We start from the raw sequence: 57,671 nt of genomic DNA, 5'->3' as shown, positions 1-57,671 counted from the left end.
TGTCTAAACGATCGTGATTACCAGGTAGCCAGTAGGTGGGAATTTGCAGAGGTGAGAGTGCATCCACCAAATTCCCATAGGCCTCAGCCTCTCCCTGTTCAGCCAAGTCACCCGTCAATAGCAATCCATCAGGCTTACACTGGGTAACTTCCCGTAACACTGCGTTAAAGGTCTGCCAAGTATTACAGCCCCGCAGCTGGTCCGTGGTTTTGGCTAACAAATGGCTATCAGTCACTTGGGCTAAGAGAATAGAATGGCTCATGGTTCTAGCTTTTGGTAATAAACCAGTTCATGGTCAGGTAATAGCTGTGGATGAAAGATCTTAACTAAATCTGCCAGGAGCAGGTGGGGTTTAACGGCCCCACTCTCCCAGTAGTCATTGCCGCCAGTGTCATTGATGCGGGCATTGTTGTTAAAGACGTTGCCCTGCTTAAAGGCATCAAAACTGCCATAGCGAGGGTCGGTTGCGATCGCATCGCCATAACTGAACCAATCTTGACTGACATTTACCCAGACATCAGCTGTCGCCGCCTGGTCAACGACAGACTCAAAGTCAAGCGGTATGGTAACCGTAGACTCATTCTCTTCCCACAGATAAGCAGAACCTGCATCTCTGAGTAACTGGGCGGCATAGCTCTTGCCACCTGGCATGTACCAGGTACCCTCATAACTGAAACCAGAAAAGACCGTTGGCCGGTCTAACAGACCAGCCGTCAGCTCCACTAGAGATTCATACTCAGTCGAAATATCTGTAAAGACCTGCTGAGCTTTAGCCTCCTGGTTAAAGAACAGAGCTGTAAACAACAGCCACTCAGCGCGTCCGAGGGGAGAGTTTTCCACATATTCTCCTGCCAGGACCACTGGCAAGCCTGCCTGTATCAGACGACCGTAGCCATCAACATCCGGGTCGCCTATACCATAGGTCATGATCAGGTCTGGTTCACTCACGAGGAGTCGCTCTAGATCGAGAGTTTTACCAGAGCTAAAGGCTATGAGTTCCCCTTGTTCAATTTTTTGACGAACGCTAGGAGTATACACAAAGCTGAAGTCATCCATACCTACAAGCCCATCTAACTGGTTCAGCAGTTCTAGGTGAGGCAGGTAGGTGGTAGAAAGTGTAACCACTGTATTGACCGGGACTTGTATGACTTGAGCCTCTTCAAACCCTTCTGGAACCGGAGTTCCGCACTGCACTAGCAGATACTCAAAAGTCTCATTAGCCGCTTGCCAGGGCTGAGTAACGGTAACGACCTTGTAGTGGTTGTAATAGTCAACGGAAAAGCCAGTTGCGTATTTAGGCTGAACTTTGTTGGGAAAGTAGTCTGTGGCAGGGTTGTAGTCTGTGACACAGGCAGCATTATTATCAGCTGTGGCAGGTTCTGATGGAAGTTGTCGGCAGCCAGCCGTCGCCAACAGCCCTAATAGCAAGACGGTTGTTACAGACTTTAGAATTGATGATGTTGACGTGGTCGAGCCCCCCCTATAGTCCCCCTTTACAAGGAGGACAGAGTCCAGCTTTTCAAATCGATCCATTGTTACCCCTCTCCCTACTTGATCAGAAAGTTCCTTTCAAACCCACCTGAACACTCCGACCTATGCCAGGAAACCCAGGAAACTCTTCAAACTGCTCATCAAAAATATTGTCTAAGCTGGCATTCAATGCCCAGCTGTCGCTCAGAGGCAACCGTAGCTTAAAGTCCAAGGTTGTTCGCCCATCCAGGGTTTCTGAATTACCCCGATCAACAAAAGTATCACTGATGGAGCGTAAGAATAGAGCCGCGTATACCCCATCGCCGGGTTCATAAGCCACACCTAAATTAAAGCTGTCGGCATTGGTAAACGGCAAAGAATTACCTCGATCATCGGGGTTATCACTTTCCCTAATTTCTGGACGATTCCACGTGTAATTTGCAAAGGCAAACACACCGTCAAGCACTTGGTAATTTAGCTCCGTCTCAATCCCGATGGCCTCCACTCGATCAATGTTTTCGAACCTCATGGTATCACTGTCAAAGTTAATGGCATCCTTAATTTCATTGCGATAGAAGGTAACCCTAAATAAGCCCCGGTCGCCGATTTGTTGATCAATACCTACGTCAAAGCTAATGCCAGTTTCAGGTTCAAGGTTTGGGTTGTTGGTGTTGAATGTGGTCAGAAAAAGATCCGATAAGGTAGGCACACGAAAATTGCGAGCAAAGTTAGCCCGAAAATTCGTGGTATCGGTTAAAGCCACCCGTGTACCTAAGTTAAATGAAGTAAAAGAGTCTTCATCAGCCAGATCGTTAAAATCTTGTCGAATACCGGCATTAACACTGACACGAGAGGTGATATCAGCCTGGTATCGAGCAAAAATACCGGTTTGATTAATGCTTTTGTCATAGGCCTCAGTGGTTAAATCTGTCAACAAATTAGTTGTTTCGTTGTCTGCTTGAACATTACGGTAGTCGACACCGTAGGTAATGTTCTGATTATCAGCAAACTGCCAGGTATGCTGCAATTGCCCACCTAGGGAAATTTGATCGATCCTATCTTCTGAAGGCGTATCAAAACTGCTATCGGCAATGGGATCCTTGAAGGTAAGGTCAAGGAAATCACCAAATAATCGTGCTGTTAGCAATGAGTTATCCCCTTGCCCCAGCTTGGATTCATAGGTTAAATCCAGTAGTAAATTTTCTGTATACTGACTATCGTCTTCAGTCAGTGTATTGAACGCACCAAAGCCGCTAGGAGTCGGCACACCACCAGGAACATTTAAATCTTTGGTGAGATACAATGCCCCCAGACTTACCCGATTGCGTTCATTAAGGTCAGCTGCCAACTGAAAATTAAGATTGTTATAAAGCACCTCCGCATTGCTGCGATCACCCTCAAAGTCTGTTGTGCTTAGGCTAAAAGGAAAATCATTTTCTGAATCGGTACGGTTATAACCGAGTCTCCAATCAATATTGCCAGTGTTTCCCCGCACCTGTAGTGCCTGACTGTTATAGCCAAAGCTGCCAAGATCTAAGCTAGTGGTCACCTCTATGCCTTCTTCTTCCAGCGGTCTGCGGGTAATGATATTGATGACACCACCAATGGCATTGGATCCATACAGGACTGAGCCCCCCCCTGGCAGCACCTCAATTTGTTCGACCGCATCGGTTGTAAAGTTCGAGAGATCAAATCCACCGGCTGCACCGATCTCGTTTATTGGACGACCATCTAGCAAAATCAGGGTTTGAGCTGTTCCACCTCCCCGAATAAACTGACCACTCTGAGAGCCCAACTGACCACCGGCTGTACCTTCGCTCAATATTCCGGGTAGATAGAGTAGGGCTTCATCAACAGTGCGGGCTCCCTGCGTTTCAATTTGCTCGCGATTAATCACATAAACAGGTTGTGTTGATTCACGAACAGTGCCTTCACGACGAAAAGGAGAGTAAACAGGCTGATCAAGGATACTTTCAACAACATTAATCCGAATAACGTCATCTACCTCAGGAGTCTGAGCTAATTCAGATTTTTCTAGTTTGGTTGTTTCTCCAGCCCAGGCAGGTGATGCCAATAGAAAAGATAGAAGCGTTAGAGAAGCAGGGAACTTGGACATAGTAGACATTGGTCTTTTGGTTTTAAGTGTGTATTGTGTGGAGAAACGAACAACCAAAGGATCACCTTTATCCCCCAAACCCTTCTCCTGAAGAAGGAAGGCAGTAAGAGAGGAGATTTTTTGAGAAAAACAAATTCTTTCAAGCCAAAAATTCTCTCCTTGAGGAGAAGGAGAGGGATTTAAGGTGTGGAGGCCAAAGCAACTTGCAGACAAAAGTTAAGGCTAGAGCCATGCTTCAGATGACTATTTAGCTATGCCACTGAAGCTAAAGACCGTATGCATAGACTCTAGTCAATTCTGTTTCAAGGGCTATAGACATATCGACAACAAACTCGCCGTTGGAGCCTGGACCGGGCAAAAAAGATTTGATTCACATCCGTACCTCGCAGATATTTTAAGTCACAGCATCGGCGGGCGTTCTGACTGAGAGGCATAAACAAAGTTTAGAACCTCTTTCACAGCTGCGGGACAGTGGTAGATTTTCACTACGCTTTCCCCATTAACTCCAGTGGCTGCTCCCCACTAGAACCGATCCAGAGTAAAATCATATCACACTGATCTAAACTGAGATGTTCAGATTAGATAACTAGATACTGTTGGCCTCCTCAAAAGACTTTTGCCTGAGCCACCTTGTGAGCGACCTTGATAACCAATGCCTATCCAGGTCGCTCCCCACCATTCTATGAATCTGCAACGGCGATCATTAATCTGTTTACTATGCCTCAGCCCAGCTTGACTATTAAAGCGACGTATTCGACCTTGAGTGCATCTGAGCTGTTGAGTAAAGTAGCACCGCAATATAAAATGCCGAATCCTGTCTCCTGCGAGTTTTGGCATAGGGGGCTCAATGACACCTATAAATTATCTTCCGAAAAAGATGATTTTATATTGCGGGTGTATCGACACAATTGGAGGACACGCTCAGAAATAGAGTTTGAACTAGCGGCACTGATGCACTTACATAAGCAGGGGGCAGCTGTTGCTATTCCTATTGAAAGAAAGCAAGGAGGGTTTATTACCCCGATTATGGCTCCAGAAGGAGAACGATACGTTATTATCACTCAGTTTGCCCAAGGAAATATCTTAAAGTTTAACGATCCAAAAGATGCAACTCTCTTTGGTCAGGCAGTGGCAGAAATACACAGTTGTTCTTCAGGATTTGAGTCTAATGCTAGCCGCTATACGCTAGACCTCAAACATCTTATAGATGAGCCTTTGGTCAAGATCCAACCTTATTTAGCAGAAAGGTCCTCAGACTGGGAGTTCTTAAGTGAGTTAGCCAACAGTCTTTTTACAATTGTTAATGCTACAGAGGTAGGTAAGTTGGACTATGGGTTTTGCCATGGTGACGTTCATGGAGAGAATGCCCATGAGCATGGTGGCAAGGTCACACACTTTGATTTTGACTGCTGTGGTTTAGGTTGGCGCGTTTATGATCTGGCCACATTTAGGTGGGTGATTAGGCTGCTTGGCAAAGAAGATGCCCTATGGTCAAGTTTTCTAGAGGGATATAGGTCAAAGAGAGAGATTTCTGATTTGGATTTAAGTCTTGTCGAACCGTTTATTGCCATACGAGATATTTGGTTCTTTGGGCTTAATACCGGTCATTCCCTGGCCCAGGACTGGCTCAATGATGACTATATTAATTTTCATCTAAATTTTCTCAACCAGATATCTGAAAAGATCAGCTCAGGTAACTAATTAGACCTAAGGGTGGACAGGCTAATCGCTCGCAAGCGACTGGACAAACTGTTTACCACAATCCTTACAGAGATAACACTGCTTTCCTCGACGACGACCATTTTTTGATAGCTGTTTTGACTGACAGTGCGGGCATATCATTACTTTCATTACATTGGTGGCACGATCATTCCCAACATGCGGTTCTAAATATGACACTAGTAAGTCCTCAATCTGCTGTGTCAAGCGCTGACGATGCTCTTGGTCAGAGGTGTGTAGAGCCTTCAGAATCAAGGCATTAGAACTGTGCACACACACTTCGGCCAGAAGGTCACATTGGGCTTGCCCTAAGGATGAATTGCGCTGTTGTAGAATGTTGGCCAGGAAGTCAATGGCTTCTTGGGTCATGCTGTCGTCAATCGACTGGAACATATCGCGAGCGGTGTAAAACTGGACAAACACCACTCTAGATACGGGCTGCTCAAACAGCTCTACTGCTGAAGATATAAGGGCATGAATCATTGGCCGCAGGGGTAGCTGCACAATTTCTGGCGTATTAATATGGGCCCAAAACTGCTTGACGCGTTCCACATGGCGCAGCTCCATCGCGTTAAAAATAGCCGCTTTATCTGCAAAAAACTGATACACAGACCCAATGGCTGTCCCAGCTTTCGCTGCAATTTGATGGGTGGTGGCAGCGTTATAACCAACCTCATCAAAAACTGCCGCCGCCGCATCTAAAATTTTTTCCACCCGCTCTTTGCCCCGCTCTTGCTTGGGCTGTCGACGAAGATTTTTTGACAAATGCGACTGGTCTGTCATATTTTTAAAACACGACGGATTCCTCACAATTTTATAACTAACGGAGACCCCCATGAAGTCTATGCTTTTTGGTGCGCCCTGGTTATTGGCGCACAGGTCTATGCTGGCAGTGGATCAACCGCGCAAAATGTCGCTGTATGGCAGTGACTACGTGATGTGGAAGGATGCCATTGGAGACATTCATGCACTGCCCAATGCTTGCCCTCACATGGGAGCCATGCTGTCAGAAGGATGGTGTGAAACCAACAGCGGCACCAGTACGGTAACCTGTCCATTTCATGCCCTTGCCTTTGATGGCAAGGGCTGTACGGTATTGCCTGGGTCAGGTAAGAAAACGCTGCCTCAATTAAAGCCGTTAAAACTCTTTATTCAGGGCGATTTTATCTGGTCCTATGGGGATCATCAGCCAAAAATTGGGATTCCCACAGTGTTGGATGATGTGGCCAAAACATATAACTTTGTGGGTCATACCGCTGATATCAGGGTTGAAACTGATTTACTGACGATGCTGCTCAACATGCATGACTATAACCATCAAAACGGTACTCACCGAGATTTATTTCGGATTACTGAGGTAGAATTTCATCAGTTTGTTGATCAGGGGCATCGCTCCCATGCGTTTTATGAAATGCCCACTGAACCTTATTCTCTATTAGAGAAAGTGAGAAAGCCAGATCTCTTTCTATTGCCTAATAGGCTGAAAGCTCACCTGGAGAACCATTTTCCATCTTTGGTTATTTTTCATGGAGAAACTCCATTGGGTAAAATTGCTCAATGTCATCTCTTTATACCTGAAGCGGAAAACCGAACTCGCACATATATCTTGTTGTTTGGTCAGGCAAAACACCCTCTATTTAATCTGCTAGGTGACAGCTTTCTTAACTTTAGCAAAGTGGTTGTCGAACAAGATGCAGATATTCTGGGCAAAATTTACTCTGATACACCTAGAAAAATCAAGCTCAACAATGAAGTGGGTATGGACTGGGTACGTCGTAACTTTGAAAGTTTTCCAACTGTTGTCGAACCTAATCTTTCAAAGTAATGGAAGGTAACAAGCTATATTGAAATTTTGCTTAGAGATTGTTATCTTCTGACCATTTTTTTAACTCTTCTAGAAAGCCTAGGGCAGTACAACCAAACGTTGTGATTTCGTAAGCCACGGCAATGGGTCTTGTGCTGATTACCTGGCGTTTCACGAGTCCTGCGTCTTCCATCTCTTTAAGACGCTGGTTCACCATTTTCTTGCTAGCACCGCCAATCTGACGAGCGAGATCATTAAATCGCACGGGGCCATCTTTGAGATGCCAGAGAATTGAGCCTTTCCACTTTCCCCCTAAAACTCTCATTCCTCGTTCAATGGAGCAAGGCTCCAGGCAAGGCTCAACTGCCCGTTTACGACCATGACTATCGGTTTCAATTTCTATGGCCAAGCCCATGACTGGTTACTAAAAGTATACTGGTTGACTATCGTATCTTAGATTTGTACGGTATGCGTGTCTGGTTTTTATTCCTTAAAGGAACTCCCATGCACGATATTCATCTGTATACGGCTTCAACGATGAACGGTTGGAAGCCACTGATTTTTTTAGAGGAAGCAGAGGTTGGCTATGAACTAACGCCGATTGACTTTAGTCAAAAAGAACAGAAGTCTGATTGGTATATACGGCTGAATCCGAACGGACGTATTCCTACGATTGTGGACCGAAGTAATGATGATTTTGTTGTCTTTGAGTCGGGGGCCATTCTCTGGTACTTAGCGGAGAAATATGGGAAGTTTTTACCTGAGGATAGAAATTTGCGATCGCAAACCCTCCAATGGCTTATGTTTCAAATGAGCGGAATTGGTCCCATGATGGGGCAGGCCATGTATTTCCAGAGAATCGCCGAACCTCAAGGACATCGAGATGAGTTTGCCATCAACCGCTATGGGGCAGAGTCACGCAGACTGCTTGAAGTGTTAAACAACCAGCTTGACAATAAAGATTATCTTGTTGGTGATGACTTTAGCATCGCTGATATCGCTATGTACCCGTGGGCAAGATCTTATTATTGGGCCAAGGTTTCGGTAGATGGGTTAAACAATCTAAAAGCCTGGTTTGAACGCATCGATGCTCGACCCGCCACTCAGCGTGCCCTTGAGATTCCCAAGCCGTTTCCTGCCTTCTTTGGCAAGGGGGATGTGGCAACATCGGAAGCTGCTAATGCCAACCGTTTCAGAAGCGATGTTAAGTAATAATTTTATAGTCTTTATCTCTGTCTCAAGATCAAATAGTTGATGAAAACTTTCCAAAGACAATGGTCGTATTGTGACCACCAAAACCGAAAGCATTAGATAGAGCAATGTTCACGTCACAGCTATGGGGTTTGCCAACCGTATAGTTCAGGTCACAGTCTGGATCAAGAGATTCCACATTAATAGTAGGAGGAACAACATTGTATTGTGTAGCGAGGATGGTTGAGATCGCTTCAATCGCCCCCGCTGCCCCCAGTAAGTGACCAGTCATACTTTTCGTGGCAGATAGCTGCATCTGATAAGCATGCGTGCCAAAAACCTGTTTAATAGCGTTCGATTCTGCCACATCGCCTAATGGTGTTGAGGTGGCATGCATATTGATGTGATCCACCTTATCAGGGGTAATTTGGGCATCCTGCAATGCCCGTTTTAGTGCCAGAATCACACCAGCACCTGATGGGTCAGGGGCCGCGTAGTGATAGGCATCGGAGGATGCACCAAATCCCAGCACTTCGGCGTAAATCTTTGCTCCTCGGATCTGGGCATGACTCAATGTCTCTAAAACAAGCGCACCAGCCCCTTCACCGAGAACAAACCCATCGCGTGTAGCATCAAATGGACGGCTCGCTGTCTCAGGGGTGTCATTACGGGTCGAAAGGGCACGCATGGTAGCAAAACCGCCCACACCCAGCGGTGTAATCGGCGCTTCACTACCACCACAGACAATCACATTGGCATGCCCCTGTCGTAATAGCAGCACTGCATCCCTAATTGCATCATTTCCAGTAGAGCAGGCGGAAACAACGCCGTGATTAGGTCCTTTTAAACCGTATTGCATGGCAATCATGCCAGAGGCCATATTGCCAATCATCATCGGAATCATGAAGGGGGAAAGGGAATTAGCCCCCTTCTCTAACAAGACTTTTGATTGGGTTTCAAGCACCTGCAGTCCCCCAATACCTGAACCAAAGACAACACCGACAGCATCACGTTCGTCTTGCGGCCAATCGGTTAGGGCTGCATCGTTAATCGCTTCACTGGTAGCTGCCAGGGCATATTGGCAAAATCGATCCAGACGTTTTGCCTGCTTACGATCCATGTAATTTAAAGGATCAAATCCTTTCAGCTCACAGGCAAAGCGAGTTTTGAAGGAACTGGCATCAAAGCGAGTTAGGGGAACAGCTCCACTCTCACCGCGCCCCATTGCTTTCCAGAACGCATCAACGGAAAGACCAATGGGGGTAATTGCACCCATGCCAGTAACTACAACTCGCTCTTGAGAATTCATAAGGTAATCAAACGGTTTTACTTCACTAAAGTTATCGTAATATAATACCGACCAATCGGTTTTTTTGGTGGGCTTGATGGGCAAAGGCGAACAAACGCGACAGGCAATCCTAGAAACGGTAGCCATTCTGTTTAATGAGAAGGGCTATGCTGCGACATCCATGCAGGATATTACCCGCGCTACTGGGATTCAGCGGGGAGGGATTTACAATCACTTTTCCAGTAAAGACGAATTAGCCTTGGAAACGTTTGAATATGCTCTATCTGTTCTTAAAAAACAGTTAATACGCGGCATAGCTCCTCAAAAAACGGCTGTTGGTCGATTAAAGGCAATTGCGACCACATTTGCAGAGCTTTACAGCCAAAATCCACGGTTTCCCTGTGGTTGTCAGGTGCTGAATACGGCTGTTGAAGCCAAGCGACATATGCTACCGCTACGACAAAAGGCACAGGAAGCGATGAATCAGCTGAAAGCCTTAATTGTGGAGACGGTTGTTAACTGTGTTGAGCAGGATGAATTGCCGAATGCGGTTGATGGAGATGAGATCGCAACCATATTCATTGCTACGTTGGAAGGGGCTATGTTGTTAAGCGTTTTATACGATGATTCTGTTCATCTACATCGTGCGGTCAATCATCTTCACGGGTACATTAATAGTTTGGCCACCGGATCCAAAGCTTAGAAGTTAATAGAAATAATGGCTAAGAGAGTCTTCTTGCCACTATCATTTTGCAAAACTCTTTCTTGACTTAACCGCTGGACCAATCAGGTCAATTCGATCGGTCCAAATGCCCCCTGCATAGTTTGAGGGTAAGTCCCTAAGCCGCTCTGGATCATCAAAACCTTGGGAGAAGCCTTCGCCGTTATAGTCGCCAACTAGGAAAACCTTGGTGCCCACATTGTTCATGCGTTGCAGAAATCGGTTGGGCCAGCCCCATAACCAGGGGGCAACGTTGGCAGGGACCAGAAGCATGTTGCGATCGCACCTATCCGGTACCCATCCAGTCCAACCCAAAGCTATATAGCGAATCAAACATTGTTTTAGTCGACGTGGCCACAGCGTCCGAATCGTGGGAAATTGTTCGCGAATAATACCAACCGGCTGGTCTGCACCATACACCATAAATTGTGCCTGACGTTCAGGAGGTAGCATCGCTAATCGCTCAGCTAAAAGCTCACCCTCCTTTGGATCCTGACTTTTCACATTAATAACAAAATTACGATCAGGAAAGGCATTGAACACCTCGTCCAGTGAGGGCATCATACCAACACCTCGTCCACGAAATGGATAGGTTTTTCCGCCATCGGCGGTATACCCATAACCAATGTCAAGGGCCTGTAGACTATCTAGAGTTTGCTCACGGGTAACACCAGCACCATTAGTACGACAGTCAATGGTCCAATCGTGAAATACAGCAAAATGCCCATCAGTCGTTGGGTGAACATCCAACTCAACGATGTCAGCGCCATAGTCAAACGCCGCTTTCATCGACGGCAGCGTATTTTCAAGATAGTCATGGGGCACGGATAACATCCGTTCAGCAGTGCACGTATCATTGGTTAACCCCTGGCGATCATAGCCTTGACTCAACCCACGATGGGCCACCAATATCGGAGAAAGACCAATGGGTTTCACCCAAAAAGAAGCATTACTAAAATAGAGAAAACCGATGGCTGCCATCAGCACAATAGCCACTAGCTTCTGAAATTTACGCCGTTTCCTGACCATAAATGAACAACACCCAATTGTCATTACATGCTTGTTTCCAGTAATGCCTGAACAACAGGATGAAAGTCCTGCCATTGATTAAAGACATCCTCTGCCCACTGGTTTACCAGCTCATAATGCTGGGTGGCATTCTCCGCTCGCAGAATGTCATTAATTGTTAAATGACCTAAACAATCGGGCGGCTCTAACCAGACAAACTGATCTTTGTGTTGAACCACCTTTACCTTTATGTTAGAAAGCTCGCCAGCCGAAACATCTAACTTAAAATAGGCATATAGACTCGATAAATGAACATTTAACGAGCTGATGGTCTGACGACTTGGTTGACCTGGATGTTGAATCGAATAGGTGTCTACCGTCAGATCATGAACGGCCCAATAGGCAAAATCAGAATACTCGCGGGCAAGCACTTCGCCATACGTTGCCCAGCACCCCGGTGTGGATAACAGATAGCTGTGGGCAGCCCCATCAATATCGTCTGTTTCAGCCCCACAGGAGAAACACTTGATCAATGCCATAGCCACGATTCCCATACTTGATCGGGACACCCATCAGTATAGCCATAGCTTTAAAGATGTTGTAATTGCTCAACTCGGTTGCAAGAGAAATAAGGGATATGCTCAAAAATAAAGTCCCCCATAAAAGATTGTCGTAAAAGGTCTAAGGTTCTAGTTTTTAGGTCTACCTTCCAGTCACTTGGATGAGGCTAAATTGCCTAGTCCCTAACACCGAACACCTATCACCTGACACTACCGGGGATTTTATTTATTCACAGATCCCTTAACACTTATCTACTTAACCAAGAAGACCCAACCTACTTAAACCTCTCCCATATCTACCGTGTAGTGTCCCACCAGCGTGATTCTCTCATAGGACATCGGATACACATGCAAAAGATTGGGATTCTCCTGGTCTCGGTGTAGTACAACACCATTGAGACCAATATCGATGCGATAATCAACGACCCGATCATCACCATCAAGCACCATAGCCATAAATGGATGTTCCGTTGGATTGATCCGCTTTAAATCTTCATAGTCTTGCGTAAAGGGTGTCCCAAAGCCTAAAGGTCTATAAATGCCATCACTATAGTCTTCAGGAGCTAGCTGAGGAATTGCGTCCATATCCAATCCAGTTAAGATCAGCTTGCGCGTACCTTCACTGCCATTGAATACAATCTCCACCTCCTTGAGAGGTTCAGTAGCTAAGGGGGAGTCAATTTCCCGCCCGATTACTTTATCGAGAGTTTCAATTTGGCTATAGTCAGACCCCCACAGCCGGTTTTCATCATAGGTACCAGGGGGCACAAAGCTATGAAACTGTAGATCCGAACTGCGGAGATCTGCCCAAGTAGTTCCAACGATGTCGCCAACAATCAGGTTTGACTTTTTATCTTGTTCTCCAAGGGCCATAATCTCTGCATCAGCTAAATCGGTAGCCGTGACCTCCGACTCTTTGACCACATCTCGAAAAGCACCTAAATCAAGCTGCATGCCTTTAAGGAAACCAAATTTTGGCCAAGCCTCCAGATTGCGTGCCTGTGACCAATAGCTAACAGGGTTAAGATCCGAAACGATATCGGCATAAGCACCCCGAGGGAAATCGAAATATCCCTGATAAATAGTTTCCTGACCCGACGGTGTTTCAGCGTAGATTGCCAGTTCCCAGTAACTTGCGCCCAAACAATTATTGGTGAGGCCAATTGACAATTGATCAGCGCTGTAACCACCTAATCCACCCGGAATATCAATGTGTTCAGAGCCAGCAGCAAATATCACCCGCTGGCGATTAAACTCACGTTCGGTCAAAAACCATCGTCTCAATGCAGGGTTATTCTTAGCAAACTCTGGCACTTGGGGAATAAGCCGGCTGAGATCGATATTACGTAGATTAAGGGTTGTTTCTCCATCAGGACCAACAATGTCAAATGTGACATCTGTTTGATAATTATCGCCAACCTGAAAACCAATAGTTGAGCCGACAAAGGTGGAATCTTCGGCTGGCGTTTGGAGCGCCATCTGCTCAATATTCTTATTGCTATAACGACTAATAAACAACAAGAATCCTGAACCTGAAATAATTGCGGGGACTAAAAACCATAAAAGAAAATTTTTCTTACGGGGCAAAACCTCTTTGGAATGAGACGATTTATCAGACAGAATTTGCTCTTGATCTTGGGGCAAAAGAGTCATGGTAGAGCTGAGATTTGTACGTGTACATAAGCGATATTACTTAATATTTATAGAATTTTCTTGATCTAAGACCACATGAAATTTATTACAAAGGGACCCCCTGTTGAAATTACTTAGATAATTCCGCCTTAAGCTTGTCAAAAAAAGACGATTTTTTTCAGTAATATTCCGTATTTTAAAGTTTTTTTAGTAAAAAAACATACTTTAGACTACGCAAAAAACATGGAATCATTAACAATATTATTTTTTTGTAATTTTGAAGCTTATTTATCCTGTTGTTAGCAAAACCCCTGGAAATACGTTGTTATTTTTCTTTTTTCGATAAAAACAAATGCTTTTTTGTACGTATACATACCTGTCTATATGTCTGTATATCTATACAATTTGCGGTATAGTTACGGTGTAATACTGATAATGAAGTTTGTGATTTTTATTGTGTTTAAATAATGAAAAAGAATCCACATTTATAATACTAAATACCTATTATTATAAATGTAATTGATACTAATTCCCTGCAAAAATAGCCTTTAAGAAAGTATTTAGAGCATTTTTAGAAGGATTCGCTGACTATAAGTTCGCTAACGTCTAAAAGCTTGGGTAAATCCAGTATTTGTATAATCTGATCCCCATAAGGCACTTGTCCTTGAGCATAGTCACTGCCCATAATTTGAGCATTATCAGTGACTTCTTGAATATCGCTTAAAGTTGCAGAAAATAGTGCATCACGAATCTCTTCTACAACAATAGCTATAAGACTGTCCTGATACTCTACAACAATAGCTTTAGGCAATCTTTGTAACGCCTTTAGGGGCAACCCTAAGGACTGAGTAATATCGATCACAACTAAAACTTTGCCTCGTAAATTGATAGCCCCAATAATGTGTTTTGGACAGCAAGGAACAGGAGTTGCCTGGCTAATAGTGATAAATTCTCGCACCAGATTGGAGTCAATACCAAAAAGATTATCACCTAAAGAGACGACGATTAAGGCTCTAGACTCCGTAATTGCGCTTTTCTCATCAAGTGACTGCCTCAGGTTTTTAGCTCGCTGATGAAAGATTGCTCGATCCTCAGGAGTGACCGCAGGTGCAAATGTTGTTATAGAAGTATCATCTAATAACTGTGTTTCAGAAAGTGCTTTCTCAGGTTGAGCGCGATAAAAATCATCGGCTAAAGAGCGAGTAACAGAGATGACCTGCTGGATTTCCCCAGTTTTGAACCAGGCTTGGGGAGAGTTTAAGATCAAAATATCGCTTTCATCTGTGACCATGCCTGAGAAAAATCTTTTTAGGTTAAGATTGGATTCCTCTTGTTGTTTATCCATATCAGCTTTGATATCTGATGCAGATAATTCTTTAATTCCTTGGACTGAGTTCACAATGATGCCTATGTTTAAATCTGCCTGTTGGAGAACAATAATGCTGTCGCTCAGATGATAATGTCGCGGTTGGGACTCACTATTAACTTGGAGGTCAACAATAGGTAAGGTGTCCCCGCGTCGATCAAGGACTCCAATGACACCCAGGGGTGCATTCGGAATGAGTACAAGCTCCGGTAAAGCAAATACTTCCTCAACGTAAGCTGTGTCCACTGCGGCTTGACACTGATTGATTTCAAAAAGGCAATAGGATGTTTCCATAATTGTTCTCTAATCGATTTCCTTTGAAGCTTGTTCGTACTGCTGAATAATTTCAGCAGCTGTGAGATTCCCAAATTTGGCGATTCTAGTGTCTCCAGGAAGTTGTCGAAGAAGATTGAGGGCTGTTTTTTGCATTTGCAGGCTAACATCTTCCAGGGAATCATCTAGAACCTGAAGTCTATCCTCAGTTATGACCGTTGCCTGTGGGAGCTGTTGCTGGGGCAGAGCCAATGATTCGCTGGCTATGGGTTTGATAACCGTATCTGCTGGCCGCTGGTAAGTAATAGATTCTTCAAACATTTTGACCCAAAACTTATCAGGATTTTGACTGTGAAGCTCAGTGTGTCCCACCAGGAGATAACCCAAGGGAGCAAGCGCATTATGGAATTTATCTAACGCCGTTTTGACAGCTGCGTCACTAAAGTAAATAAAGACATTGCGACACAATATTAAATCCATATCTCTGAAATAACAGAATGGATTTAAAGATGAGTTATCGAGTAGGTTGCCAATTTGAAAGCTGACCATAGTTTTGATGTCATCGTTAATATGATACTGATTGTTTGCTTGTCTAAAAAAACGTTTCTGAATCTCTGGATCAATTCCCCGAAAAGACCAGGGACGATAGAGTCCTTTGCTGGCTTTCTCCAGTGCTACCGAGTTAATGTCTACTCCTAAAATTGTCAGATCCCAGTCTTTGATATTTGGGATTAAATCGTAAAGCAGCATGGCGATGGAATAGGGCTCCTCACCCGTTGAACAACCGGCACTGCAAATACGAATTGTTTTTGTCTGAGCCTTACGTTTAAGTAAATCTGGAAAAATATGATTTCTTAATAAATTAAACTGCCCTTTATCTCGAAAAAAGAAACTCTCGGTATTCGTGATTGCTGTGGTTAAACTGCCCCACTCCTGCTGACTTTTGTATGTCTCGGTGGCCAGTAATCGATAATAGGCTGTTATGGAATCTGAACCTATGATCTTAGCCCTGCGGGTAATCGTTTCTTTGAAGACTGCCTGATCGTTTTCTCTAATAATGATGCCAGTGCGCTTGACAATCAGCTGGATAAAAGCTTGAGTCAGCTCTGGACTTAAGGGCTCTATGGATGACACAGTGGGTTTTTACTCTGAATTTTAAGATAAGGACTAATTATTGGAGTTCGAGCGAAAACTGTTGAACAACTCTTAAAACGGTCGGCCCAATAGCCTGGATGGGTAAAACCTGTTGGGCTGCCCCCAGGTCAATGGCTTCTTTAGGCATCCCAAACACAATGGACGTTGCTTCATCTTGGGCAATAGTTAGCCCCCCTGCATCGGTGATAGCTTTCATTCCATCTGCACCATCACATCCCATTCCTGTTAATAAAATTCCAATGGCTCTACGTCCATAAAATTGGGCAATTGATTTAAATAAGGTAGTCACAGAAGGACAATGTCCATTGACCAGAGGTGATTTTGAGTGAATAAATCGGCCTTGATGATCAATCTCTAGGTGTTGACGCTCGGGTGGAAAATAAATGTTGCCAGGTTTAGGGCGTTCTCCGGCTGGGGCGATCTGGATTGAGAGGTGACAGGATTCATCCAGCCAGTCTATCAGTCCCTGTAAAAATCCAAGGCTGATATGCTGCACACAGACTATCGGTAGGGGGAAATCTGCAGGTAGCGATGTTAATATCTGCTGTAATGCCAGGGGACCACCGGTGGAAGAGCCCACTGCTAAAATTTTGGGTCTGCTACTTAGTTTTATGGATGAGGCGATTTGATTATGACGGAGCAATGCCTGATGAGGCTTAGATTTTTGTTGTTTTTTCTTAAAAACTTTGACACCAGATAGTATCTTTATTTTATCAATCAGAGCTTGCTTAAGTCGTATATTGTCGCTGTCTAATCCAGCTTTTGGTTTAGGTAAAATGTCCACTGCTCCAGCCTCTAGCAGTTGAAAAATACGATGAGTATCTTCTTCTTCTTGCACTGAAGCACTGACCACAAGTATAGGTAGTGGGTAGCGCAGCATGACCTGGGATGTGAATTCAAGACCATTCATATGGGGCATGAAAAAATCGGTGCAAATCACATCGGGACGTGTGTCAGGAATAAGGTGTAATCCTTCCAGTCCAGTTCGTGCTGTCCCCACAATTTCAATATCAGGTGAGGAACTGAGAATTTTTTTGAGAATTGCCAGGGCAACGGGAGAGTCTTCAACAACTAGAACACGAATAGACATCAGGTGCTAAGAATAAATAGGTACTAAATAAGTTTTGCTAAGGTTTCTAAAAGGGCCTCCTGATTAAATCGACCTTTAAGAATATAGGCACTTGCCCCTGCATCTGCACCGCGCTGGCGATCAGCAGCCGAGTCTAACGTGGTTACTAGAATAATGGGTAAATTTTCAAATTTTTGGTGCTGACGAATTTTGGTGGCCAGGGAAAACCCATCAAGGTAGGGCATTTCTACATCAGAGACAACGGCATCAAATGTGCCACTCTGGAGAGTGTTGTAACCTTCGAGACCATTGTTAGCTGTAACGACGACATAACCAGCACCCTCAAACAATCGTTTTTCCTGAATTCGAACAGGCGGTGAATCCTCCACTAAGAGAATGACAGGTTTTCTCTGGGTGTTTGATTTAGTTATAGTGAGTGTTTCAGATCGCGACTGTTGCTGTACCGACTTAAGTAGGTCTGGCGCATTGAGAATCATACAGATTTCTCCTGAACCCAAGACGGTCGTCCCAGAAACATTGCGCACCCGCTTGAGTAGCTTACCCAGAGGTTGGCTCACCACCTCCTGTTGACTAATCAATCGATCGATAAAGAAACCGACGTGATCATTACCAGCATTGAGGATCATACAAGGTCGGGTATCATCAGAACTTAAGCCTGGTTGAGCAACCCAATCGTAGATGGGAGAGTTAGATAGCTCTAAAACATCGGTTAAATTGGCCACTGGAATAGCCTGGTCGCCTAACATAATTGTGTATTCTCCATCGCTGGTCAGAATTTGCTGAGGAGAGATCAGTAGGGTTGTTTTTAGAAACTCAATGGGTGCAGCAAACATCATGCCCTGGGTTTCCACTAGCACCACATTGGCTGTACTTAGAGCTGTGCTAAGTTGTAGGCGAAACGTGGTGCCTTGCCCGAGGGTAGATTCGATCTGAATATTTCCTTTGAGTTTTTCGACCTGGTTGCGGACAATATCTAACCCGACACCTCTACCAGAGATTTCAGTAATAAAGCTACGGGTTGAAAAACCAGGTGCCAGAATTAGCCGTTGAATTTGGCTGGTGGACATGGTGTCCAGTTCATCTGAGCTATAGAGTTTCCGTCGAACAGCGGTTTGTTTGATTTTTTCTAAATCTAGGCCTCTACCATCGTCTGTGATTTCAATGATTAGACTCATAGCCGTTTGATAAGCTTTGAGCCGTAGGGTAGCCACAGCGGGTTTACCCAGGGTTTCGCGTTCGGCTGAGGGTTCAATCCCGTGGTCGATGGCATTGCGCACAAGATGCATAAGGGAGTCTTTGATGCCTTCTAATAGCCGCTTGTCACCGGTGGATTCTGCCCCTTCAATGGTGAGATTGATGGTTTTAGACTGTTGTTTGGCTAGATCACGAACGACACGCTGTAGGGGTTGAAAGAGGGTGGATAAGGGCAGCAGCTGTAGTTTACGAACCTGATTTCTTAACTCTTCGGAGACCAGCTCAAGCTTAGTGCTGTTGCTTTGCAGGGTAGATCTCAAGTTTAAGATCAGGGTTTCTAAGCGATCTTCATAGGACTGGCCTGGGACAGCCTGCGGTTTATTTTTGTTGGCTTGCCATTCTTCCCAAAGCGTCATTAGCTGATCAGTTTGGGTCGAGGTTTGGGCGATTTGAATACGGGTGACGGCTAACTCTTCTGCTTGGGTCGTTAAGCTATCAAGATCGCGCAGTTGAACCCGAATGGTTTCGGTTTGGGGGGTGTCTTTATTGCCAGCTGGGTTGGCTGGGGTGAGTTCCAGCGTTGGCAGCGCGTTGGTGTCGACGTCGGCTAACGTTGCAACATCGGTAGGAATGTCAACGCCTGTGGGAATGGCGGTTGGCGGTAGGAGTCTGGTAAGGGTTTCCAGGAGCTGTTCAGTGTCGACGTTGGTGGGTATACCAGTGACGGCTTCATGGGCCAAATCAGCGATCGCATCTAGACCTGCATACAAGTGATCGCTGACCACCGCATCCAGCGACAGAGCCTGATTTTGAATACCACCCAAAATGTCCTCCACCCGATGGGTAAGGGCTTCTATCGATTCAAGGCCTGCACTTCTGGCATCCCCTTTCAGACTATGGGCCTCCCGTAACAATACCGATAAAGACTCCTGATCGTCAGGAGTCTGCTCTAAATTTAGAAGATTGGACTCTAGTACTTGCAGTCGTTCTGCCGTAGTCGTTTGATAAATCTGTCGCAGTTCAGGGTCAGCGATCAAATTGGCGCTGACGATCGCATCAGGTGCAGGGAGTGGTGTGGCTGGCACCTCGAACCCTTCTGTCACCTCATCTAACCGTTCAAACACTTGAGATAACACTACCTGGCTGGGTTCACCGGTCGTGGCTTCGTGGATCAGCTGACTGATGGCATCTAACGCATCTTCCAAACAACTGCCAATGTGAGCGGTAAAGGAGATGGTTTGACGCTGAATATTGTTGACAATCTCTTCAATAACTTCGACAAGATCGGCAATCTCGTCCAGTTCAGTCGCCCTAGAGTCACCTTTGAGACTATGGGTTTCCCGTCGCATTAGCTCCAGGGTGGTGGCATCATCCGGACTGTGCCCTAGCTGTTGAAGGCTAGCTTTTAAGGCTTGCAGACGATCATGACTGGTTATCCGATAGATCTCTCGCAGCTCATCATCGTCGATGTAAAGAGTTTTGACCGTGGGGTCTAAGCCAGGGGCTGGTGTAATAGTGGTTGAGGCTACAACCGCCTTGAGAAAATCCAGGGTCTGATTATAATCTATATCAATAGAGTCACCCGTAACCGCCTCGTGCACCAGTTGACCAATGGCATAAATACCCTGATAAAAGCAATCGCTGATATCCGGGGTAAACTCAGCCTGTTGTTGCAGGGCTTTGATTAACTCCTCTAGTTCCTGAGCCAGGATCGCAACAGCATCTAGACCAATGACTTTGGAGTCGCCCTTAAGACTGTGAAATTCTCGCCGCGAATCTTCGAGAATAATTGAATTATGGGGATCTTCTGTTAACTGTAGCAGACTAACTTCCAGGGTGTTGAGTCGCTGTGTGCTGGTTTCTTGATAGAGGCTGCGCAGTTCTGCATCTTGGATCATCATGCGTTTGAGTCATCGGGTTAGAGATTACGGTGAATTCGCCTGGTTCGGCAAACTCCCTGGCTCAGCCAGGGAGCCATGATGCAGTCAGGGCCTAGATGATCTTTTCCAGGTCTAGAGCGGCCTCATTTAGCTGATCTGTACCTACTTTGGTTTGGTTCAAACCACCAGCCGTTTCCTGAGCACCCCGGTTAATCAGTTCCATCGCGTGGACAACCTGTTTGATGGCATCTACCTGCTGTTTGAGGTTCAGTGACACTTGCTGGTTATTGATCACCACCTGATTGACAGAATCCTGGATTTGATTGAAGGCTGATTCTGTGCGCTTGGCGATTTCCACACCTGTTTTCACAGTTTTGGTACCTTCCTCTGTCACCATGACGGTTTCATTAATTGCTTTTTGAATGTCAGACACCAGGTTGTTGATTTTGTCAGCTGATTGCTGGCTTTGGTCTGCCAGCTTACGAATTTCGTTGGCAACGACAGCAAATCCCTTACCATGTTCTCCTGCTCGGACGGCTTCAACCGATGAGTTAAGCGCAAGCATATTGGTTTGGTTGGCAAAGTCAATCACCAGTTGGGAGATATTACTAATTTGATCCGCCTGGCTACTGAGATTAACAATTTGCTCTGCGATCTCATCTACCTTCTGCTCCAGACTAAACATACCCTCCAAGCTGGCATTCAATGAATTCGCCCCTTCTTCCGAGGCCGAAAAAGCCAGTTTTGCGGCTTCAACGGCGGCACTTGCCTGTTCAGCCGCGTGACGAGAAGACGCTTCTAGCTCGTCCATCGTGGTGGTCGTTTCATTCACCGAAACAGCCTGCTGGTTAGCAATCCGTTCTTGCTGGGCCACAGTGGAGGCCATTTCTTGGGTAGACGTAGCAATGTTAGAAGATACTTTTTCGAGCACCAATACTAACTGCCGTCCACGCCAAATCGCAAACGGAATCACCAGCCCCAGAGATAATACAACGGTTAAACCTGCGAAAAGTTTGAATGAGTTAACCGAGGCAAATACTTCGCTACGGGGTACTTTTGCGATCGCAGTCAGTGCATAGGGTCGATCTGGATTAGGCACAAACCGTTGATAAGCAATAATGTGTTGATCCAGGTTAATGGTGCCCGATTCACTGGACAGGATTTGTTCCGCCAGCTCTGGGGAATATTCCTTTGCCAGGGTTTCCTCTTTACCCAAGTCAAAGCCCCACAACTTGTCAGAGTCTGGGTGAGCGAGAAAATAACCTTCCTGGTTAACGAGCTGTAGCTCCTCGTCCTGCAGTTCCTCTGAATCATTCAGAAACTCTAAAAACTTATTGGCAAATACATTGGAAATGATAATTCCCCGCTGCTGACCGGATGCATCTACCACAGGTGTAGCATAGCGAATAACCGGTTTAAAGGGTCTGTCAATCTCTCCCTGTTCCTGGTTGAGATTCACGGGTGATGTATAAACGCTACCGGGTGATAACGAGACCGTCTCAGTAAAATAACCCCGGTCCCCTTTATTCTGCAACTTAGACCTCGGAATGGGAGTCACTGAAGTACCATCAGAATCTACCCGCACCAGCTCTTCGCCAGACTCATCAATATACCGCAGCTGCATATATTGAGGCTTCTCCTCCATGATGCTCTGAAAGACATCCTGTAGACGACCAGCCCATTCATCATAGGAAGAATTATCTTGAGGATCGGTACCACCGTTGGCACGGGCACGGATCATCCCCTGAACTGGAGGCAGCTTACTCAGAAACAGAACATCCTCATTGAGCCCTGTCAAAAAAGTACTAATTTCATCAGTAGTTTCCTGCGCCTCTTCCTGTAGTAACTCGGTCGCATTGTTGCCTAAGGTATTACTGGCAGAGGTTGTACCCAATAGTCCAACGACTGAGGCTGGAATTGCTGCGCTCAAGATAATCAGAAGTAGAAGCTGCTGCTGGATTTTAAGTTTTTGGAAGCTGCCAAAGATGTTTGCAAACATGGTGAGTGCTCTTCTGAGATTAAGAAACTAAAAATTAGACGAAAACTGAGAATGAGGTGCAAAGAATGAGGAGACGCTGCAATTTCGCTGATTCAATGCATATTTGAGACTTCAGCCAATATTGTTGCCTATCCCATTAAGTGAATCTATCAACTTTAATTAGACACACCAAAACATGACTTCCTAATGAGTCAGAATCAGGATAGATATCAAAAAAAAAATAAAAAATAAAAAATAAAACTCAGGCACCATCAGAACAATTAAAACATGAAAGATTTCTCATCTAAAAAATCTATAAAAGCAACCCAAAAATAAAAATTTTCTCATTTATGGGAGCACCTAAAAACGAAAGTTTTTTGTATCTGATCTAACTGTTTTATTTATCCAAGAATAAGAACTATATTTGACTATTAATCCTCTAAAAAAGCCAAAATTAAGCTATAGTTTTAGCAGCTCAGAGAGGGATAATGAAAGATATATGTTCATAACAAAGAACACCAGAAGCCCTCTATTTCAATTGGTTGCAGCTACCTTTCTAGACAAAAGTCTAGTACCTATCTCTACCAAGGATGGCAAATCACCTTTATTCAAAGGATCTAGCAATTTGTATAGACAAAAGTCTAATAGTTATTTCCATTGAAAACCATTAGAAATTCTCTATAACTCACTGCGAAACTGAAAAGTATATTCGTGATTTGGGCTGATTTACTACATCTTTAAAAAAGTTGCTGATAGGATTAAAGTTCAAGCAAGACAGGTGCTTTACCTAGCCAAAAACGATTAGCTTTGAAAATATTACTAATTATCAGTGGAGTGATATTAGTCCGATTGATCTCTAGAATTTATCATCAAAGTCATCATTGGTTAATTGTTAATTCGCATTAAGCTTTTGTTTTTAGTGCGAGATACTTTATTTGAGTTGGCTATAATCCTCTCTTACGTGGATGGTTTGTTGGTTAAACACTATTCATAGTCTTATTTATATTATTGATACTTTTTGGTTAAAGGACTGCCAATGCATTCCCCTTAACCACTATCCCAGCGTGTATTCATCTCAATCGAGAAGCGCTTAAAATCAGGAGCTTCTTGGCAATCATCGCACCCTTAAATACTGTTACCGATGGAAATTACAGAGCTGACTCAGCTGTTAAAGCTTCCCAACACAAACTTGGATGGATACTTGATTTTCAGCAATCAACAGTTGAGCTGGAAGCTCACCGTTATCCAAGGACAATTGCTCTACGCTGTGGATAATACACATGTTGTTCGACGCTGGAACAGAAACTTTGAAAAGTATTGTCCTAACGTGAGTTGGGCTAATACAGAAATACACCCCTCAACGGATGAGCCCTGGCAGATGCAGTGGCTAGATTTTGGAGTGAGTCAAAAACATTTAAGTTTGATTCGCGCCAAACTAATGATTCGTGCAATTATCCAAGAATGCTTATTTGAGTTAAGCCTGTGTAAGTTTCTCCAACATCACTGGCAGCCAAGCAAATTGTCACTGTCCCAAGTATCTCGAAGTCTGGCGCTATCCACTTGGGAAACCAAGATGACGCATCGTACAGTTCAAAACCTTCGACAGCAATGGCAGGCAACAGGATTAATGGGGCTTAACCCTAGCCTATCTCCTGTCCTGAAAACGTTTGTAGAACCACAAATATTGCAATTGCCCCAACAATATTTCACTGGTCGAAACACACTGTGGGATATTGCCGTAAAGCTTGATAAGTCCATTGTCGAGGTCACCCAGCATCTACTGCCCCTGATTAAGAATCAGGCATTAGAATTAAGGACTATACCTGACTTACCACTATCCAAAGCTAAACTCTCCATATCGCAGTCCTCAAAGACTTCAACTCGTTCAACAACGTCATCTGTATCCCGTAAATCAAGAACATTTTCGGCGTCGACCATTTCAGCAAAACTGGAAAAACCTGTCTCATCCTTTATTGAGTCTGCACCGGCTCCCCAAGCCACAGATGACCAACCTCTAATTGCCTGCATTGATGACAGTCCTGTGCTGGCTCACAGTCTCAAGAAAATATTGGCTACGGCTGGCTATCGCACGTTGATTATTCAAGAACCCATGCAGGGTTTTTCTCAGCTGATTGAACATGTACCTAGATTAATACTGTTGGATGTCATGCTACCCAACGCTGATGGCTATAATATATGTCGATTCTTAAGAGACACACCCACCTTTAAAAACACACCGATTATTATTCTGACTGGGCGCAGTAGACCCGTTGATCGGGCGCGGGCCAGTATGGCCGGTGCAACAGAATTCTTGGTGAAACCACCAGAGCCTAACGAACTGCTCAGTATGATTCGTAAATATCTCCAACCATTATCGAATTAGGGATGGGGTAATGGGGTGATTATTTAAATGAGGTGCCCTAACAGTTGAACCTATCGGCGACTATTTCTTAGATGTAAGCACGAACGTAGCGTAAAAGCTCGCTAAATCTAAACGGTTTGGTGATGTAATCACTGGCTCCCAATGATAGGGATTGTTGTCGATCATTATCACTGTCTCGTGCTGTTATGACAATGATCGGTGTCTGCACCCCTTGAGAGCGAGTTGCACTAAGAATCGACAGACCATCCAGGTCAGGTAACCCTAAATCTAACAAAATGAGGTCAAAATTGTTTGAAGTGGCTAGCGATAGAGCTTGAACACCGCTTTGGGCCGTATATATTTCATACCCAGCCCGGCGAAACCCTTTCGTTAGAAAGGCTGTAATTTGAGGCTCATCTTCGACAATCAGGATAGTTGCCACTGTGTATTAAGGCTGTAGTAAATTACTACTTCATTACAGCAGACGGTGAAAGGCTCGGGCAACAAACTTAGATGTATTCAGTACTTGGGCGGTATTTATGGGATAAAAAGCTTAGAAAGACGGAACCACAGGAAATGATGGTTCAAACTATATGCTGAATGTGAATTATTTAAATAGCCCTTGTGTTTTTGATCAAAAAATGTTTAAGAGCATGGGGTTGTACGCCAATACCCATAGAGTAATCAAGACGCCGAGCGCTAAAATCTGACTTGACAGTCTGTTGGGAATGCTAGTGTGGGCAAAATTTTTATATTGTTAGTGACGATACGTTTCTTTGGGGAATTTTGCGTCAGTAGGGCCGGAGCTTCCCAGAAAATGCTCGGCACACATTGAAAGATGTCAATAGTCAATATTGTTTTGTTTGGTGCCCAAGACTTGAGATGAAGAATAGTCAGAGAACATGGCGATTTGCCCCTAATGTATTGCAATCACTGATTGTGGCTATTTTGTGCATTGGCTTGGCTAGTGTGTCAGCCATGGGAGCGCGAATGCCTGCTTCGTTCCCACTACACTCTTCTAACGGAGGAGATGGGCAATCTAGTTTGGAATCTTCTTCTGAATCATCTCAGTCGTCATCCGACGTTAGGCTGATTGCCCGTGCTTTGCCTGGTGTCTATGCGGTGCCATCAACCTGCTCAGTCCCGATCATTCCTTCAATCATTACTGAAGAGGAAATTCAATTACGGCAGTATCAGACTGATTTTGCTAAATATATAGAGGAGCAAGCAGAGTTAGATCGCCAGGCAGCCCTAACTGCTAAACGGGATGTACTGTCGATTGAAAAATTTCGACTTGATTGCGAAATCATGGTGCTGCACGCTAAGCAGTTGCTGGAAGCAAAGGATATGGCATTACCTCTTTCTGAACCAACGGTAACCTCTCAGGAAGTTGCATTTCGGAAACGCCAGTTTCAAATTGCTAAGGAAATTGACAATGACGAAATCATTGCCCATGAGGCTGGTGTTGCATCTCTAAATCGAGTCTGGACTGCCAGACGTGAGCGCATAGATGCCGAAATTTTACTGCTCCAAGCTACGGTTCAGCAGGAAGCGCAGGATAGACAACGTGATTCTGCCATTAATCGAGAGCTAACTACAGATGACATCAATGGGGCTGAGGTTGAGTAGTCTTTAGCGTGTCTGATGGTGGTGATCGCAAACAGGAATGCCCCCGTATGTACTCAATGGTACCCATGGTGTTCTCTCCCTGGGGGTACCATTGCGAGAATATTCAATATTAATCTGAATTATTTCTGGGTACCACATTCAAGCTTCGCAACATCATATTTAAACCAAAAAGAAATGATTGATTAAAAAAGTTTCTGTAAACTTCACCGTTCTATCCGGATTGTTTCCTCCGACGATAACGTTTCCATAAACCCATCTTTACCTGGAAGCATTACTTTGTCTGTCGGGCTAGCGTTTACTACTGCTTGGGGGACACGGTTCTACTGAACTGTTATACGGAGCTAGTTATGCTCATCGCGTTGCCTGCTTTTAAAGTCAGGCTTCCTGTTTATCATGCCAAGTTTTATTCCTATCCGACGGGTACTGCTGATGAGGCTTGGGTGCAAGGTATAACTGCCCTGACAATGAGATCCTTCGTTCAAACGTAACAACAGTCGCCCGCCATGGGGAGCAGCTCATCAGCCTATCTTCTCCCCTGGGGCCATGGAAATGTAGTCCGCTAGCAATTATTTAATTTCTGGGAGAAACCATGACGGATTTTTTAGAGAGAATTGGTAGTTTTACCAGTGATATTGGTGCTGAGATTGCGGCCTTTGATTCAGCTACCAATGCTGTGTTCATGGTGAGTGGTGATACTGAAGTACAGTTGCTGAGCCTGGCTGACCCCCATAACCCTGATCTGCTTAGTGTGTTAGATGTTGCGGATTTTATTCCTAACATTGATGGGGTAAACAGTGTCGCGGTTGCCAATGGGGTGGTTGCGATCGCAGTTAGTGCTGACCCTCAAACCGACCCTGGTTTTGTCGCGGTTGCCGACATCGACGCTGTGATCGCGGGTGAGCCTAACGCATTCCAGGTTGTGCAGGTGGGGGCTTTGCCCGACAACGTTGTCTTTAGCCCTGATGGGACCAAGCTGCTGACCGCCAACGAAGGCGAGCCCGATAACGGTGTGGACCCCAACGGGTCCATTAGCATTATTGACATATCCGGTGGCTTGACCGGTATTTCTCAGGCAAGTGTCACCACTGTTGGGTTTGAAGCCTTCAACGGTCGTGAGAACGACCTACGGGCTGATGGTGTGCGCATCTTTCCCAATGCCACAGTTGCTCAGGATCTTGAACCCGAGTATGTGGCGGTTTCTCCCGATGGCACCCAGGCATTTGTCACACTGCAAGAAAACAATGCCCTGGCTGTGCTCAATCTGGCAACGAATGAAGTTGAGGGGATTGTTCCCCTGGGGCTTAAGGACTTTAGTCAGGTAGGCTTAGATGCTAGCGATCGCGATGGCGGCATCAACATCGATACCGAACCTGTGTTTGGCATGTACATGCCAGACTCCATTGCCTCCTTTGAGGTGAATGGTCAAACCTTCTACATCACCGCTAATGAAGGTGATGACCGGGGAGATGCAGACGAAGATGCCCGTGGCGATGCGATCCGTGTGGGTGATTTAGGTGACGTTACCTCCTTTGGCCGTAGTGGATTGTCCCTCGACGAGCGCTTTGATCCAGCCATCGCTGACGACGAAAATCTGGGCCGCCTAACAATTTCCTCCATCGACGGCGACATTGATGGCGATGGCGACATCGATCAGCTGTTCTCCTACGGGGCTCGCTCTTTCTCCATCTGGGATGACAATGGCAACCAGGTGTTTGACAGCGGTAGCCAGATTGCTGAGATTACGGCTGAACTGACTCCCGATCTGTTTAATGCCAACGATGGTGACCCCGCTGAGGTTGACAACCGCTCTGACAACAAGGGGGCTGAGCCTGAGGCAGTTACGGTGGGCGAAATTGGTGGTCGTCCCTTTGCTTTTGTGGGTCTAGAGCGGGCTGGCGGGGGTGTGTTGGTGTATGACCTGAGCGATCCCACCAACCCTGAATTTGTGCAGTATGCCCGCAGTGATGAGGATATTGCCCCTGAGGGTTTGACCTTTATCTCGGCAGAAGACAGCCCCACTGGTCAGCCGTTGCTAACAATTGCCAACGAAGAGTCCAATACCTTCGCAGTGTATGAAACTAATGTGCAGGCTGCTACCATCTCTGAGATTCAGGGTGCAAGTCATGTCTCTCCGTTAGAAGGTGAGTTGGTACAAACCGAAGGTATTGTCACAGCCGTTGACTTCCGTGGCTTCTATGTGCAATCTGCTGTTAATGATGGCAATGATGCCACATCCGAAGGCTTGTTTATCTCCACTAGCGGCAGTCCCACCGTTAGCATTGGGGACGAGGTGCGTCTGTTTGGTGAAGTCAGTGAAGTGGTTTCTCGCACCAACGAACTCTCTACTACCCAGCTCATTGATCCAGATGTGGTCATCCTCTCCTCTGGAAATGATTTACCAGAAGCCACGGTGATTGGTGAAAGCGGCCGAGTTGCGCCCAGTGAAATTGTCATCAGTGATGATGAACTACCGGTCAACCTACAGGAACCCGGTGGCAACTTTGACCCCGATGAAGATGCCATTGACTTTTACGAGAGTTTAGAGGGCATGCGCGTTACGGTTGAGGATGCAGTGGCTGTATCTCCCACCCGGGTATTTGGTAGATTCTCTGCTGAGGCGGTTACCTTACCTAACCAGGGTGCAGGCGTCACTCCTGAAGATGGTTTGACTGCGCGGGGCAGCATTAATCTCAACTCTGGTCCTGATAATACAGGCGATCAAAATCCCGAGCGGGTGCAGATTCAGTTCAATCCCAACCTGTTGCCTGAGGGCTTTGATACCCCCGCCCTCACCGTGGGCGATCAGCTGGGTGATGTGACCGGTGTTGTTGGCTATAGCTTTGGCAACTTTGAGGTAAATGTTACCGAAGAGTTTGACATTACCCCCAGCGGTCTAGAGCAGGAGGTTACTGATCTGGTAGGTGGCGACAATGATCTCACTGTTGCTAGCTACAATGTGCTCAACCTGGCCGCCGACGGTACTGATACAGCACAGTTTGAACTGCTGGGTCAGCAAGTGGTTAACAATCTCAATAGTCCTGACATTATTGCTTTGCAAGAGATTCAGGATGACAGCGGTGTGACCAATGACGGCACCGTGGATGCGACGGCCACATTACAGGCTTTGGTGGATGCGATCGCAGCTGCTGGCGGTCCCACCTACGAGTTCTTCGACGTGGCTCCAGAAGATGGCACCCAGGGCGGCGTTCCCGGTGGCAACATCCGCAACGCTTACCTGTACAACCCCGACCGGGTCACCCTAGACTCCTTTGCCGCTATCGATCAAGCCCCTGCCTTTGATGGCACTCGCCTGCCACTGGTGGCCAACTTTGAGTTTAACGGCAATCTGGTGACCGTGGTCAATAATCACCTCACCTCTCGCTTTGGTTCTTCTCCTGTTTACGGCGGACCTCAGCCCTTTGTACAAGCAGGCGAAGAAGAACGCGAAGCCCAAGCTCAGGCTCTCAACGATTTTGTAGACAACATTGTGGCCACCAATCCCGATGCCAAGGTAATTGTGTTGGGCGACCTCAATACCTTTGAGTTCACCAACGACCTGGCTGAGATTCTGCCCGGTACTGGCGATGAGCGAGTGCTAACCAACCTGGTGGATCAAGCTGTTGCCGATGATGATGCCTACACCTTTATCTTTGATGGCAACAGTCAGGTTCTGGACCACATATTTGTCACCGACTCGTTGTTAGACGGAGCCGAATTCGACATCGTGCATGTCAATAACGACTTCCCCCGCGATGACAACGGTGCACAGTTTACTGACACTGTTGTGGCTAGTGACCATGAACCTTTAGTAGCAAGATTTACCTTAGAAGAAACTGTGACTGCACCCTCTACCTTTACCCTACAGCTACTCCATGCAGCGGACCAAGAAGCTGGCATTCCTGCTTTAGAAGATGCCCCCCGATTCTCCGCCGTCCTTAACGCCCTGCGGGATGACTTTGATAACACCATTACCCTGTCATCCGGTGATGCCATTATTCCTGGCTTGTTCTTCTCCGCCAGTGAAGAGGCTTTTGGCGGTGCCGGTCGTGCTGACATTCTGATTCAGAATGAACTCGGATTTGAGGCCATCGCCTTTGGTAACCATGAGTTTGACCTGGATACCGACCTGGTGCGCGACCTGATTGCCGGTGCTGAAGATGACCCCACGACACCAGACGTAGATGAGTCATTTGAGGGTGCTCTGTTCCCCTATCTCAGCTCCAACCTGGACTTCAGCACCGATGAAAATCTGGCAGACCTGGTAGTCCCCGACGATCAGGCTCCTGAGCCCAACAGCATCGCAGCCACCACGGTGATTGACGTGGGGGGTGAACAGATTGGCGTTGTCGGTGCCACCACCCCCACCATCAACAATGTGAATGTTCGCATCTCTAATCCTGGTGATGTGACTGTTTTACCCCAGCCCTTTGATGGTGTACCTACGTCTGAGCAGCTGGATGCCCTAGCAGCAGAGATCCAGCAAGACGTGGATGAGATGCTGGCCCTCAACCCTGGGTTGAACAAGGTGATTGTTCTCTCTCACATGCAACAAATTGGCATTGAGCAAGAGCTGGCCACGCGTCTAAGTAATGTGGACGTAATTGTTGCCGGTGGGTCTAACACCCGTCTGTTTGATGAAAACGACCGTCCCCGTGATGGTGACACTGACCAGGGCACTTACCCAATTTTCACCACCGATGCTGATGGTAATCCCGTCGCCATTGTCAATACCGATGGCAACTACAAGTATGTGGGTCGTTTGGTGATTGACTTTGATGAGAATGGCATCATTATCCCTGAAAGCTATGACTCTGAGGTGAGCGGTGCCTATGCCACTGATGAACAGGGTGTGGCTGATCTGAATGCAGAGAACTTGGTGGATCCTGACATTCAGGAGATTGTCGATGCCCTGGAAGAGGTGATTGTTGCTAAGGAAAGCAATGTCTTTGGGGTTAGCGATGTGTACCTCAACGGTGTGCGGGGGAGCGTACGCACCCAAGAAACTAATTTGGGTAATCTGACGGCGGATGCAAATCTTGCGATCGCAAAAGAAACTGATTCCGATGTCGTTATCTCCATCAAGAACGGTGGCGGTATCCGTGATGGCATCGGTCGCGTCGTTGTTCCCGCCGGTGGCACTGGTGAGCCAGAGCTGCTACCCAACGAAGAGATTCCTGGAGTGAAACCCGAAGGTGGCATTTCTGAAAACGACATTGTCAATAGCCTGCGGTTTAACAATGGCCTTACCCTGTTGACAATTACCGCCGAAGAATTGCTTGCCGTTATCGAACACGGTATTGCCGCCAGCAGCCCCGATGACAGCAATACCCAAGGACGCTTCCCCCAGGTAAGTGGTTTAGAATTTAGCTTTGACCTGACAGCTGACCCCAATGACCGGGTACAATCTCTAGTTGTTCTTGACGAAGACGGCAACGACGCCGATGTGATTGTTCAAAATGGTGAACTGGTGGGTGACCCCAGCCGCACCTTCCGCATGGTTACCCTTAACTTCCTAGCAGGCGGTGGCGATGGCTATCCCTTCCCTGACCGCGATGTAGTCCAGCTGGCCCAAGAAGACGATGCGGCCCGTACCGGTGCGGCCACATTTGCCCCCGATGGTTCTGAGCAAGATGCATTGGCAGAATATCTAGCCGCCAACTTTGGCACAGAGGAGACTGCCTTTAACAATGCGGATGCTGGTCGAGAAGAGGATACTCGCATCCAGAACCTGGCCTTCCGTGAGGATACCGTTATTGATGGCGGTAGCAATGGCGGCGGTAATGGCGGTGTTGAGCCCGATGCCGATGTTGTCGGTACCGACGCAGCTGATACCCTCGCAGGTGGTGAGGGTGACCAAACCATTAGCGGTGGCGATGGTGATGACATTCTTCGCGGTGACCTCAACAACCGCTATCCCCAGGGCCGTAGAGGTGGCGATGATGCCATCTTTGGCGGTGCCGGCAATGACCGTATCGGCGGTAAGGGCGGTGACGACCTGCTGTTTGGGGATGAAGGGGATGACCTGATCTGGGGTGACGACGGCGATGACCTGCTCCATGGCGGCGTCGGCAACGACACTCTCACTGGCGATAACTTCTCCGGTGGTCAAGGTAGTGATACCTTTGCCTTTGCAGTGGGTCACGGCACTGACACCATTACTGACTTTGAAGTGGGTACCGACTTTATTGGTCTGCTGGGAGATTTAAGCTTTGGAGCCATCACCCAGACAGTGCAAGGCAATGATTTGTTGTTAAGCACGGGGGGTGAGAATCTAGCTGTGGTTCAGAACGTAACAACTTTATTGGATGAGACGTCCTTTACTCAGCTAATTGCTTAATGCTCTATTAGCAGGCATTCAGGGTGGTTGGTTTAAGCGATAGCATCTTCTACCGCAAACCGATCGTCCCGAGTGCCTGCAAGGAGTGACTTAAAAACAGGTTGATGCGCGAGGCAATGACGCATCAACCTGTTTTTATAAGCGTCCCCTTCGACTCCGCTCATTGAAGTGTTGGCTAACTCTATTGGAGATACTATGCGTTAGGCTTGCCCATGCCCATAGGGTTATAGCAACGGTATAACGGTCAAAACAGCGGCTGCCTAGCCGTATAAATCCCGTAGGTAGGTACAACTGTCAAATGTGACGTATGAGCACCTATCCACCATACTTAACTGTCAAATGTGACGGATAACACCCTGTTTTCCCGAAGTTATACGTCAAGAGTTGCATATAAGTTCTGTAAATAAGGGTGTTATTACCTAAAACTGACGGATAAGATCCGGAAATATGGATCTTATCCGTCAGATCTGACGCTGAATATATAGTTCCTCCGCAGTAGTATGGATGTTTGGAGCTATGTGATAAAATCTCGTAACTGCGGTGTGATAAAATCTCGTAACTGCGGAAGAACAAATCGCTGGAACAGACAACACCTGCTAACCGCACGACGTTCGTCTAGAACGGTGTTGCGGTTCAGCTCAATCGTTAGCTGGTCCTGTTCTTGGATTATAGTATGGCTGAATCGATTATCTGTCAGCATCAGTAAGTCAAACCCAATGCGGAGATTATCGGCTGAGAATTCATCACTATCATCAGTGTGACTGAACCCAGTCACCTGCTACCTGCAAGAAATTATTGATTAATGGTGCTGCTGCTATCAGATCAGACTCCAAAGCTTGGGTTGTGGTTGGCGTTTGTCCCAAGGGTTGTTTCCAGGCGATCGCCAGCCTGAGCACAGGAGCCTCTTCCCGCAGCGCTCGGTAAACAACTCCGGGGCGACTGATGCTCTGCAAAGATTCTGAAACGAAGGCAACGCCAATTCCGGCAGCCACTAAGCCAATCATAGTTGGCTGTGGGGTAACTTCCTGTACCACCTTAGGACTGAATCCCGCCTCGTTGCAAAGCATCATAATTTGGCTGTAGAGATTGGGGCCAACAATTTGCGGAAAAAGAATAAACGACTCTTGCGCTAAATCTTTAATGGATAGACTCTCTTGGTTTACTAATGGATTCTTTGCTGGCAAGGCGATCACCATCGGCTCGCAAAGCACTTCCTGCTGCTGTAGCAGAGAATTAATCGGTGGATGCAGGAATCCCAACTGTAGCTCACCTGCCAGGAGGGCCGCTTCTTGGTCAGGGGTGCAATATTCGTGTAGGGAAAGCTCGACATCGGGGTAACGATCACGAAATCGCTGCAAAATCTCAGGCAAGACGGTATACAGCGCGGGGCCAGTGTAGCCAATCGTTAGCTGACCTAACTTACCTTGGGCCGCCCGTTGCACAGTGGCAATGGCTGTTTCTGTTTGAGATAGAACCTGTAAGGCATCGGTTAAAAAAATGCGCCCTGGCTCAGTCAACTGCACAACCCGTTTAGTGCGATGCAGCAGTTGTAAGCCGAGTAACGTTTCGAGTCGACGGATTTGATCACTCAAGACCGGTTGGGTAATGCCTAACTGCTCAGCTGCTCGACCAAAATGCAGGGTTTGTGCAACCGCCACGAAGTAGCGTAAATGCCTCAGTTCAATTGAAGAGGATGGGTTAAGAGTACTAATAGTCTGAACCTATTAAAAATGAGTTAAAAATCTATTGGACAAATTATACTCGGTCTTTTTATTGTGGTTTTAGTCTTTTACGCACAACACTAAACTAAATGCTGAAAACGTTCGTCCGTTCTCTAATGGTCGGTCTGCTTTGGCTGCCTACCGTTGCCCCAAGTCAAGCTCAAGATCGGGCTGCACCCATGAACTTTCAGGGACGCTATCTGGTTTCAATTTCAGATGCCGACATGTTGGCATCTGCCTATGTGAACGGTTTTCTAGGCCCTCGCGAAGGTCGTGATGCGCTCAGCGTCATTCCATTAGGGGGACATGTTAGAGATCTGCAAGCCTATGAGGTCGAGGCCAGTAATTCGGTGGCTGGCCCTCCGGTTGCGGTTACTGTCACTCCCGATGGACGCTACGCCCTAGTGATCGAAACCTGGGGTCAGCGGCCTGAAGGAGCTGATGAAACGCAGGTGTTTGGTGATCTCAGCCACGGCGATCGCCTCCAGGTATTTGATTTAGCTGATCCTACCAGGCCAACGTTAGTCCAGGATGTGGTGCTTGCGGAGCGCCCTGATTCAATCAGCATCAACTCGGATGGTTCGCTGATCGCTGTGTCGTTCCATCCTGCTGGGGCTGGTAGCGAAACTCCCCTAGCAATTATCCCGTTCAGCAATGGTCAAATCGGAGATCCTGTTTATCCCACTGTCCCCAACGTTTCACTAGAGGAACGCATCATTCATGCTGAGTGGCACCCGAGTCAGAACATTCTCGCTCTGGTCAATGAATCTGCGGCAGAAGTATCGTTTGTGCAAGTCACGCCTCAAGGAAATGGCTGGGAACTACAAGCTTGGGGGAATGTCGTGCAGGCCGAAAAAGCGCCTTACATGGCTCGATTCACTCCAGACGGTCGCTATCTCCTTACCAACGCCCTCTACTGGGGGGCCGATGTCGAGGGGCGATGGAGCGAAGCCCCCAGGGGAAGTCTTGTCAGCATTCGCCTAGAGGCCGGAACTCAAGCCGATGGGTCGCCTCGTCATGCACTGGTATCGAGATCGATGACGGGGGTGAGTCCAGAAGGTCTCGCGATTAGTCCCAATGGTCAATTTGTGGTCACGACGAATTTGGAACGGAGCTATTTGCCCTATGACGACGATCGCATCACCTGGTTCTCCTCTCTGAGCCTCATCACTCTTGATCCTGAAACGGGGCAGCTCAGACATGTTGCGGATTATCCCTACGACGGTATTTTGCCGGAAGCAGCAACCTTTGATGCCTCTAGCCAATATGTTGCGGTGGTGAACTACGACCATTTTGACGCTCGCATTCAGGGCGGCTCGATTGATTTCTGGCGCATTGCCACTGATCCGCTTGATCCGCAACCGATGTTGGTGCAGACCCGCTACTCGGTGCCTGTAACTCACGGTGCTCATTCCATGGTGCTAGTTCCTTAGTGGTGGTGAATTACAGGCGGTGAAACAAAACCGTAGTTTCTAATAGCCCGGTTTCCTGCATTGGTTACCACACGATGATGAGCGATCTCGATCTGTACTACTTAGGGTCTGCTGAAAAAGTCAGACTTTTGAGGCTAGAGGCCACAAAGCTTGAGATCACTGAGCCGAGCGTTCGATATTTTCGATTAATCCAACTATTTTCAAATTAAGTGCAAGGGTTTTGGGCCTATAAAAGCCATAACCTTGCACTTGTTTTTCTAGAAAAGGCTTGAAACCCTCCTCTAGAATAGAAAACGTTCTATACTTTTGCAGCAATCCCTACTTAAAGTGGCAAAGACGGGGCAAACTCAGCATCAAGAAACTGAGTTTGGCAACCTCTGTATACCGATAACAATCATATTGCTCCGGCAATATAAGTTTTCAATAACAATCCAATGTCTATAAGGATTTCCGGCTGTAAAATACATGCTCAATTACTGCCGGTTTAATAAGTAGCCAGCTAACACTGCGTTGGTGTGGACGGGATAAAGGTTATCTGTAAACGTTCAAGCTTATCTGCCGCCGCACAACTCCACCGTTATGCCGCTCCAATTCAAGTATGAATTTTCACTAGCCCAAGTCATACTATGTCCTCATCCAGCACAGAACCTCAAACCATTTTATTTATTGCTGCTAACCCCAAAGACACGGGCCGTTTGAGACTCGACCAGGAATTGAGAGACATTTCAGAAGGGCTGCAACGTGCCCAAAAGCGGGAGCAGTTTAACCTGGAGCAACGCTTAGCAGTGCGTCCCCACGATATCCAACGAGCTGTCCTGGATGTGAACCCTCAAATCATTCACTTTTCCGGGCATGGAGGAGGAGACCAAGGGTTAGTTTTTGAAGATGACCTTGGTGGTAGTAAGCTCATAGACGGAGATGCCCTGGCGGGCTTGCTTAAACTTTTTGCCGATAAAATCGCATGTGTGGTGATAAATGGCTGCTATTCTGAACTGCAAGCAAAAGCAATCGCCCGTCACATTCCTTACGTTATCGGTATGAACCAGGCAATTGGAGATAGAGCGGCCATTGTTTTTGCCTTGGGCTTCTACGATGCTCTGGGGGCGGGGCGTGACATTGAGTTTGCTTATACTCTAGGATGTGCCGCTATTCGTTTGGAGGGAATTGCTGAAGACCTGACTCCAGTTCTACTTAAATGCTCCAATTTTAAAAACACAGCTCTTCATTCATCTCCAAGCCCTTTGACTGCCACGAATGCCTCTACCGAAGATCCGATTGATGCATCGATTACTGGCGTTAAATCACAGCTCACTGGTCTTCAGCGGCAAGACCTAGAAGCGGAACGAACAGGCCTACAACGACGCCACAACTTGCTCAGCCAAAAGATGCAACGGTTGGGGGAAGCTCTTGATATTGAAACGGATCCGGCAACTCGCTTTAAGTTAGAAATACAGCTACAGCAAGCTAAAGCCGAGCGAGACCCAATTAGTCGTGAAATATCGAATCTAAACTGTAAACTTGAAAAATAAGCACCGGTGTTACTAACAGCTTCATGTATGAGCTAGGAAAGCAGCAAGACTTATTAGTTGAAAAAATCCAGCGATTAGGGGAATCGCTAGTGATAGAAAATGATCCCGCAAGTAAATTTAAGCTAGAAAAACAACTGGAAGAAAGCCGGGCAGATCTCGTAGCGCTGAAACAACAAGCCCTCAGCCAGAACCTATATACTTGCCTTCTGCGTTTAGGCTATCAAGAACAAGAAGTTGCGTTTACTCGATTCATCCACAAGGAGTCGGTGGCTGCATTTTTGATTCATACCAGCCCTGACCCTGATCATGGCTGGCTGTATGGGCAACATTGGTTATTCAATCGTCTGAGGTTGCGAGTGCTTCAGGGAATTACTGGGAAAAAGGTTATTTTAGACCTGAGCTGTATGGCTCGTAGCCGCGATGTTAAAGCTATGTGGCGAGAGCTGAGCCGTAGGGTAGGGCTCCGGCAAGATAGCAAAACCGAGGATATTTGCGATCGCGTCTATCAGTGTTGGCAAACCCAAAACATATTTCTGATTTTGGATAGCGTCGATTTTATGCCAGAAGAATATATGAGAGATTTACTGCAAGAATTCTGGTCTCCATTGGTGGCTCGAAGCCAACAAAATCAATCGATTCCTAAATTTAAGTTACTGATGTTTCTGATTGATAAGAGTGGCCTGGTAGGGCAGTGGAATATCCAGTTTGCCGATCGCCCAAATCCATTCTGGCGCGCCGAAATCCCTGTAAAACTTCCCTTAATCCAAAAGTTTTCCAACTCTGAACTAACTAACTGGATTTTCTCGGAGCTTCCTAGTCTACCTCAGTTCATTGATGACACTGATGTGGCCATAGAAACAGTTTTGAACAACAGTGATGGTGGCGTTCCTCAGTGGGTGCTTGAGGAAATCTGTAGCTTTTTAAATTGTGAGTGGTGCGACGAGTGGAACAGATTATGACAAATAATGTATTACGTTACACAGGTACAGTACAACCTCAGCCAAAAGAACAAGATGCGACAGGCCAACTACTCTCTCCCTATTTTCCTGAGCCAGAAGTGGTCGAGATAGTAAACTTAGCGATCTATCTAGGACGTCCATTGCTGCTAAAGGGTGAGCCGGGGTGCGGCAAGACACAGCTAGCCCGCAGTGTGGCTTACGAGCTGGGGTTGCCCCTAGAATCCTGGTACATCAAATCTACCAGCCGTGCTCGAGATGGGCTTTATGTTTATGATGCGGTAGGACGATTGCGAGATGCCCAACTGGCATCGTCGGATCGGTTAACAGCTAGTGAGCTACAGCGAGCCAGTGATCCGACTGTCTATGTCCGTTGGGGACCGCTGGGGCAGGCATTCCAAAACGCTCAGCGGACCGTTGTCCTGATCGATGAAATCGACAAAGCTGACATTGATTTTCCCAACGATCTGCTGCTGGAATTGGATGAACAGCGGTTTTTTGTTGAAGAATTAGAAGTTGCTGGAGCAGCAAGGGAAATTCGCTCTATCCATTCACCCATTGTTCTGATTACCAGCAACGATGAAAAAGACCTACCCGATGCTTTTTTGAGGCGTTGCCTGTTTCACTACGTCCAATTTCCGACGGAGGAGCGATTACTCGAGATTGTGCTAGCTCATTTAAGGGCCACTTCTCAAGAGGTATCTTCTGAATTGGCTAACGCAGCGACGCAGCGCTTCTGTGAGCTACGACAGAGAATGCAAGATCAAGGAACAATTGGCAAGCAGATTAGCACCAGTGAATTGATTGACTGGGTACGAGTCCTGAGTCGGCATTCTACCGATGAAGCGATAGCAATGCTAGACGGTAAGCTGCCCTACGCGGGTGTGCTGCTCAAGAACTGGGATGACCACATTCGCTATTTGAAGCAGGACATCCCCCATGAACAATGACCTGCCCTTATTAGAGCTATTTACTCGATTACGACAGGCTGGTTTCCCGCTGGGCATTTCTGAGTACCGAGCTGTACTACAGGCACTTCAGGGTGGGTTTGGCATAGGGGATCGTAGTGACTTGGCGCGTCTGTGCCGCGCTTTGTGGGTTAAATCTGCTGAGGAGAAACAAATCTTCAACTATCACTTCGAGCAGCTGATTGGCCCCCTGCAGGCTCCTTCAGACAGTCAAATACCAGCGTCTGTTGCGGATGAGCCGGATAAATCTCACTTGTCATCACGATGGCGGCAAAGATTGTTAACCTTAGCCGCACTCCTAATGCTAGGTGTGTCAGGAGCCGCATTTGTCAATTTATTTTTTACCCCTCAAAAATCTCAGCCAAGACAGCGGATAGATATTAGCAACGGCGTTTTGATCGGAATAGGGGTGGGCATGGGTGCCATGGCGGCAGGTGTACTATGGCTAATGGAGCTGCGAGATAGTCCTAAAAAAGAGCGAGAGCCACAAGAAATGGCACCTTCACCGCCGCTATCTCCTAGCGTAAGCGAAGAATTAGAAGATGAGGTACAAGTCGCCCAAGCCGTTCGTCAACGTACAAATAGTATTGGGGACAACCTGCCTGGCCAGCAATTTTTGACCTCTAGGGAGTTCTTCCCCATTGCCCGCCGACAGATGAAGCAGAACTGGCGCTATCTGCGTCGTTTAGTGAGAGAAGGCCCCGCAACTGAACTAGACCTTGCTGCAACCGTCAACCAGTGGGGACGGCAAGGTCTGTTTCTTAACCCGGTCCTAGTTCCCCGTCGTCGCAATCGGATAGAATTACTGCTACTCATTGATCAAGATGGTTCGATGGTACCCTTTCATACCCTATCCTCCCGCCTAGCAGAAACTGCATCGCGGGAAGGCCGGTTGGGTAAAACAGGCGCTTACTATTTCCATAACTGTCCCATTGACTATCTTTACCACGAACCCTACCTAGCCACGGCAAAATCACTGTCTACCGCTATAGCTCAGCTTCACTCAATCCAGTCTGTTGCGCTGATTGTCAGTGACGCAGGGGCCGCTCGCGGTTACCTCAACCCGGAACGGCTGGAATTGACGCAGGCCTTTTTGCAGCAGCTGCAGCAGCGAATTCCTGCCATCGTGTGGTTAAATCCCGTCCCTCAGTCGCGCTGGCATCGCTCCACCGCAGGTGCGATTGCACAGCTCGTGCCCATGTTTGAACTTAGTAGACAGGGAATGAAGGGAGCGATCTCTGTTCTACGTGGCCGTTATTCTCCCATGCAGCGAGGTATGCGGCTATGATTTCTCCCAGCACGTCAACTGTTGCCTCTCCGCGTCAGCGAGCCGCTCAACGGCAAATTATGGCGTTCCACCAAAAATTCGGGGATGCTCATCTTTACTTCAGCTACCACGCAGCATTTCCCCTGGCCTTAACACCCGAATTGCTCTATCAGCTGTGGGCAAACTTTCAAACCGATCAAACCGGAACAGTTCTCAACATTCCATGGATTGCAGTTGCCGATTTATTGCTTTCGGGACTGTGCCGAGAGGTCGGCCATGAGCTTTATGAAATGGATACGACTGTTCGGATGGAGCTCCTAACCCAGTTGCAAAGTGAGCCACGCTTCGGTTTGCCCCGTATCCAGCAGCTTGCAACGTTTATGCTGGCTCACATTCGCCATCAGCTCCGCAGTCCTGACCCCGACATACGAGAAGTGGCCTCCACTCAGCGCTGGACCGCTTTAGTATATGTTCGTCCTGGTACAGTAGCCCGTGAACTCATTGCAACCCTAGCAAAGCTTCGCTTAGATCAATCAGCAGAGTGGCTGCGGGTTACCTCCTTGATTGACACCTTGGCAGACCCGCTAACAGAATTTCAGCCTCTGCTGGCCTATGCCAGTGGAATGAAATCTTTTTTTCGAGGACAGATGCAGGACGCAACGGTTCAACTACAGATACTATCGGAATCAGGACAGATTTTCTTAAGCGGAATGGAGCTTCCTCTACCAGAGCAGATTCGACGGAACCTGGCCACTGGTTCGCAGTCCCTGGTGTCTCAAAACTTGGTTTCCGATCCAGATTCTTTAGAAGGTTATCATCCTGCATCGGGCGCTCAGGATGCGCTTGCTCCCGTGGTTACGCTTCATCTCAAGCTGACTTCTAACGATATGGTCGCAGCCCAGTTTTTCCATGTCAGAAAGTCCTTACCCTTTTTGCTAAAACTATTGATTGCCGTTTTTCTGCTTGCGTTTGGCATTGTTTTTCTGCTAGCAGCGATTGGTTTTTTAGCATTAGGAGACCCTAATTTATTAGGAATAATATTCCCTATACTTTGTTTAGCCTATTTCTTTTATTACTCACTCTTTATTCGTGCTCCCCGCCGAATTCACCGAGACTTTAAGAGATACCGAATCATGCAGATTGGCAGCGATCTGGCCATTTCTCCCGATGTTGTCGAAATCACTTCAGAAGTTGCAATGAAACGCTATCAGATAGCGGATTGCTATATGTATAGGGCAAATTCTAACTTTATTTTGCTCTACCTGGCGATGCCAACCCTCTATTCTTTGGTGCTGTGTCTCACTTTGCCACGCCGCTGCTTCAAATCAGATAACGACTTTCAGCAAGTACTTATCTACCTCAAAGCAGTATTTGGAAAGCCCGGCAAACCCTTGAAACGTGACTCCCTTTATCCTAGAAGCCTACCTTATCAGGCCCATAGTTCCTTTAAGTCAACAATTTCTTTTCGCGTGCAGCTTACTCCGAAAGATTATCTCAAGTCTAATTATCTGCATCTGCGGCCAGGTCCAGTGCGAAAGAGAGTTTATATTGCTTTGCTCGTTATCTATTTGCTCCTTACTGTTTTTACTGGTTACTCTGCTATTTTATCCGCCAATAATGCAGGTAATTTCATCCTGTTGCTACTTTTAGGAGCTTTTGGGATTTACTGGTATTTTATACTAATTCCCCTGGCTACACGTCGTTTAGCTGCCAACAATCCTTACTTCCTGTTTGAGAACCAAATACAAATTTCTCCTGATATATTGGAGATTGTCGACGCCAATGGCACTACAAGAACTCGTTTAACTGATTATGTTAAATATAAATTTAATAGGGATTTAATTATTTTATACATTACAGATCGAGCCTTTCATGTGCTTCCACGTCATTCTTTTCCATCTGAAGAGAACTTTCAGATGTTTCTGACTTATCTTCAAAATAATCTAGGATCGCCTCAACCTTAATAAGGCATAAACATGAATTTTTTTGGATAACAGAAACTGACGTGATTCTAAGTATTGAGAGTGGTCGAGCATAACAAATCGTTGCAGCGACTTAATGAAAGATATTGATCACAAGCTAGGCCTACTGATAGCCGCTGAACTCAATCGTTATTCGGCTAAAGAGTGGGTAGTGTTAATCACAATTCGAGGCACATGAAATACTCATTTGAATCTTTGCCGCGCCTCACAATTGAGGACGCTCACAACCTACTTGCGAAACATAGCTTCACCCACGAGGACTTGGACGATCCTGAAATGGCGAACGGGTTCTTAGGTTCACTCCGCCCGTACCGAGGCTCATTGAATCAAGACGCATTCCTAGAAATCATGGCATGCCTCAAGGCAATCGGACCGGGATTGTCAACCAAAGAACAGGTTCAACGCAAAACAATCAGCAACCTTTGGGGCATTTGCCATTTGGCTCGCGATTGGGCAACTCATCCGGACGGAATGCTTCGACGCAATAACTTGATCTCAGATGCCGATGTTGCAACCATCTCTCAATGGATCGACTGTATTTCGTACGCTACGATGATGTTCTTGGACTGCCAAGACCCAAAAGAGGCATTCGCACAGTTTGAGGACTACTTCGCCACGCAAGGAAACGCCGGATAACAAAATATTGCACCCGAGTCGCGAAGTTGGGTCGTTTTTTAATGGGCAATCACTTGTCGCGACCGGGTCATTGCAGGCGTTAGCTGTCACTGCTGAGCTTGTGCTTAGGGCAGCCATGGGTGCTGTTATCGCTGGCTAAACATATGCCTCCTAGGGGTATAGATCTTCTTTAGATGATTTGATAGTTTGAGGCTGTGTTAATCGCAGTATCAAGCTTATGCTTTTAGGCTGTCGCATAGTTGAAATGCTACATAAATGCATTTTTTGAACTGTTGACTGCGTCTCAGTTCTGCCTGTCCATAGGCAGCATATTTTGTTTTGTTGAGAGAGGATTTAGAACTTATGGCTTACAAGCTTCCGGTTTTACCTTACGACTACACCGCTCTTGAACCTTACATCTCAAAGAGCACCTTGGAGTTTCACCACGACAAGCATCACGCAGCTTACGTCAGTAAGTTCAATGCCGCTGTTCAAGGGACAGACTTAGACAACAAGCCCATTGAAGATGTCATTAAAGCAATCGCAGGCGATGCTGAAAAAACCGGAGTGTTTAACAACGCTGCCCAAGCTTGGAACCATACCTTTTATTGGAACAGCATGCAGCCAAATGGTGGCGGTAAGCCCACAGGCGATTTGGCCAAGAAAATTGAGACTGATTTTGGTAGCCTTGAGAAATTTGCAGAAGCTTTCAAAACTGCTGGGGCCAGTCAGTTCGGCAGTGGCTGGGCTTGGTTAGTCTTGGATAACGGCACACTCAAGGTGACAAAAACCCTGAATGCCGATAACCCCCTCACCCATGGACAGGTTCCTCTACTGACCATGGATGTCTGGGAGCATGCTTACTATTTAGATTACCAAAATAAGCGACCTGACTACATTGGAGCCTTCTTAGATAACCTGGTGAGTTGGGATTTTGCCGCTCAAAACCTCGCAGTGGCCTAAGGAATACAGAGTCTATGCTATCTTCTTCAAATCCTAGTGCCAATCTGACTCTGTAGTTTGGCTTGAGGTCTTACTACACAGCTCTACCTCAGCGGGGTGGAGCTGTTCAATAATGCTTATACAACCTAGTCATGATGTTGAACCCTGATTTCCCTCATATTATTTGGTCGTTTACTTACCGAGAATGGCGGCTAGATGTAGACCAAAGTGAGGAAAACGGTCAAATCTTTTATTCCGTATGGGCAAATTACAAGATGGGCTGTGCTGTCGCTGTCCCCTGTGCTTTAACCCGAACAGATGCTATCAAGAGAGCTAAGAAATACGTTGATGCTCGATTGAGGCACCCTTCTATCAATATTATGTGAGAACGAAATGGTTTAATCATGATAATGACCTTTCTTGTTTATCGGAGTTAGTCAGAAATATCAGTGGAACAGAGAAGCTCGCTCCATTTTGAAAGATCGTCAAGGCGATCTTTGTTACCATTCCCCTCGCTACGATGACCGCTGAGAGTTTTCTGTTTATGGTTTTGCTTCGCTACAATAACGGTCTTATACTTTGAGTGATTCTCTTCAGAATGCGCTGGCGGTCGGTCGGACAATAATTTCATTTACGTCAACATCATCGGGTTGAGATACGGCGTACAAGACAGCTCTAGCGATCGCATCTGGGGTGAGTGAAATTTTGCGAAATTCATGCAAAGCGTCTTTTGCCGACGATTCCGTAATGTCAGAACCCAGTTCTGTTTCTACTACGCCAGGAGAGATCGTGGTAACGCGAATAGTCTGCGACTCCTGACGTAGTCCTTCCGAGATTGCCCAAACGGCATACTTAGTGGCGCAATAGACTGCGCCAGTCGGGACGACAACATGCGCGCCGATCGATGCCGTATTGATGAATTGCCCGCCGCCTTGCGCCTCCATGATTGGCAAACCGGCTGCAATTCCATTTAACACGCCGTGAATGTTGACATTGATCATCTTGTCCCACTCCTCGACTTTGAGAGCATTCATGGGGGAGAGTGGCATGATGCCCGCATTGTTGAAGATGACATCGACGCGACCAAACTGGTCTTTAGCAAAGTGAATAAACGCTTTCATATCCTCACGGTCGGTGACATCCAAAGCTTTGTATTCTGCTGTGCCACCTTGGGCACGAATCGCTGCGACAATTTTTTCTAGCTTTTGGGTTCGTCGTGCCCCTAGAACAACTTTCGCACCGTTCTGGGCCAGCAACTTGGCGCTCACTTCGCCAATACCACTACTGGCTCCCGTGATAGCAATGATTTTGTTTTTTGCATTTAACATGATGACTTTCCTTATGTACGACACAATGGCTCGAACCGGCAATAGAGCCATTGCCTTATCCTTTCATTGCGTTTTTGGATGAGTTCATCATAGGTTTGGCGCAGCTAACTCTAAATACACAAACCTCGCAGATTATTGCCTAATTTTCTCAAGCATGCGATCGCTGACTATGAAGCCGTGAACGTTCATAACCTGTAAATCCAACGTCGCTAAGACTGTATTGCCCATAGCACCGGATCCACAGGGTCAGGAAAAGTAGGCATAGTCAGCCTTAATCCTCCGCTAGCTTTGGATTTTTTGGGTTTTGCCCATGGTGAAGGCTTCATAACTTATTTTTATTTGCCCTTACTAAATTTGACATCCTCTTGATACTTACAGCTTTCAATTTAGTTAAAGTCTTACCAGGGTCAGCATTTTCGCGTAGGAATTGTTTAGCCGTTTTACAGAAACCATGACTGATCGCCTGATACCCTCGGGAGTACACCAATCAACACCTGCCTTTATTGCCTTAGCTGATGGTGAGCAGGTGGTGCAAGACGACACTATTATTGATTCCACGGCTACTGCCATCGTGAATTTCATTCTGGCTGAGGATGGTAGTGGTCTGACTTACAAGATTCAACTCAACGGCCTAGCCCTCAAGGAAGATCCCCTCAGCCGCACAGCAGATAACGATGTTACTAAAATCCACTTCCATATAGGTGCACCCGGTACCAACGGTGGACATACCCTAAATATTTTTGGACGTCCTAGTGAAGACGACGATGATCTCGTTGTTGACTATGAAAACGGCATCATTACAGGTCTCTGGGAAGATAGTGACGCTAGAGACCTGAATGGTGATGGCGATACGGATGATGGTCCCGAGTCAAAACCCCTCAGCGATTTTCTTGAGGCTCTGAAGGCTGGCGAACTCTATATCCAGGTTCACGATGTTGCATCTGATAAGTTGAGGACGCCCGGTGCAGTGCGCGGTCAGATTACGCCTCTAAAATCAGAAAACAGCTTTACTCTCTTGGCTGAAGGTGAAAAGGTGGTGCAGGATACCGCAATTCCTGATGCAACGGCCACGGCCACGGCTACGTTTACGCCCCTCAAAGGGGGTGAGTTGCTGGCCTATCAAATCGAATTTGATGGTCTAGATCTAAAAGAGGATCCAGCTAGCCGCACGGCAGATAATGATGTTACCAAGATTCATGTTCACCAGGGAGGTGAGGGCCAAAACGGTCCCCACGCTCTGAATATCTTTGGGAAGCCTAGCGAAGACGATAATAATCTTCTCGTTGACTATGGGAGTAACGTTATTACTGGTGTCTGGGGCGATGATGATGCCACTGACCTAAATGGTGATGGGGATACCGATGATGGTCCTGAAACCAAACCCCTGAGTCAACTGATTGACGAGCTAGAGGCGCGTCAGCTTTATCTACAGATTCATGATGTAGCTGCCGATAAGCTAGGTACTCCAGGGACTATTCGGGGGCAGCTGGATACTTCGGTGACTGAACCCAAGGCATCATCGCAGGAGATTTTTGTTGCGATCGCAAACGGCCCCCAGGTTGTTCAAGATCCAACCATCACCGATGGCACCGGCACCGCCAAAATCACCTTTATCCTGGCAGAAGACGGCAGCGGTTTAGCCTACCAAATCAAACTCAACGGTTTCACCCTCAAAGCAGATCCCGCCGCTCGCACCGAAGACCACGATGTTACCAAGATTCATATCCATGCGGGTGAACACGGTGCCAACGGTCCCCATACCCTGAATATTTTCGGGTTACCCAGCGAAGACGACAATAATCTCGTGGTGGACTACGAAAACGGCATCATTACCGGCATGTGGGACAACAACGATGCCACCGACCTAAACGGGGATGGTGACACCGATGATGGTCCTGAAACCAAACCCCTCAGCCAGTTTATTCAAGCACTGCGGGCCGGGGACCTTTACATCCAAATCCACGACGCCGCTGCCGACAGACTGGGCACACCCGGCAGTGCCCGTGGCCAAATCACCCCCATCGACTCATTTGACAAGGGCATCATCAAAGCGGTGGGGGACGACCATGACGTCAGCGACTTAAGGGGTGATGGCGACACCAGTGACCCCAATGAGACCCAACCTCTTAGCCAGCCGATTGATGAACTAGAAGCTGGGGATCTTGATCGCCAGATCCACGACGTAGTAGCTGATCAGCTAGGCACACCGGACACCATTCGCGGTCAGATTGAACAACCTCTCAAGGCAAATATCTTTACTCTGGTAGCCGATGGCGCACAGGTGGTTCAGGATGCAGTAATTCCTGATTCCACTGCCAGAGCAACCGCCACCTTTATCCTGGCAGAGGATGGCAGCGGCCTCGCGTACCAAATCAAACTGGACGGGATTACCCTAAAACAAAACATTACTGATCGCACTGAACTCAATGATGTTACTCGCATTCACTTACATGTAGGTCCTGAAGGCGAAAATGGTCCCCATACCCTAAATATTTTTGGGCTACCCAGTGAGGATGACGACAATCTTGTGGTGGACTTTGAAAATGGCATCATCACTGGTATTTGGAACGATAGCGATGCCACCGATCTAAACGGAGATGGTGACACCGATGACGGTCCAGAAACTAAACCCCTCAGCGAGTTTATCAATGAGCTGCAATCCGGCAAACTCTACATTCAGATTCACACTGCTGAGTCCGACAAGTTGGGAACTCCCGGTGCAATTCGCGGGCAAGTGACACCCTTGTTCGACTCAGACAAACCTTTGCTGACGACGCCACCGACAGAAACCATTATTGGTACTGATGCTGGTGACACCATTGTTGGCGGCCCAGGTAACCAACGTATTCGCGGTAAAGGTGGCAATGACACCTTAAGGGGCGGCCCCGGCAACGACCGGATTTTGGGGGACGATGGCCACGATATCCTCAAAGGCGGCACGGGTGACGACACCCTCAAAGGTGGAGATGGCAACGACGAGCTAGAGGGTAGTACCGGTAACGATCTGCTTAACGGTGAGGCGGGTAATGACAAGTTGTTTGGTGGCCAGGACAATGATGCGCTCAAAGGCGGTAATGGCGATGACATCTTGAAAGGTGGCATGGGCGACGACTATATTTCTGGCAACAATGGCGATGATTTCCTCCAGGGCGGCATTGGTGACGACACCTTGAAAGGCGGCAGCGGTAACGATGATCTAGATGGTGGTGTTGGTGACGACTCGCTGAAGGGTGAGGCGGGCGACGACAAGCTATTTGGTGGCCAGGGCGATGACACCCTTAAAGGCGGCAGCGGCAATGATGTTGTAAAAGGTGGTATGGGTAACGACCATCTTTCGGGTAACGTCGGCCACGATATTATTCAGGGTGGTATCGGTAACGACATCCTAAAAGGTGGCGAAGGTAACGACGTGTTACTGGGTAGTTCAGGCAATGACGTCTTAGACGGTGGTGCTGGTGATGATCAGCTCTCTGGCGGTAAAGGCTATGACACCTTTATCTTGATGATTGGCGGCGGTATTGATACCATCACTGATTTTGCAGTTGACATCGACCGCATTGGCCTATCCAGCGGTCTGAGCTTTAATCAACTCACCCTATCGGGGAATGACATCATTGCTGGCAACGAAGTGTTAGCAACTCTGAAAGGTGTGGCCACAGAAGAGCTTACAGAGAATAGCTTTACCAATCTCTAGATTCTGTAGCGCTAAAACAAACGTAGCTGAGGGCTAACTCAGCTGCGTTTGTTTGCATTCACTTCAAAGACCAAGCTAACACTACATAAAAGAAGCTATTGTTGAGAACCGCTGGAGAATACCCCTTTTTACAGATATTTACCTAGGAAATCTAAAAATACAATTAAAACAGCCAGGGATCAAGGACGCATACATTCCTGTGCGCATAGGTTATATTCTTTGATAAAAGCACTTTTATAGCTTTTATCAATAGTTGTCTTTGTAAAAATACTTACACTCTTTAACTAGTTAAAATCTCCCATTAACCTCCCATTAACCTGTAAAAAGTTTGTTTGTGGAACCATAGGCTGTAGGGGATAAATGGGCTGAGCCAGATTACTGGTGCTGTCTGATTTTTTATTACACAAGTACTGCCAAATATGTTGGCTAATCGTCTTTCTATGTGGTCTAGCAAGCTCTTGCTAGGCGGTATCTCTATGGCAGCCTGCCTTGCTGGCACGTTTTCCATAGGTGCGTTTTTCGAATCAGCTTTAGCGAATTCAGATGGGCCAGTTCTTTTGGAGATGCCCATTTATAGTCGGACATCTAGCGATGACTTGATTAGTCGCGCTGAGTCTATGGTGAGCCAAGAAATTAACCAGCACTTTGATGCCGATCCCAGCTTGGCTGCGATCGAAATTGTTGTGTTGGGTAGTCGTAATGGCGATGTGATACCAGTTTTAACCACAACCGTTTCTCGGACACAGTGGCAAGAGAAACCGCAAGTCAGTGCTTGGACCAAGTACTACAGCGCATATGCTTTGATTCGACGACATGATAGCCAGTCGCCTCCCCAGGTGGCCGCTTCGCCATCTCGTCGTTCCTCGCCTGTTGCGTCGCGGGGGATTTCGACCCAGTTTGATCGACAGTTTGACGCCGGTCGACTGAATGGTAGAACTGTGCAGTCCTATGTGGATTTTGTGGATTAGCTGTTCACAACAAGGTGTCTTTGGTAAGAAAGGCTTCTCATTAGGAGACTGCAACTTGTCAGCTCTGAAGGGTCAGCTATGGAGGGTTTAAGCCCCCGTTCTTTGATAGTGCAACTACGATTCAAGAGAGGAGATCAAATTTCCATGCTTCATGATGAAATCCCCAGCAATCGCTCGGGCAATCGCCCTTTCCATGATGTATTGAAGGCAAACATGTCACGGCGCAATCTGTTAAAGCGCAGTGCTGTCTTGTCTGCCGCAAGTTTTGCTAGTGCGCTTGTAGGCAACGGTTTAACCAGTAAAACCGCCGCTGCAAGTTCTCCTGGAACTAGTTTAACCGAGTCTCTTTTTGCTCAGAGTCTTAGCCCTGACATTGGCTTTAGTCCAGTGACTATTGCAGAGGCTATTGTGGACAGCAGAGTGCCCCACATCTCCTCTGATTATCAGTACGATATCCTGATTCCTTGGGGAACTCCACTGGAGTCTGGCGTCCCAGAATATGCAGGGGATCCGGTCAACCGAACTACCGCTGATGCTCAGCTAAAGCAAGTGGGTATTGGTCACGACGGGATGCACTTCTTCCCTGAGAATGGCACCAGCAATACAAAGGGTGTACTGTGCATTAACCATGAGTTTGGCCGTACCCCCCATGTCCTGGGCAAGGATCTTCCTGAGTCGCTGGCAGATGTTCGCACGATGGAGCATGCCCACGGCGTTGCCTGTGTGGAAATTCAGAAAGTTAACGGTACGTGGCAGGTTGTATTGGACAGCCCCAAGAATCGTCGAGTCACCTTCAACACACCGGTTGCTTTCAGCGGCCCTGCAGCCAATAGCTCTCTATTGCAAAACCCTGCTGGTAATGAGTTCAAAGGAACTGTCAATAACTGTGCCAACGGCTTCACACCTTGGGGCACTTACCTGACCTGTGAAGAGAACTTTAACGGTTACTTCAACAACTCTCAAGTCGACCAGTCTAACCCTCCCGATGATCCTGCGTTGGGTGAGGGGAGCCCTCTCACCGGGGCTGATGAGCGCTACGGTGTAACGGCTGAAGGCTTTGGGTATGCATGGGGCGGTAACAATGGCACCGTTTTTGATGTCCGTTGTGATACCTCTAATCCTGGTTATGTGAATGAGCGTAATCGTTTTGGATGGGTTGTGGAAATTGATCCAGAAAACCCAACTGCAAAGCCTGTGAAGCGGACGGCGATGGGTCGCTTTAAGCACGAAGGTGTTGGTGGGACCGTGGGTGCAGGTGGTCGTTACGTTGGTTACATGGGTGATGACCAGCGCTTCGACTACTGCTACAAGTTTGTGTCTCAGGCAAGTTGGCGTTCCATGGTTGCTCGCGGTCTGAGTCCATTGGACTACGGTAAGCTATATGTCGCGAAGTTCAATGATGATAATACCGGCGAGTGGATGGAAATTACATACAGTAATCCTGCCATCCGTGATGCTGTAGACGAACAGGGACAATCTCTATTTAGAAATCAGGGAGACGTCCTGGTATTTACTCGTGTGGCGGCTGACATCTTGGGAGCAACTCCCATGGATCGTCCTGAGTGGGTAACCGTCGGACCAACTGGTGATTGTTTCTGGGCGATGACCAACAACAGCCGACGTGAAACAGCGGATGCTGTAAATCTCCGGGCACCCAACCCCGATGGTTACATTCTGAAAACACGGGACTCAAATAATCACGTTGGCACCACATTTACCTGGGAACACGTCATCTTTGCAGATGAGACCCACGCTGAAGGCGATGAGCGGACGTTTAGCGATCCCGATGGTCTATGGGCTGACCCCGATGGGCGTTTGTTCATTGAAACCGATGGTGGTCAGCAGAAGGGGCTGCAAGACCAGTGCTTGGTTGCTAATCCTGAAACAGGTGAGATTCGTCGTCTCTTTGTTGGTGTGAGCGGTGATGAAATCACTGGTGTCGCATACACGCCTGATCGCAAGACTCTGTTCATCAATACCCAGCATCCTGGTAACGGCGATCCAGTAGCAACCAACTTCCCGGCACCGACGGATGGTATTACAATTCCTCGCGATTGTACGATTGTCATCACCCGTAAGGATGGCGGCATTGTTGGCTCCTAATTAGTATCCCACCCTGTTCTGGTTTGAGCCAGAACAGGGCGAGCTTTGGGGGACTTGACGCAGTTTAGTCCATTTATTTACCTGGTTTATTCATAGACAGAATTATGAAACGAATTGTTTTTGCAGCGGCGGCGGCACTGGGCGTCATGGCTTTTGCAGCACCTGCCGATGCGGCTCTCTTCAAGTGGAGTGTTGACTACACTGGTTTTTTTGCTGAAGATGCTTTCATTAGTGGTTTCTTTATTGCTGAAGGAACAGCTGCCACTGATGGTGTTGTCTCCGGTAATGAGTTTGATTCTTGGCAATGGAGCTGGAGTGGTAATAGCGAAGTAGACGCATTTACTATTTCCTCTTCTGACGGTGAGTTTGCCAGTTTGTTTGACAATACTGGCTTCTTTGTAGACGGTACACCTAATGAACTTGGGTTGACTGACGGTCTTGATCAGGGTCTCTACAGCTCTGATGATTTTGGTCTTGATCTAGAGTTTTTGTTTGTAGACAACTTTGGTGCAGGTGCAATTTCCGATGGTGATCTAACTGCACTTGGTACAATTTCAGTCTCTGATCCTGAACCTGTTCCTGAGCCTGCGACTCTACTGGGTCTTTTGGCCGTAGCAGGAGCAGCAGCTGTAGCCAAGCGTCAAAAGCAAGCGGCTTAATTAAACTGTTAAGCCGAAAAAATTGACTTTTTAATACAAAACCCCAGGCAACTGCCTGGGGTTTCGTGCTTTAAAGATTGTGGTTAATAGTCTTGTCCTAACCCTTTATTAACGTCCTCTTATTGGAATGTTCAAGGCGTTTGCCTAATGTTTGGTGTCTCTTTTAACTAAGTCATAACACCAAAGGATATGCGATGATGCTAAAACTCTTGTCTGGCTTGTGTTTAACTGGTCTACTAGTGTTGTTGGGATGCCGGATTTCAGGAGCAACGACGGTAGCGCAAGTACCGACTAATCAGGCAGCATCCCCATCGCTGACTGTTACCATCTCAGCAGATCAGGTGCGCACCTATGGACGTTTGATCGAGCAGGTGATCGGCACGGCAAATGATACTATTTCTGATGCCTTCGCAACAAATCCTGATGCGGCTCCCATTAAGTTAACTGTCCTTGTCCATCGCAATGGACAGGTGCTGCCCATTTTAGTAGCAGACATTTCTCGTGACCAGTGGCAACAGCAACCTGATATTCAAAACTGGGCTCACTATAGTCCAAGTGTCCGAATGTTGTTGGGATATACCCAACCCAACTCAACGCCCCCTCGTTCTCAGGTGGCGCGTCGTCGACCCATTATTGAAAATGCGGCTTTTATTGATGAGCTTGATTAGTGGGAAGAGGGCGCATGATTAGCGATCGCATCAACTGAAATGTAGCCCCCTACCCAAAGAAGAAAAAACACTAAACTCTCTTTAATCCCACCTTAACTACTTATCCTAAAACGGTTGCTAGAATCTGAACATTCTATTCCATAGGCATGGCAGCTGGTTTATAAAAAGAGTGATTTTAAACTGCTCTTTTTTGATGGATATCTGTAGTGTGGCTGCCGCCTGATATCTCGAAAGCATTCTTATCTTAGTCGTCATAACCATGGCCTCAGTTGCCATCTGTCGATGGGAGTTCCGTGTGAGTTAATGCCTTGATTTTTGTATGTGTTCTTAGAGAGGAGAGAACATAGTGGTTTCCCTATCTCGCCGTAAGTTTTTTGGTTATATGGGGGCTGGTGCTGCTGGCGCACTGGCTATTGCCCCCCTACAGGCCCTTGTCGCTAAAAAAGCCTTTGGGCAAAACCCTACTGCTGACCCATTTGGTCCCCTGGTTCCTAAGCTACCTGCAAATATTGACCCTCGGTTCAGCCCAGTCTACAATCTCCAGTCCGCAGGAGCAATTTTAGAGGTACCTGCTGATTTTGAATACTGCGTTTTCCACGTCAGTGGCATGAAGATGAGTGATGGTAAGCCTTGCCCCAGTGACCATGATGGTATGGCTTGTTTTCAAGGCCCTCGCGGTACACATATTCTAGTGCAAAACCACGAACTCAGCCCTGGTGAAGATGATGGTTCCGGTTTTACTGACGGTACTGGTTTACAGAGAGCCTACGACAGATTTGACGGTGATGGGGGTCCCGGTGTAGGGGCTGGTGGTACGTCCACCATGATCATTACCGATCGTGGTCAAGTTCTACGGGATTATGTTTCTCTAGCAGGTACTATCCGTAACTGTGCCGGTGGTCCGACTCCCTGGGGAAGCTGGATTAGCTGTGAAGAGAACACCAGTGTTCCCGCTGACAACCCTGCCATTACTCAAAAGCACGGCTTTAACTTTGAAGTGCCTGCCCGTGGCGGTTTAGTTAACCCCGTGCCCCTGATTGAAATGGGTCGCTTTAACCACGAAGCTGTCGCTGTCGATCCTGCCACTGGCTATGTCTATGAGACTGAAGACCGTGGCGACAGCTGCATTTATCGCTATATCCCCAACACTCCAGGTAATCTGACAGATGGCGGTGAACTACAGGTACTCACCTTTGAAAGTGGTCTCCAGGACACTCGTACTGGTGTGCTTTCTCTGTTAAACCAGCCCCAACGGGTAAGATGGGTGAGCCTAACCGATAATGGTGTCAACGTTAATCCCGATACAGATACCCTCCGCTTTGATGCTCAGGAACTGGGCGGTGCCATCTTTGCCCGTGGTGAAGGTGCCTGGGCTGGCAATGACAAGATTTACTGGGTCTGTACCAGCGGTGGTGATGCTGGTCAGGGTCAAGTCTGGTGCTATGACGATGTAACTGAAACCGCTACACTCTTTGTGGAGTCCACTGACGAAGCGGTACTGGATAACCCAGACAACATTACTGTTTCTCCCGCCGATGGCAGTCTCTATCTATTTGAAGATGGCGGCGGCGACATCTTTGTTGTTGGAGTTACTCCCGACGGTGGTCTGTTCAAATTTGCTAAGAACATTACGCCTGGCTTTGAAGGCAGTGAGTTTGCTGGCGGATGTTTCTCTGCTGATGGCACCAAGATGTTCTTTAACATTCAAACACCTGGTATCACTATCATGATGTACAGAACCGACGGTCAACCCATCACTGTATAGATTTGGTGTTTGTGACGGATGAGCGAATGGGTCTTGGGATTAGTCCTGAGGCCCTTTTTTATGAGAGATATTGTTTTTCTTGAGCCGAAATTTGAGAGTACCTTATTGTTTCTTGATCCGCTCCCAACAGGGCACTGTATCCTGGGCCTAAGCCGTTAGTTGTGATAATTGCTTGTGCTGTGAATTGGTTACACGCAAAGCACTGCGGGGTAAGACTCTAAAGACCTCATCAATGCTGGTGACACCGGCAAATACTTTTTCGATGGCGGCCTGACGGAAGGACATAAAGTCAGTTTCCCTTAAGTAACGGTGTAAGTCGATCATGTTGCCACTGTGGATAATTTCCCGAATGGGTTCATCCACTTCAAGCAGTTCCACAATTGCCTCACGACCTAGATAACCTGAACCTAAACAATGGTTGCAGCCACGACCTCGGTGTAAAACAGGGTTGGCTTTAATCTGGGATGGCAGTATCCCTAATCGTTTAAAGTCTGTCTCGGTAGCTGGATAAGACTCTATGCAGTGGGGACAAATACGACGGACTAGCCGCTGGGCCACGACACCCAGCAGTGCGTCGCTGATCAAGCTAGGATCGGGACCAATATCCTGAAGCCGGGGAATTGCGCCAACGGCATCGTTAGTATGGAGCGTAGTAAAGACGAGGTGACCCGTTAAAGCCGCTCGCACGGCAGTTTCTGCTGTCTCGTGATCCCGCACTTCGCCTAACATAATAATGTCAGGATCTTGCCGGAGAATGGCCCGTAATCCTGCGGCAAAGGTCATGCCGGCTGCTTCATTTACCTGGGTTTGGGTAATCCGGGGCAGAACATATTCCACTGGGTCTTCCACGGTGACCACATTGACATGCTCTTTAGCGATGGCCTGCAAACTGGTGTATAGGGTACTGGTTTTACCAGAGCCGGTGGGACCGGTGAAGATAATTAGGCCCTGGGGCTGTTCTAACCAGGTTTTGTAGGTGGGCAATACTTTGGGAGAAAACCCCAGTTTATCAATGGTGGAGAACGGATTTTTGCGGGGTAAAAGCCGGATAACGGCCTTTTCTCCACAGACACAGGGAAGCGTACTGACTCGCATATCCATGCCCAGGGCATTGCCATCCCCAGACATATATTGTTCACCAATGCGGCCATCATGGGGTCGACGGCTGTCGGCAATGTCCATGCTGGCCATTACCTTGAGGGCAACAATCACCCGGCGACTAATGTCTAAGGGTAGTTTTGTGACGTTACGCAGGACGCCATCAATGCGATAGCGTACCTGTAGACCTTCGGTGGTGGGCTCTAGATGAATGTCGCTGGCCCGGTTGCGTAGAGCACTGGCAATAATGGTTTTAATCCGCTCGATCTGGCCTGCCGCCTTTGACAAAAATAGCTCTGTTGTTTCGCTAATATCTTCTGCGTCCTGGCTACCGGTGAGGGGGTTAACTAAAGGGGCCGCACCGATGCAATTTACGTCAAAGTGGCGGGTGTGGTGCCAGCAGCGATAGCTTTTTTCTGTAATGGATAAAATTTTGACCTGGGTGAGGGTGCGATCGCAAACCTGCTGTTCTACCTCAGGGGTCAGGGCAACAGGACTGCCCAGATAGTAACAATTGCGCCACAGCAATAGGGGCACCACCGGCGGCAGCTGCTGTGCGTCAGGGAACAGCTGAAAAAATCGTTGGCAGACTTCGTCATCCAGCAGGGTTAGATTCAGGGCTCCCTGGTCATCCCGCAACAGCTGTAATGCGCGCTGACAGTCAATTTGACCATTTCTAAGCTGTTGCCACGCCGTCAATAAATCGGAATCAAGCACCATAGAAAACCCATTGCCAGTTAAAGAGGATGGACATAAGCATGGCCCTACACTGTGTTCAAAAGCGCTGACACCCATGCTTAACCCCCGTTTAGATTATTCCTGATGTGGATGAAGAAGAGATTAAAACAGGTTAAGGTTTAGTCGCCGCTGCCAATAATCGCAGCAACTTTACGAAAATTATTGGCCAACATAATTCTTACACCATTTGCACCACATGCCTTGAACGATAATCTGGCACCCGTAGCCAGTTTGTTTAATGGTTCGAAAATGTTTTGTTAACCTTGCTCCTGAATATTACCTCCTGGGGGATTGTTACCACCCGGAACGACGGAGATTGTTCTTCACTTCCTTACTGGGAGTGTTCAAGTTCTCCACATCAATAGTTATCTACTAATCACATAGTTCAGAGGTAAAGATGGTCACCTTAAGAGGGTTTGCTTCCCTATCAGCCGACACTTTCGCTGATGGTCCTCCGTCTGGGA

The 57,671-nt window shown here is 47.1% G+C and carries 41 protein-coding genes and 1 riboswitch (2 of these 42 running past the window's edge); of the genes, 22 read left to right on the top strand and 19 right to left on the bottom strand.

What is annotated here, in order from left to right; genetic code table 11:
- The 3 genes in view from SPB21_RS06520 to SPB21_RS06510 are tightly spaced (at most 22 nt apart) and all read right to left on the bottom strand, a layout consistent with a single transcriptional unit that may run on beyond the window.
- Positions 1-262 carry the beginning of a phosphodiesterase gene (locus tag SPB21_RS06520; RefSeq protein ID WP_490794211.1) on the bottom strand. Its footprint begins 512 nt before the window's first position, so the window shows 262 of its 774 coding nt (coding positions 1-262); the start codon lies at positions 260-262; its stop codon lies beyond the left edge, outside the window.
- Positions 259-1,533 carry an ABC transporter substrate-binding protein gene (locus tag SPB21_RS06515; RefSeq protein ID WP_499866032.1) on the bottom strand — a complete coding sequence of 425 codons (1,275 nt, stop codon included), beginning with the start codon at positions 1,531-1,533 and terminating at the stop codon, positions 259-261. Before SPB21_RS06515 ends, SPB21_RS06520 begins: the two co-directional genes overlap by 4 nt.
- Positions 1,534-1,555: 22 nt before the next feature.
- Complete coding sequence (locus SPB21_RS06510; protein ID WP_163703559.1) at positions 1,556-3,586, bottom strand: TonB-dependent receptor; 2,031 nt, start codon at positions 3,584-3,586, stop codon at positions 1,556-1,558.
- A gap of 392 nt (positions 3,587-3,978) precedes the next feature.
- Positions 3,979-4,134, bottom strand: a riboswitch (cobalamin riboswitch).
- A 94-nt stretch (positions 4,135-4,228) separates the two neighbouring features.
- Here SPB21_RS06510 and SPB21_RS06505 point away from each other — a divergent pair.
- On the top strand, positions 4,229-5,287 hold the full coding sequence (locus SPB21_RS06505; protein ID WP_163700132.1) for a phosphotransferase enzyme family protein: 1,059 nt from the start codon (positions 4,229-4,231) through the stop codon (positions 5,285-5,287).
- Positions 5,288-5,308: 21 nt separating this feature from the next.
- On the opposite strand, the gene SPB21_RS06500 is transcribed toward SPB21_RS06505, so the two are convergent.
- A complete protein-coding gene (locus SPB21_RS06500) occupies positions 5,309-6,088 on the bottom strand; it encodes a TetR/AcrR family transcriptional regulator (protein WP_163700134.1) in 780 nt (259 codons plus the stop codon).
- A gap of 52 nt (positions 6,089-6,140) precedes the next feature.
- On the opposite strand from SPB21_RS06500, the gene SPB21_RS06495 reads away from it, so the two are divergent.
- Positions 6,141-7,130, top strand: a complete 990-nt coding sequence (locus SPB21_RS06495; protein ID WP_499866031.1) for a Rieske 2Fe-2S domain-containing protein — start codon at positions 6,141-6,143, stop codon at positions 7,128-7,130.
- 31 nt (positions 7,131-7,161) lie between these two features.
- Here the strand turns inward: SPB21_RS06495 and SPB21_RS06490 are convergent, their stop codons facing one another.
- A complete protein-coding gene (locus SPB21_RS06490; protein WP_250565850.1) occupies positions 7,162-7,524 on the bottom strand; it encodes a winged helix-turn-helix transcriptional regulator in 363 nt (120 codons plus the stop codon).
- Positions 7,525-7,613: 89 nt separating this feature from the next.
- Here SPB21_RS06490 and SPB21_RS06485 point away from each other — a divergent pair, with 89 nt between their 5' ends.
- The gene (locus SPB21_RS06485) at positions 7,614-8,321 is read left to right on the top strand and encodes a glutathione S-transferase family protein (protein WP_163700137.1); all 708 of its coding nucleotides are present in this window, start codon (positions 7,614-7,616) and stop codon (positions 8,319-8,321) included.
- A gap of 31 nt (positions 8,322-8,352) precedes the next feature.
- On the opposite strand, the gene fabF is transcribed toward SPB21_RS06485, so the two are convergent.
- A complete protein-coding gene (fabF, locus tag SPB21_RS06480) occupies positions 8,353-9,609 on the bottom strand; it encodes a beta-ketoacyl-ACP synthase II (RefSeq protein ID WP_163700139.1) in 1,257 nt (418 codons plus the stop codon).
- 76 nt (positions 9,610-9,685) lie between these two features.
- Here fabF and SPB21_RS06475 point away from each other — a divergent pair, with 76 nt between their 5' ends.
- Entirely contained in the window at positions 9,686-10,291 is a 606-nt protein-coding gene (locus SPB21_RS06475) for a TetR/AcrR family transcriptional regulator (protein WP_163700141.1), read from the top strand.
- A gap of 42 nt (positions 10,292-10,333) precedes the next feature.
- Here the strand turns inward: SPB21_RS06475 and SPB21_RS06470 are convergent, their stop codons facing one another.
- From SPB21_RS06470 to SPB21_RS06435, 8 genes are all read right to left on the bottom strand, one after another.
- Positions 10,334-11,338 carry a glycerophosphodiester phosphodiesterase family protein gene (locus SPB21_RS06470; RefSeq protein ID WP_250565851.1) on the bottom strand — a complete coding sequence of 335 codons (1,005 nt, stop codon included), beginning with the start codon at positions 11,336-11,338 and terminating at the stop codon, positions 10,334-10,336.
- A 23-nt stretch (positions 11,339-11,361) separates the two neighbouring features.
- The gene (locus SPB21_RS06465) at positions 11,362-11,856 is read right to left on the bottom strand and encodes a DUF5946 family protein (protein WP_499059174.1); all 495 of its coding nucleotides are present in this window, start codon (positions 11,854-11,856) and stop codon (positions 11,362-11,364) included.
- Between the two features lie 300 nt (positions 11,857-12,156).
- A complete protein-coding gene (locus SPB21_RS06460; RefSeq protein ID WP_163700146.1) occupies positions 12,157-13,530 on the bottom strand; it encodes a hypothetical protein in 1,374 nt (457 codons plus the stop codon).
- Positions 13,531-14,080: 550 nt separating this feature from the next.
- Positions 14,081-15,169, bottom strand: coding sequence for a chemotaxis protein CheW (locus SPB21_RS06455; RefSeq protein ID WP_163659305.1), 1,089 nt, complete (start codon positions 15,167-15,169; stop codon positions 14,081-14,083).
- A gap of 9 nt (positions 15,170-15,178) precedes the next feature.
- On the bottom strand, positions 15,179-16,282 hold the full coding sequence (locus SPB21_RS06450) for a CheR family methyltransferase (RefSeq protein ID WP_499059178.1): 1,104 nt from the start codon (positions 16,280-16,282) through the stop codon (positions 15,179-15,181).
- A gap of 37 nt (positions 16,283-16,319) precedes the next feature.
- The gene (gene cheB, locus SPB21_RS06445; RefSeq protein WP_163659307.1) at positions 16,320-17,393 is read right to left on the bottom strand and encodes a chemotaxis-specific protein-glutamate methyltransferase CheB; all 1,074 of its coding nucleotides are present in this window, start codon (positions 17,391-17,393) and stop codon (positions 16,320-16,322) included.
- Positions 17,394-17,416: 23 nt separating this feature from the next.
- Complete coding sequence (locus tag SPB21_RS06440) at positions 17,417-20,488, bottom strand: hybrid sensor histidine kinase/response regulator (RefSeq protein ID WP_499866030.1); 3,072 nt, start codon at positions 20,486-20,488, stop codon at positions 17,417-17,419.
- 91 nt (positions 20,489-20,579) lie between these two features.
- The gene (locus SPB21_RS06435) at positions 20,580-22,466 is read right to left on the bottom strand and encodes a methyl-accepting chemotaxis protein (protein WP_499866029.1); all 1,887 of its coding nucleotides are present in this window, start codon (positions 22,464-22,466) and stop codon (positions 20,580-20,582) included.
- A gap of 1,120 nt (positions 22,467-23,586) precedes the next feature.
- Between SPB21_RS06435 and SPB21_RS06430 the strand changes: the two genes are divergently transcribed.
- On the top strand, positions 23,587-24,828 hold the full coding sequence (locus SPB21_RS06430) for a response regulator (protein WP_163659310.1): 1,242 nt from the start codon (positions 23,587-23,589) through the stop codon (positions 24,826-24,828).
- Between the two features lie 67 nt (positions 24,829-24,895).
- On the opposite strand, the gene SPB21_RS06425 is transcribed toward SPB21_RS06430, so the two are convergent.
- The gene (locus SPB21_RS06425; protein WP_499059186.1) at positions 24,896-25,249 is read right to left on the bottom strand and encodes a response regulator transcription factor; all 354 of its coding nucleotides are present in this window, start codon (positions 25,247-25,249) and stop codon (positions 24,896-24,898) included.
- A 440-nt stretch (positions 25,250-25,689) separates the two neighbouring features.
- Here SPB21_RS06425 and SPB21_RS06420 point away from each other — a divergent pair, with 440 nt between their 5' ends.
- Together SPB21_RS06420 and SPB21_RS06415 are read left to right on the top strand one after the other, a co-directional pair.
- Entirely contained in the window at positions 25,690-26,436 is a 747-nt protein-coding gene (locus SPB21_RS06420; protein WP_163659312.1) for a hypothetical protein, read from the top strand.
- 589 nt (positions 26,437-27,025) lie between these two features.
- Entirely contained in the window at positions 27,026-32,773 is a 5,748-nt protein-coding gene (locus SPB21_RS06415; protein WP_499866028.1) for a choice-of-anchor I family protein, read from the top strand.
- A 514-nt stretch (positions 32,774-33,287) separates the two neighbouring features.
- Here the strand turns inward: SPB21_RS06415 and SPB21_RS06410 are convergent.
- Both SPB21_RS06410 and SPB21_RS06405 read right to left on the bottom strand, forming a co-directional pair.
- Complete coding sequence (locus tag SPB21_RS06410) at positions 33,288-33,548, bottom strand: hypothetical protein (RefSeq protein WP_499866027.1); 261 nt, start codon at positions 33,546-33,548, stop codon at positions 33,288-33,290.
- Entirely contained in the window at positions 33,526-34,452 is a 927-nt protein-coding gene (locus SPB21_RS06405; RefSeq protein WP_499868680.1) for a LysR family transcriptional regulator, read from the bottom strand. Before SPB21_RS06405 ends, SPB21_RS06410 begins: the two co-directional genes overlap by 23 nt.
- A gap of 131 nt (positions 34,453-34,583) precedes the next feature.
- Here SPB21_RS06405 and SPB21_RS06400 point away from each other — a divergent pair, with 131 nt between their 5' ends.
- From SPB21_RS06400 to SPB21_RS06365, 8 genes are all read left to right on the top strand, one after another.
- The gene (locus tag SPB21_RS06400) at positions 34,584-35,927 is read left to right on the top strand and encodes a hypothetical protein (protein ID WP_499866026.1); all 1,344 of its coding nucleotides are present in this window, start codon (positions 34,584-34,586) and stop codon (positions 35,925-35,927) included.
- 626 nt (positions 35,928-36,553) lie between these two features.
- Positions 36,554-37,456, top strand: a complete 903-nt coding sequence (locus tag SPB21_RS06395) for a CHAT domain-containing protein (protein ID WP_499866025.1) — start codon at positions 36,554-36,556, stop codon at positions 37,454-37,456.
- Positions 37,457-37,479: 23 nt separating this feature from the next.
- Complete coding sequence (locus tag SPB21_RS06390; protein ID WP_499866024.1) at positions 37,480-38,415, top strand: hypothetical protein; 936 nt, start codon at positions 37,480-37,482, stop codon at positions 38,413-38,415.
- Complete coding sequence (locus tag SPB21_RS06385) at positions 38,412-39,362, top strand: AAA family ATPase (RefSeq protein WP_499866023.1); 951 nt, start codon at positions 38,412-38,414, stop codon at positions 39,360-39,362. Before SPB21_RS06390 ends, SPB21_RS06385 begins: the two co-directional genes overlap by 4 nt.
- Positions 39,352-40,668, top strand: coding sequence for a hypothetical protein (locus tag SPB21_RS06380; protein WP_499866022.1), 1,317 nt, complete (start codon positions 39,352-39,354; stop codon positions 40,666-40,668). Before SPB21_RS06385 ends, SPB21_RS06380 begins: the two co-directional genes overlap by 11 nt.
- Positions 40,665-42,611, top strand: coding sequence for a YcxB family protein (locus SPB21_RS06375; RefSeq protein WP_499866021.1), 1,947 nt, complete (start codon positions 40,665-40,667; stop codon positions 42,609-42,611). The genes SPB21_RS06380 and SPB21_RS06375 overlap by 4 nt, the downstream gene beginning before the upstream one ends.
- A gap of 192 nt (positions 42,612-42,803) precedes the next feature.
- Complete coding sequence (locus SPB21_RS06370; protein ID WP_499866020.1) at positions 42,804-43,265, top strand: hypothetical protein; 462 nt, start codon at positions 42,804-42,806, stop codon at positions 43,263-43,265.
- A gap of 342 nt (positions 43,266-43,607) precedes the next feature.
- The gene (locus SPB21_RS06365; protein ID WP_499866019.1) at positions 43,608-44,207 is read left to right on the top strand and encodes a superoxide dismutase; all 600 of its coding nucleotides are present in this window, start codon (positions 43,608-43,610) and stop codon (positions 44,205-44,207) included.
- A gap of 572 nt (positions 44,208-44,779) precedes the next feature.
- On the opposite strand, the gene SPB21_RS06360 is transcribed toward SPB21_RS06365, so the two are convergent.
- Positions 44,780-45,514 carry an SDR family oxidoreductase gene (locus SPB21_RS06360; protein ID WP_499866018.1) on the bottom strand — a complete coding sequence of 245 codons (735 nt, stop codon included), beginning with the start codon at positions 45,512-45,514 and terminating at the stop codon, positions 44,780-44,782.
- 451 nt (positions 45,515-45,965) lie between these two features.
- On the opposite strand from SPB21_RS06360, the gene SPB21_RS06355 reads away from it, so the two are divergent.
- The 6 genes from SPB21_RS06355 (at position 45,966) to SPB21_RS06330 (ending at position 55,371) form a co-directional block, all read left to right on the top strand.
- Positions 45,966-49,208, top strand: a complete 3,243-nt coding sequence (locus tag SPB21_RS06355) for a CHRD domain-containing protein (protein WP_499866017.1) — start codon at positions 45,966-45,968, stop codon at positions 49,206-49,208.
- A gap of 476 nt (positions 49,209-49,684) precedes the next feature.
- A complete protein-coding gene (locus SPB21_RS06350; RefSeq protein WP_499866016.1) occupies positions 49,685-50,176 on the top strand; it encodes a hypothetical protein in 492 nt (163 codons plus the stop codon).
- A 144-nt stretch (positions 50,177-50,320) separates the two neighbouring features.
- Complete coding sequence (locus SPB21_RS06345; RefSeq protein WP_499866015.1) at positions 50,321-52,279, top strand: PhoX family protein; 1,959 nt, start codon at positions 50,321-50,323, stop codon at positions 52,277-52,279.
- A 104-nt stretch (positions 52,280-52,383) separates the two neighbouring features.
- Positions 52,384-52,938, top strand: coding sequence for a PEP-CTERM sorting domain-containing protein (locus tag SPB21_RS06340; RefSeq protein WP_499059210.1), 555 nt, complete (start codon positions 52,384-52,386; stop codon positions 52,936-52,938).
- Positions 52,939-53,132: 194 nt separating this feature from the next.
- Positions 53,133-53,606: a hypothetical protein gene (locus tag SPB21_RS06335; RefSeq protein WP_499059212.1), complete on the top strand. Its 474-nt coding sequence runs from the start codon at positions 53,133-53,135 to the stop codon at positions 53,604-53,606.
- A 346-nt stretch (positions 53,607-53,952) separates the two neighbouring features.
- Positions 53,953-55,371 (top strand): alkaline phosphatase PhoX, encoded by a 1,419-nt coding sequence (locus SPB21_RS06330; protein ID WP_499866014.1) that lies wholly within the window; start codon positions 53,953-53,955, stop codon positions 55,369-55,371.
- Positions 55,372-55,518: 147 nt separating this feature from the next.
- On the opposite strand, the gene SPB21_RS06325 is transcribed toward SPB21_RS06330, so the two are convergent.
- A complete protein-coding gene (locus SPB21_RS06325; RefSeq protein ID WP_250565852.1) occupies positions 55,519-57,189 on the bottom strand; it encodes a GspE/PulE family protein in 1,671 nt (556 codons plus the stop codon).
- A 415-nt stretch (positions 57,190-57,604) separates the two neighbouring features.
- On the opposite strand from SPB21_RS06325, the gene SPB21_RS06320 reads away from it, so the two are divergent.
- Positions 57,605-57,671 carry the 5' end (the start) of a glycerophosphodiester phosphodiesterase family protein gene (locus tag SPB21_RS06320; protein ID WP_499866013.1) on the top strand. 3,995 nt of this gene lie beyond the right edge of the window, so 67 of the gene's 4,062 nt are visible here — the first part of the coding sequence; its start codon is at positions 57,605-57,607; its stop codon lies beyond the right edge, outside the window.

The organism is Leptothoe sp. ISB3NOV94-8A, assembly GCF_043421595.1.
GTDB lineage: Bacteria > Cyanobacteriota > Cyanobacteriia > Phormidesmidales > Phormidesmidaceae > Leptothoe > Leptothoe turfae.
The sequence above is the reverse complement of the archived record's forward strand: the minus strand, read 5'-3'. Positions and strand labels throughout refer to the sequence as shown.

Bases quoted from the DNA above. Each gene is read 5' to 3' on its own strand.
- SPB21_RS06515 (WP_499866032.1), bottom strand. From the start codon at position 1,533: ATGGATCGATTTGAAAAGCTGGACTCTGTCCTCCTTGTAAAGGGGGAC.
- SPB21_RS06510 (WP_163703559.1), bottom strand. From the start codon at position 3,586: ATGTCCAAGTTCCCTGCTTCTCTAACGCTTCTATCTTTTCTATTGGCA.
- SPB21_RS06500 (WP_163700134.1), bottom strand. From the start codon at position 6,088: ATGACAGACCAGTCGCATTTGTCAAAAAATCTTCGTCGACAGCCCAAG.
- SPB21_RS06495 (WP_499866031.1), top strand. From the start codon at position 6,141: ATGAAGTCTATGCTTTTTGGTGCGCCCTGGTTATTGGCGCACAGGTCT.
- SPB21_RS06490 (WP_250565850.1), bottom strand. From the start codon at position 7,524: ATGGGCTTGGCCATAGAAATTGAAACCGATAGTCATGGTCGTAAACGG.
- SPB21_RS06485 (WP_163700137.1), top strand. From the start codon at position 7,614: ATGCACGATATTCATCTGTATACGGCTTCAACGATGAACGGTTGGAAG.
- fabF (WP_163700139.1), bottom strand. From the start codon at position 9,609: ATGAATTCTCAAGAGCGAGTTGTAGTTACTGGCATGGGTGCAATTACC.
- SPB21_RS06475 (WP_163700141.1), top strand. From the start codon at position 9,686: ATGGGCAAAGGCGAACAAACGCGACAGGCAATCCTAGAAACGGTAGCC.
- SPB21_RS06470 (WP_250565851.1), bottom strand. From the start codon at position 11,338: ATGGTCAGGAAACGGCGTAAATTTCAGAAGCTAGTGGCTATTGTGCTG.
- SPB21_RS06465 (WP_499059174.1), bottom strand. From the start codon at position 11,856: ATGGCATTGATCAAGTGTTTCTCCTGTGGGGCTGAAACAGACGATATT.
- SPB21_RS06460 (WP_163700146.1), bottom strand. From the start codon at position 13,530: ATGACTCTTTTGCCCCAAGATCAAGAGCAAATTCTGTCTGATAAATCG.
- SPB21_RS06455 (WP_163659305.1), bottom strand. From the start codon at position 15,169: ATGGAAACATCCTATTGCCTTTTTGAAATCAATCAGTGTCAAGCCGCA.
- cheB (WP_163659307.1), bottom strand. From the start codon at position 17,393: ATGTCTATTCGTGTTCTAGTTGTTGAAGACTCTCCCGTTGCCCTGGCA.
- SPB21_RS06440 (WP_499866030.1), bottom strand. From the start codon at position 20,488: ATGATGATCCAAGATGCAGAACTGCGCAGCCTCTATCAAGAAACCAGC.
- SPB21_RS06435 (WP_499866029.1), bottom strand. From the start codon at position 22,466: ATGTTTGCAAACATCTTTGGCAGCTTCCAAAAACTTAAAATCCAGCAG.
- SPB21_RS06430 (WP_163659310.1), top strand. From the start codon at position 23,587: ATGGAAATTACAGAGCTGACTCAGCTGTTAAAGCTTCCCAACACAAAC.
- SPB21_RS06420 (WP_163659312.1), top strand. From the start codon at position 25,690: ATGAAGAATAGTCAGAGAACATGGCGATTTGCCCCTAATGTATTGCAA.
- SPB21_RS06415 (WP_499866028.1), top strand. From the start codon at position 27,026: ATGACGGATTTTTTAGAGAGAATTGGTAGTTTTACCAGTGATATTGGT.
- SPB21_RS06400 (WP_499866026.1), top strand. From the start codon at position 34,584: ATGCTGAAAACGTTCGTCCGTTCTCTAATGGTCGGTCTGCTTTGGCTG.
- SPB21_RS06395 (WP_499866025.1), top strand. From the start codon at position 36,554: ATGTCCTCATCCAGCACAGAACCTCAAACCATTTTATTTATTGCTGCT.
- SPB21_RS06390 (WP_499866024.1), top strand. From the start codon at position 37,480: ATGTATGAGCTAGGAAAGCAGCAAGACTTATTAGTTGAAAAAATCCAG.
- SPB21_RS06385 (WP_499866023.1), top strand. From the start codon at position 38,412: ATGACAAATAATGTATTACGTTACACAGGTACAGTACAACCTCAGCCA.
- SPB21_RS06380 (WP_499866022.1), top strand. From the start codon at position 39,352: ATGAACAATGACCTGCCCTTATTAGAGCTATTTACTCGATTACGACAG.
- SPB21_RS06375 (WP_499866021.1), top strand. From the start codon at position 40,665: ATGATTTCTCCCAGCACGTCAACTGTTGCCTCTCCGCGTCAGCGAGCC.
- SPB21_RS06370 (WP_499866020.1), top strand. From the start codon at position 42,804: ATGAAATACTCATTTGAATCTTTGCCGCGCCTCACAATTGAGGACGCT.
- SPB21_RS06365 (WP_499866019.1), top strand. From the start codon at position 43,608: ATGGCTTACAAGCTTCCGGTTTTACCTTACGACTACACCGCTCTTGAA.
- SPB21_RS06360 (WP_499866018.1), bottom strand. From the start codon at position 45,514: ATGTTAAATGCAAAAAACAAAATCATTGCTATCACGGGAGCCAGTAGT.
- SPB21_RS06355 (WP_499866017.1), top strand. From the start codon at position 45,966: ATGACTGATCGCCTGATACCCTCGGGAGTACACCAATCAACACCTGCC.
- SPB21_RS06350 (WP_499866016.1), top strand. From the start codon at position 49,685: ATGGCAGCCTGCCTTGCTGGCACGTTTTCCATAGGTGCGTTTTTCGAA.
- SPB21_RS06345 (WP_499866015.1), top strand. From the start codon at position 50,321: ATGCTTCATGATGAAATCCCCAGCAATCGCTCGGGCAATCGCCCTTTC.
- SPB21_RS06340 (WP_499059210.1), top strand. From the start codon at position 52,384: ATGAAACGAATTGTTTTTGCAGCGGCGGCGGCACTGGGCGTCATGGCT.
- SPB21_RS06335 (WP_499059212.1), top strand. From the start codon at position 53,133: ATGATGCTAAAACTCTTGTCTGGCTTGTGTTTAACTGGTCTACTAGTG.
- SPB21_RS06325 (WP_250565852.1), bottom strand. From the start codon at position 57,189: ATGGTGCTTGATTCCGATTTATTGACGGCGTGGCAACAGCTTAGAAAT.